The following is a 57,671-nucleotide window of genomic DNA, read 5'->3' as shown; positions in this document are numbered from 1 at the left end:
GATGCGAGCCTGACAATTACTCAAACGTTGTTTGACGGCGGGAGCCGCCGCTCTCAGGTGGAGCAGCAGGCATCGCGCGTCGATGGCGCTTCGTTCCGCGTCGTCGAGCGGTCCGAGTCGCTGGCTCTTCAGGTTACTCAAGATTATCTTGAGTATATCCTGCAGTCCAAGATCGTCGGTATCGCCCAGCAGAACGTCGCTGCCCACAACCAGATTCTCGGCGATATCGGCGCCAGCATCCAGGGCGGTGCCTTGACCGACGCCGACCGTCTGCAGGGCCGTGAGCGCCTCGAAGCGGCCCGGGCCCGGTTGCGAGAAGCCCAGGAAGAGCTGGAACTCACGAAGATCCGCTTCCTGAAGACCGTCGGCGAGCCGATCGGTCCGGTCAAGGTGCCGGTATCGCTCGCGAAGTTCATCCCGAAGACGCTCAACGATGCTATCTTCATCGCCAAGAAGAACAGCCCGCAGATTCACGCGGCCGATGCCGACGTCGATGCGGCGGATGCAGGCGTTCGCGGTTCGCGCGCCAACTATCTCCCGAAGGTCGACCTTCAGGGTAGCGCACGCGTCGGCAACGACATCGATGGCAACCAGGGCAATACCAACGACGTTCAGGTCGGCGTGACCGCCCGCTGGAACCTCTATCGCGGCGGCATCGACCAGGCGCGCGAGCAGGAACAGATCCGTCGCGCCAGCGAACAGCGTTACGGTCTGGCGCAGGCCCATCGCGAGGTTGAGGAATCCATCCGCTCCGCATGGAACGAGCGCAGCGGTCGCGGCGAACTGTCGACGATCCTGGCGCGCCAGTCCTCGACGAACGGCAGCCTCGTTTCTTCGTATCGCGAGCAGTTCAAGGTCAATCAGCGTTCGCTTCTCGACGTGCTGGATGCCCAGAACACCCGTTTCAACACCAGCATTCTTGCGGAAACCGCACGATTTGCTTCGCTTTTCGCCGAATACAAGATCTTGGCCGCATCGGGCAGCCTGCTTCAGTCAATGAAGCTGAAGCCCGTCGGTCAGGCTGAGGCGTATGCCCGGAATGAGTTTGCTGTCCCGGGTGGCGTCACGAATCCTGGCTATGTCGAAGTTGACTCCCGTCAAAAGGCTGGCATGCCCATGGATCTCCTGGCGCCGATCCGACAGTAACGGATTGGCAAGGACCAAATGCTCAACGTAAAGCTCGACCACGCAGACACGACGCCGTTTCGGACATTTAAAACTGCATTCAGGTCTGTTGCGAGCTTTTACGGGCGCCCGACATCAGACATCGTCCTGTTTTCCGGATTGCCGGATGAGATTTCCGAATCTCTTGAACTGGACGATGTCGAACATCTGGCGCAGCGCATCGGGCTGGAAGTCATCCGTCACGGCGAACGCGAGTGTCGCGAGGGCAATTTCGATTGCCCCGCCATCATCGTCTTTGAGAACGGCGGCGTCCTGCCGCTGCTGGAAACCGATGCCGATGGAAACTACGTCACGGATCTGGTTCCGGCCTCGGGAAATCCCGTCAAGCTGACGCGTCAGGAGCTCGTGGCGCTAAAACCGAGCTTCGGTTTCGCCTTCACGCTCTATTATCAGAACGCCTCCGACAATGCCTCGGTTGGCACGGCCGGGGAAATAGAGCGCCGGCACTGGCTGCTGCGGGCGCTGGTTCCCTATTGGCGCACCTATATGCGCGTCATCATGGCCGCGCTGTTCATCAATCTGATTGCGCTCGGCTCGCCGCTGTTCACGATGAACGTCTATGACCGCGTGCTTCCCAACAAGGCGTTTCCGACGCTCTGGGTGCTCGCCATCGGCATCACGCTTGCCTACACGTTCGATTTCCTCTTGAAGACCGCCCGCGCCGCGCTCATCGATCATGCCGGGCGAAACGCGGATCTGCGTCTTTCCCAGATGATCTTCGACAAGGTGCTGAACTCGACGCTCGCGTCGCGTCCGCTGTCGACGGGTGAATATGCCAACCGCGTCACGCAGTACGAATTCGTCCGTGAGTTCTTCACGTCCAACACGGTCGGTCTGCTGATCGACACGGCGTTCGTGTTCATTTTCCTGATCGTGATCTACATGCTGTCAGGCTGGCTTGTGGTGATCCCGGCCGTGGCGCTGGTGCTGTCCGTGCTGATCGGTCTGCATGCCCAGGCCAAGATCGGCCACCGCATGGCGGCCGCCACCAACGAAGCATCGCGCCGCCAGTCGCTGCTGGTCGAGACGATTTCGACCATCGAGACCGTGAAGAGCCTTCGCGCCGAAGCGGGCATGCTGCGTCGCTGGCAGGAGCTGATGAAGCTCTCGAGCCGCACCAGCGAGGAAATCAAGCATGTCTCCTCGAATGCCGTAAACCTCACCAATCTTGTCCAGCAGATGGTCAGCGTTCTGATCGTGATTGCCGGCACCTACGAGTTTTCCGAGGGTCATCTGGCAATGGGCGCGATCATCGCGACCGTCATGCTGGCGGGCCGCGCGGGCGCGCCGCTCGGCCAGATCGCGATGGCGCTTGCCCGTTTCCGGCAGGCGATGACGTCGCTCAAGATTCTCGACAAGATCATGGAACAGCCGGAGGACCGTCCGTCCACGGTGGGTTTCGTGAACCGCGAGATCAAGCGGGGCGGCTTCAGCTTCCAGAACGTCTCCTTTCAGTATCCGGGATCTGACTACAAGGTTATCAATCAGCTTTCGCTGACCGTCGCTCCCGGCGAGCGGGTCGGGATCATCGGCCGCATCGGCTCAGGCAAGACGACGCTCGGCCGCCTTCTCGACGGCCTCTTCCTGCCGTCCGATGGTCGCCTGCTGATCGACGGCGTCGATATCCGCCAGTATCACATGTCCGAGGTTCGTTCCGCGGTCGCGGTGGCCGGGCAATCGTCCGACCTGTTCTCGGGCACGGTGAAGGAAAACCTGCTGATCGGCCGTGCCGATGCGACGGACGAGGAATTGCTCCATGTGTCGCGCATGACCGGCGTCGACGAGTTCGTTTCCAACCATCCGCGTGGTTTCGACATGCCGGTCGGCGAACGCGGCAGCAACCTCTCCAGCGGCCAGAAACAGGCTCTGGCGATTGCCCGCCTGCTCCTGACCAAGCCCAAGATCGTTTTCCTCGACGAGCCGTCGGGCGCCATGGACCTTGCAAGCGAGCGTCATCTCCTCGCCAAGCTCTCGACCGCATTCAGCCGCGAGACGACGCTGCTGATCGCCACGCACCGCTTCAGCATGCTGGAATTGTGCGACCGGCTGGTGGTGATCGACAAGGGCCGCATCGTCGCCGACGGGCCGAAGGCGGCCGTGCTCGAGGCGATGCAGCGCAAGGGAGCAAAGCCGTGAGCAGAGGCGTTCACGACAATCCCCCGTTCTTCGCCCGCATGCTGGTCGGCCTGGTGGCGGCCTGCATGGCGACGTTCCTCGCCTGGGCAGCGCTTGCGGAAATCGACGAGATCGCCCGCGGCGAAGGCAAGGTCATTCCCGTTTCCAAGACGCAGATCATCCAGTCGTCCGAAGCCGGCGTCGTCCAGGACATAGCCGTCCAGGTCGGCCAGATTGTCCGCAAGGGCGATCTGATCGTTCAGCTGAACAATACGACAACCGAATCCACGCTCGGCGAATCCGTTGCCAAGGCAAGGGCGCTCGGAGCCAAGATCGCCCGCCTGCAGATGGAAGAAAAAGGCGAATACGACCAGCCGTTCGTCTGTCCGGCCGATGTCCTGGCGGTCGCCAAGACCGTCTGCGACAACGAAGATCGGCTGTTCCAGGCCAACAAGGCCAGCTACAAGAACAAGTTCGATGTGCTTCAGGAGCGCATGAAGCAGCGGCAGAACGAACTCAGCGAAGCCAATGCCAACATCGATCGGCTTGAACAGAATATCGCCTCCTCGACGCGGCAGCGCGATCTTTACGGTCCTCTCGCCAAAAAAGGTCTGGTCTCGCAGACGCAGCTTCTGACGATCGAAAGCCAGCTTACGGACCAGCAAGGCCAGCTCAAGGTCTATCAGGAAAGCCTGATACGCCTTCGTGGTGCCGTCGAAGAAGCAAAGCTCCAGGTCGGGGAAATTTCGTTGGCTCTCCGCCAGCAGGCGCTGACCGACAAGGCGCAGGCCCTCGCGGAGCTCTCCGTCATCGACGAAACGATCCGCGGGGCTTCGGACCGCGTCAAGCGCACCGATATTCGCTCGCCGGTCGATGGCATCGTCAATACCCTGGAAGTCAATACGATCGGCGCCTATGTGGATCCGGGCCGTGTGGTTGCCGGCATCGTTCCGACGGCCGACACGCTGCTGATCGAAGCCCGCATATCACCGCGCGATGTCGCGTTCGTCCGCCGCGGGCAGCCGGCCATCGTCAAGATCACGGCCTATGATTTCGCGATCTTCGGCGGGCTCGACGGCGAAGTGACCAACGTTTCAGCCGACAGTATCGTTGAGAAGGAAAAGGGCGAGACCTATTACCTCGTCCAGGTCAAGACCAACAAGTCCGAGCTGGAACGCAACGGCAAGTCCTATCCGATCATTCCTGGCATGATTGCATCCGCTGAAATCATGACGGGCCGCAAGACAGTCCTCAGCTATCTCATGAAGCCTATCAATCGGGCGCGCTCCGATGCGCTTACCGAACGGTAGAGCTCTCCAATGAAATCAGGTGCGCTTTCAATGTCCGGCATCGAACCTGCGGGCGACCCGCTGCCGATCATCGACAAGGAAGAAGTCGAGCCGCGTTTTCGCGCGGTCGTGGCGCGCAATGGCGAGCGCCGCGGTATCCGGCTCGAGAAAATCTATTGGGAAGGCCTCAGCCGCATGTCGGCCGCAGGCAAGATAACCACCGGCGATCTGGTTCAGTACACCGCGTCCCAGATGCCGGAGGGGGGCAATCTCACCTCGCTGCTGCGCGTCCTCAGCCTCAAATGGGCGCTTGGACGGCTTGCGACGGTCGAGGATGTCTCGTCGCTCGAAAATCTCGGTGCGCTGGTTCAGGCATCGCCGTCCCCGACGGTTGTGTTGACACGGGAAAAGCGGCTGCAGTTCTTCAACGAACCGTTTCTTGTCATGCTTCGGCAGCGGTTGGTGGGGGAGGATCCGTCGCAGCTGATGAAGACCCTGAAGTTCTCGATCGACACGCAGATCGAAGACGCAATGGATACGCTGCAGATGAACCGCGGCAAGACCTTGAATACCGGTTTCACGATTTCCTGCGCCAGACAGGTCATCAAGGGGCAGATCAACCTGGCCCTTGCCCCGGCACACGAAAAGCCGATGCTGATCGGCTATATTTCCCGTTATTGACGTCCAGAGCCGGAACGCATCGCATTCCGGCCCGGAAAGCTCAGAAGTTTACACCTTCGCCTGGCGCAATCTTTTCCAGCGGCGTTGCCATGGCGACGTTCTGGTCCTTGCGGCGGGAGCCGTGCAGGAAACCCTTGCCGCCCTTGATCGAATAGAGCGGCATGTAGTCGGGAAGCTGCGTATCCAGGAGAACCTGGTTGCGCATGTTGTCGAGGATGAAGAACTTGCCGCCGGCTTCGACCGAAAGGACGGCGTGGTAGAAGTGCCGCTTCTGGTCGAACAGGACGACGATCGACATCTGGTCGGGGTCGACGCCTTCCGCGCGAAGTGCCGCCATTTTCAGGATGGCGAAATCTTCGCAATCGCCCTGCTGCAGGCTCAGCGTTTCCCGGGGTGTGCTCCAACGGTCGGTAACCTTGTAGGCGTCCTGGTCGGTGCGGTAGCGAATGGACTGGTTCACCGCGGCATTGACGGCGTTGAGCTTGTCGCGGATCGACGATTGCGACGTGTTCAGACCGACGAGCTGGATGGCGGCGAAGGCTGGGCTGCAGCCCTTGCCGTTGCATTTTACCGCGGTGCCGCTGTCCATTTCTTCGAGGGCGGGCGCGAGCTTCTTCAAGGCGGCGAGGCGCTTGAAGGGGATGGCGACAGTATCGAACACGGCGCCGTTGGGCGCTGCCGGCTCTACGCGCCTGGATGGTGACATGTCGGCCGGCTTGATTGCGACCTCGACTACGTTCGCAGGTCTCGCCGCGGGCAGAGCGATCGTCGAGCCGAGCTGGCTGAATGTCTGAAATGCTGCGGCAACCTGTACGTTCCGGAACGCAAGCGAAGCCATGATGGAGAGCGGTGTCGGAAGATATTCCAGGACATGAGTTCCGATAACCGCCACGCCGGCTCCAGTATTTGTCGGAAACTGCTGCTTTGCGATTGGAGCGGAGACTGCGGTGGAAACAATGAATGGTAATGTGAGGGCGGTAGCGATTGCGATTTTCAGGGTATTCTTCTTATTCGCCATTTTTTATCTCCCTTGATAGAGAGATGCTAGCAAGTTCCGCTGAATTTCTGGTTTTTGAAGATAGATAATCTATAAATAAGTTATTTGAGATAAAACGTATAAAATTTTATATTTCGAGATAGGTGCTTGTTAATGATTTTTGTCTGGGATAGCATGGCGTTACCACAACCAAGAAGGCCGCAGAGTGGTCCAGGAAATGCCGCAAGGACATTCGTTTTTTTACCCTTCAGATCTCGCTGACGTTACTCATAAGGCCTTCCGAATGACGACGCGCCTGCGTCCGATACGTATATCGCTGCTGGGTTTGTTGGCTGTCGCGATCCTGTCCGGATGCGAATCCTCGTCCGTTGCCGACAAGGTTCTCGACGACAAGGCGCTGAAGCCGCCGCCATCCGTGGTTGAGGAAACATTCGGGCGCGGCTCGACGGAAGTCACGGTGTTACTGACCAAGGCGCCGAACGGCATCTATGAGGGTGCTGCGCGCGACATCCGTGACGGTGCGGCACTCGCCATCGGCGAACTTGACGATGCCGGCGTCATGAAGATCAAGGTGATCGACGTGGCGGAGGGACCGGCTGCCGTGGCCCCGGCGCTCGCCGCTGCAAGAGCACGCAATTCCGGTCTGCTGATCAGCTATGCGCCGCAGGCGACGACGGCGGCGATTGCGGCCATTCCGGCCGATCAGCGACCGCCACTGATCAATCTTTCAAGCCCTGTGGCTGGCGCAAACGTTTTCAATTTCGGGTTCGATGAGGTGGCGAGTGTTGCGCGGGGCGTGCGTCCGGCCATCACCTCCGGCCATAAGAGAGTTGTCGTCCTGGCGCCCAATAGCATAGCCGGTGTCGACGAGGAGCGCCTGAGATCCGCGGTCGGCCAGGCCGGCGGCGCGCTGATCGGTGTGGTCCGTTATGATCCAGCCGCGCCGCTTGGCGACCTCCTAACCCGCAACAAGGCCCTGCTCGATGATGCGGGTGCCCTGGTGCTGATGGGGGACTCGCCGGCGGTCGGAACCATTCTCAAGGGTGTCCGGGCCTCTTTCGCCAAGCTGGCTGTGGTCGGAACCAGCCACTGGCCAATAGAGCTTTATGCCGATCCGGCTGCCTCCAATGTCATCATCGCGGCGGCCGATCCGGAGGCCTCCCTGTTGATCGGCGAGCGATATCGCCGCTTCAACAAGCGGTCGCTCTCGGTCTATGCCGCGGAGGGTTACGATAGTATCGCGGTCGCTGCCGGCATCGTCAGAGGCAAGGGTGCAACGGCCCTGACGCCGGGAGCGCTGACGACGAAGACGGGGTTTCGGGGCGTTACGGGCTTGTTCCGCTTCACGCCGAGCGGAATGGCGGAGCGCAAGATCGGACTTTACAAGATCGAGGGCGGCCGACTGGTGGCCATCGAGCCGAAGGCGGTCAGCTTCTAAAAGAACGAACCGTCGCCAATGATGGAGATCCTGCTGTAGCCATCCGTCGACGCCGGGCTTTACCGATCCGGCTCATCCGGTCGAGGGCCGCGTTGCCCGCTCGGCAGATGGATCGTCGGCGGTCGCTCCGCTCACGCGCTCGCAACGCATCGCCTAGATACGGCAGTCAGGACGCCCGCCGTTTTTGTCGTGGTTCGAAAAAGTCGCGGGTGGCCGATCCGGTGCGGCCGCGGAACCTGGGATTTGGGGGCTCTATAACTCAAGGAGTAGCGCTCGATATCCGAAGCCGTGAGTTGCCCAAGCCTAATCCGAATGGGCAGTTCCATTTCTGCAAGCCAGCTCTATCTGTTGGTGATGCGGGGTTCTCTCTCAAAGGCATACATGGCTTCAGCAGATTCTGAGACGGAAACGACGGATGTCTGCATCGTCGGCGCAGGCCCCGTCGGGTTGGCGCTCGCTCTGAAGCTGGAGAAACTCGGGCTCACGGTGACCCTGCTCGAAATGGGCGCGGGCGGAGCTACGGAAGATGCCGGTGCCGGCGATATCGAATTCACCAACGACCATCATGCTCCTTCGATGGCGATGTCCCGTCCGGGCATCGGTGGTGCGTCGGCGCTCTGGGGCGGCCGGTGCGTCACTTTCGACGAACTGGATTTCGAGGTGCGGGATCATGTGCCGTTTTCCGGTTGGCCAATTTCCCACGAGAAGCTTCGCCGCCACTATCCGGAAGCGCTGACATTCCTCAACTGCAATGCCGGCGAGCCTGCTTTTGAACCGCTCGGTGTCTCGGATCATGGGATCGACACGAACGCCCTGGAGCGGTGGAGCCGTTTTCCGGATCTTGGGCCGATTTACGCAGAGAGGCTCAAGGCGTCCAGGCGTATTCGCCTCGTGAACGCGACCGTCGCCGGCATCACGCTCGATGCGTCCGGCGCGCGTGTCGAAAGTCTCACGGCCTACAGCGCCGGCCAGGAAAGCCAGATCACGGCAAGAACTTTCGTCCTCGCCGGAGGAGGGCTGGAAAATGCCCGCCTGCTGCTCGCCCTGAGGGAGAGGCAGCCGGAGGCATTGGGCGGCCCCGACGGTCCGCTTGGCCGCTTCTACCAGGGGCACCTCACCGGCTACATTGCCGTGCTGCAATTCGACAAGCCCAGGCTCGCCAGCCACTTCGCCTTCGATATCGACGACGAAAACTATATCTTCCGTCGCAGGCTGCAGGTCACGCCGGCGATCCAGGCGGAGGAGAAGCTCCTCAACTGCGTCTTCTGGATCGACGCGATTTCGATTGCCGATCCCGTGCATGGTTCGGGTGCCCTGTCACTCATCTACCTGTTCCTGAAGATGTTCGGTCTCTATCGCCGCCTCTCGAACGGCCTGGCGCCGACGGCCAGGGGGCCTGAAAATATCGACCGCCGACAGCATTGGCGGAATATCCGCACCGATCGCCGCACCCTGTTCAATCTGTTCGGATCGGTTCTCAACATGTTGGAACGACGCATCGAACCGTGGCGCACGCTCATCAATCCAAAAGGCCGCTATCTGCTTCGCTACCATGCGGAACAGGTGCCCAATCCGGAAAGCCGGGTACACCTGCAACCTCAGGGCCGAGGGGGCACCCAGGCTGGTCTTGTCGTCGACTATCGCGTCACCGAGCAGGACTTGAGTTCAGTCCTGAAATCGCACGAGATACTCGATACGTGGTTACGACGAACCGGGCTCGGAAAACTGGAATATCTGCATGACACCCTCCAGCGGCGGCAGGCGGTGTTGAGCCAGGCATTCGACGGCTATCACCAGATCGGCCTCAGCCGTATGTCCGGGAACCCCGACGATGGCGTGACCGATGCCGATTGCCGCGTCCATGGCATCGACAATCTTTATCTCGCCGGCAGCGGCCTGTTCCCGACGGGAGGTCATGCCAATCCGACATTGCCAGCCGTGGCGCTGGCGTTCCGGCTCGCCGAACACCTTTCCGAAAAGCTCAGGCGATGATGGTCCGCCGGGGCCTGGAGGGGTAGGTCAATGCGTCGGACTTCTGACGAAGGGTAAGCCTGCCGGCGGCGTAGAACATCAGGAACGAGCCGATCTGGTAGGGGAAGAGGACGTCGACCTCCACGAAAGCCCGTATCAGCAACAGAACGCTCAGCGCGCATAACAGCGTCGAGCCGGGATCTCGGTTGCGCCTCAGCATCGCGCTCAGATGGCCGAAGACGTTCGTCAGCATGATCATGCAGAGCAGGGCGAGCCCAACGAGGCCGGTCTCGACCGCCACCTCGATGAACGTGTTGTGGAAATGGAACCCGCTGCGGGCGGTGATGAAGAAGTCGTCCCACAGTCTCTCGGCATCGGCGAAGCCAGGAACCCAGTAGCCCTGATAACCGGTGCCCAGAATCGGGTTCTCGCGTATGGCCTCGATCCCCTGCTGCCAGAGATAGGTCCGTCCCGTCAGCGTCGAATCCTTGCCGAATATGCCGAGGACCGCGTCGACGGCGCCGATCTGGAGCGCTCCGACTATCGCGACCACTCCAATCACCACCAGTCCGGCCACCAGCAGCTTGCGGTGATTGGGGGAAAGATGGGCGACGGGCATATAACCGACGCAAAGCGCCACAACGCCGGCAGTGGTGATGGCGGAGGTCGCCGATTGAGAGGCGAGAAGGCAATAGGCGCTCAGGAGGCCGACGCAGCCCGAGGCGATCAACCAGAGACCTTTCTGCCGCCAGATGAGCAGATAGGATGCCGCGAAGAGAAGGCCGAGCGAGGCGTAGAACCCGAGCTGGTTCTTCGAGGAGAAGGCGCCGACGAAACTGTAGCTGCCGTCGATCGCGTCATAGAGGTAGGTTCCGAACAGCATGGAAAACAGGAGCACGATCGCCGTGCCGACGATCGCGCCGCGGGTCAATGTCAGCACGCTGATCGTGCGCATGGCGACCAGCGCGCAGACCACATGGGTCAGGTATTGTATCGCGGTGCGCAGCGAGATGCCGAAGGCCGGGGACCAGAAGGCGGAAATGAAGCAGAACAGCGCAAACCCGAATATCCAGAGATATCTGAGGTAGTTGCCGAGGGCCTGCCGATAATCGGCGAGCAGCAGCAGGAACCAGACGCCGTAATAAGCGAGGATCGAAATCTGCCCGAACCGGCTCGAATAGGCGAATACGAAGAAGGACAGCGCGACCGCAGCCACGCCGTAGACTTCATTGCGAGCCGGATCGATCAGCGCAGATTTGGCAATCCTCATGCGATCCTCATTGCATTAGGAGCTCGGCGGTGACCTTAACGACGTCGCCGGGCTGAAGCTTGTCGTTTTCGCCGACGACAACCTCTTTCGGCCCCTGACCGTCGTCCCGCACCACCGTGTACTTGATGGTAGCAGACTTGCCCGAAGTGTCGAATTTCAGCGCCTCGGCCGACTGAGCCACGGCCTCCGACATCAGTTCGTGACTGGTGCCGAGCTGCAGACCGAGCTTTTCGAGTTCGGCATCGGTGTTCTGCAGTTCCTGGGCGCGCTGGGCCTCCCAGTCGTTGCGCAGGTTGATCTCATCCTGATTCGCCTTGTTGATATCCTGCTTGGCGCGAAGGGTGGAAGTGTCGATATCGAGCAGGTTGCCTTCGATGGTCGCAGCTCTTTCTTCGGCGGTGATGCGCCGGCTGGATGTCGCAAGTCCCTGTTCGGTCAGCTTCGCCATCTTTTCGCGATCCTCGCTAACGAGCTGCAGCTGCCGCTTCTGGGTCTCGGCCTTCTGGCTGAGCGACTGGACCTCGTTTTCGAGCAGCGAGCGCAGGTCGGTCAGCGCCTTCAGCTGAAGTTCGTACCGGTCGCGCCGCGATTTCATCAGCGACGCCTCGCTGGCGATCAGTTTTTCGGCGTTGCTGACGTCCTTGAGTTCCGGGGGGACTTTCAGGTCGGTGGCGCCGGCGACTTCCGCCAGCAGCCGGGCACGGCGGGCGAGAAGACGGCCGCGCTCGGAATCGTAGACGGAGGCGTCGCCGCGGGCATTGATGAAATCGCGGGCGAAACGTTGGCCTGAATCGGATCGGAGAAGGCCGCCGGCGAGGCTGATGGCCTTCAGCACGGTGAGGTTGGGAGTAAAGGGATATTCGCCCGGCGTATGTACGTCGCCGGCCAGGAAAACCGGGCGGAACTGTGCGATTTCCACTGAAGCCGACGGCAGGTTGCGCAAGGCGAATTTGCCGCGCAACTCCTCGCCGATGGTTTTCGCCACCTCGCTCGCCGTCTTGCCGGCCGCCGGGAGGTCGCCGATGAAGGGAAGGGAGAGCGATCCGGTCGGCCCGATGGTATAGTCGCCGCTCACCGCATCCCAGTTGCGGATCGTGCCGTCGGCCGGCTGCCATTCCGCGACGCGGATGCGCAGCTTGTCCATCACGCCGAGGCGATAGCCAGCCTCTTCCGCAGTCGCGCTACCGGCCAGGGCGACTGTGATCGCACCGGCCAGAAAACATAAAGCACGAAGGCCCCTCACGGAGGCGGTTTGTGTCTGCATGGATTTTTCCTTCAAAAGGCGCGGAACCAGGTCCGCGCTCGAAGCCCGCCAAAATCGCCGATCCCGTCAAGGGGCCGACGCTTCAGCAGAGGCAACGGATGATCAGTAACTGCCGCGCGCCATGCAGACGGCGGGGATCGTTTTCACGATGATGGCGACATCACCGATAAGCGACCAGTTCTGGACATAATGGGTATCGAACGCGATACGGCTGTCATAGGAAACGTCATTGCGGCCGCTGATCTGCCAAAGCCCGGTGAGGCCCGGGCGTGTGCTCAGGTAGTAGGCTGCAAAGCTGTCGTAGAGGTTCAGTTCCTCGTCGACCACAGGGCGAGGGCCGACAACGCTCATTTCACCCCGCAGAATGTTGAGAAGCTGCGGAAGCTCGTCGAGGCTGAGCTTGCGCAGCACGGTGCCGACAACCGTCACGCGGGGGTCGGCCTTGAGTTTGCGCGTCGCTCGCCATTCCTCCGCGGCTTGCGGGTTGGCTTTCAGGTGGTTTCGCAGGACTTCGTCGCCATTCACGGCCATCGTGCGGAACTTGAGGCATTTGAAGGTTCGGCCGTTATGGCCGATCCGGGGATGGCCATAGAGAATAGGGCCATGGTCTGTAAACTTCACCAACGCCGCGATCATCAGGAAGATCGGACTGAACAGGATAAGGGCTAGAACGGCGGCGGTGATATCGAAGCTGCGTTTTACCAAGCCCCCAGTTGGGAGAGTCATGCGGGCTTGGTCTGACGTTGAGAACGGCGAACCTGCCGAACGTGTCGCTGACTTCATAGAGTGAACTCCACTTAGGTTTTGCGATAGTCGGTGCCATTACGGCGCGTCATTGAGCGTTAATGTGATAATAAATCTGTGTTCGCAATTTGATGAAGATCAAACTTTTCCGCCAACCCCTCGGGCAGGGGGCGGAGGGCGATTCCCCACCCGCGATTGGGCGGAAACAACTTGGGAGATATACGCGGGAAGTACAGTCAATACTGTAGAAGGCGTGTAAAATTGGCCACGTAGCGAATATTCGCATCTTGGTCCAAACTTATCCCTGCGCTCTCTCCTGTCGGTCGCCTAGTCATAAAACGCGCAGCTTCTTGGCGAGGGGGACCAAAGTAGCTTGCACCTGGGACCAAAGGCCCACTCCTGTTGCGTCGCAATACAATGCTGCAGCGCAACAATGGTTGGCGGGTTCGCGTGAGCTTTGTAACAAAAGTTGATCGGGTTTGACGTGGGTTGAGAGAACCGGCGGCGGAATTCGTTCCAACCTGGTGCAATCCGGGCAAAAATATGGCAAAATCGAGGCGGGAGGCTTGTGGTCGAGAGATAGAGATCGATCCATTGCCTGCAGTATTTATGGGGAACCTCGACGACCTTACGAAAGTTTCACCAATAGCTGGCACTATCGGGATCGGAAAACTTGAATCCTCTTCGCCAGACTCATATGGTTGATCTATCGGGAGAGGAGCCTGAAAGCCAAGAGCAGAACATTTATGTTCGGGAGGAAGGATCATGTACGCGCCGCGCGTCTTTATCAGCATGACAGGGACTCTGCTCGTGTTCGCGGTGGCTGCGTACTTTATCACGGGGTCGCTCTATACGGCATTTATGCAGACCTTGATCTGTGCCGTCCTGATCCAGGCGGGATATTTCGTCGCCATCCTCTATCTGGTGCGCCGTGAAAGGCAGTTGCGGGATTCAGGCGTAACTTCGGATTCCGCTGCGACGCCCAAAAGCTCTAAGGACGGCAGCCGGCGTGACGGGTTGCGTACCGATCCCGCTCCGCACCTCCCGGCCGGCGATACCTGAACGAAATCGCGCTTTTTTCTGCCAGTTTCACACGAGGGCCATTTTCCTGGGCCCATAGTTGCGTCGCGATGCAACATGGAGTGGGCTATGGCGGAAAACGCTTCTCAGACGATCTGCGTCATCATCGCGGTCAAGAATGCCGTGGAAACGATTGGAATCGCGATCCAATCCGCCTTGAACGAGGCTCGGGTCAGCGAGGTCGTGGTGGTCGATGACGGCTCGACCGACGGCACCGCCGATGTCGCGCGCAAGGCCGACGACAAGTCGGGACGGCTCACCGTTGTTTCGTTCGAAAAGAATCGCGGCCCCTCAGCTGCCCGCAATCATGCGATTGCCATATCGAGCGCGCCGCTGATCGGCATCCTCGATGCCGACGACTTCTTTTTCCCCGGCCGCTTCGCGCCGATGCTGGAGGAGGAGGACTGGGACCTCATCGCCGACAATATCGCCTTCATCTACGAACCGAGCGAGCCCGTCCGTCCAGAACGGTTCGAGACCCGGGCGCGGACCATGTCGCTTGTCGAATTCGTGGAAGGAAACATCTCCAGGCGCGGTGTCAAACGCGGCGAGACCGGCTTCCTGAAGCCTGTGATGAGCCGGGCGTTCCTCGACGCCCACGGCCTCCGCTACGACGAGAACATGCGTTTCGGCGAGGATTACGACTTCTACGCCCGGGCGCTCGCCAAGGGCGCGCGCTACAAGGTGATCGAGCATTGCGGCTACGGCGCCATCGTGCGCCAGGATTCGCTGAGCAGCCGGCATCATACCGACGACCTGCGCAAATTCTACGAGGCGGACGACGCGCTCCTGGCAGACCCGGCGCTCAGCAAAGAGGAAAGGGCGGTAATCGTCCGGCATCGCGACCATACGCGCGACCGATACGAGTTGCGCGCGTTCCTCGACATCAAGTCGCAGGCGGGGAATGGCGCGGCCATCCGGCACCTGCTCTCCCGCCCACAGGTCCTGCCGGCCGTTGCGACGGGCATCTTCCTCGACAAGCTCGATCTCCTGCGCGCCGGGTCGTCCAAGCCGCAGGCACAGCCGGTCGGCATGCGCTATCTTCTGCCCGGCATACCTGCCGCTCAAAAATAGTCGCGGCGTATCCCTTCCAGCATCGTCCGGAAGCTTTCCTTGCGCTCGTTCAGAACCTCGACGGGGCTGAGCCGCGGTTCCGCGCGGCTTGCCTGCCAGAGCGCAAGCACCGACGGAGCTGCAAGCAACTGCTTCGCCATGCCGCGAAGGCCGGTCCGCGAGGGCGTCCGGGTAATGACCTCGCCGCTGTGCGGCTCCGACGCCGCCTCATGGGCGGGTTGCTGACCGTCGAAGCTGAAGCCCCAGAAGCGCGAACGCTTGGCCACCGCTTCTGCGCGGGTGGAGACTGGCACGTAGCGAGGTTGGTAAACCGTCCCCACCGATGCAGCCCAGTCGTTCCATTTGAAATTGTTGATGGAACGGGAGCTGCTGACGGCCACCCACGGCACCCGGAAGGCATCCGCGAGGATCGCACCGTGCATGGATTCGGCGATGATCAGCTCCGACTGGGCGATGTGGCGGATGACCGATTTCGCCTCGCCGCGCGGATCGAGATAGGTGAGGCCGACGGGCTCGCAGACGGCGTTCCACATGCCGAATTCCGCGGATTCCCAATGTGGAATGAAGGTCTTCTTGTGAATTTTCGGCAGGTTCTGGAATTCCGGCATGTCGGCGATCATCACTGCCGGGTCGGTGATCGCCTTGTCGGGTGAAATGCCGAGCTTGGCCGCCGTCATTGGTCCGCGGACCGCCCGCACGTCCCATCCCGCCGCGTCAGTTACATCAGGCGGCGTGCCATAACCGTAACCGCTGCCGATGACCAGCTTCTTCTGGCCAGCAGGCAGCAGGACCGGATTGAGTACGGTGCCGACGCCGACCAGCAGGATCTCGGGGTGGACGTCCCGAAAACCGGGAAGCAACGCATCCCAGAGCCAGAGATTGAGGTCGTCGCCGAAATTGCCGTGATGTGATTCCCAGTAGTACGCTTTCATGCGGGCCTCCGTGGGATGATGGAATTAAAAGGAAACACAGGCATTTAGCGTGCGTTGCGGCCGAGCTTGCCGGCCCCGAGTTCGAATGCTGCCCGGATCAGCGCGGGATCGCGCATCACCCACCGGGCGAGCAGGCCGAGGTCCGGCGCCTGGCGGCGTTTCACCCGTCCGGCCTGGCTCCAGAGGGCCTGCCGCCGGGCCGTGTTCTTGTAGGATGCGATCGAGGCGACGTCACTGGGGCGCGAACGGAAACGCTCCTCCAGCGTATCGAGCGCCACCCAGGTGTTGAACTGCTGTCGCAGGAACTGCGGGGAGCGATTGTCGATGCTGTGGAAGATGTTGAGACCCATACCGCGAACCGCACCCTCCTCGTCGCAGAGCAGGGTTCGCTTCGATTTCAGGATGCAGTCGACGAAGAACAGTACGTCTTCGGCCGCCAGCCGTAGCGAGGGTTCGAAACGGACCGTTTCGAAGACCGGCCGGGCGATGACCATGCAAGAGAGATGCAGGAAACTCCAGTTCTTCAGCATGACGCTTGCGAGATCCGGCATTTCGATCAGGAGCGGGCTTTCAGAAAGCCGCGTACCGCCTTCCGTCTGTTCGAGTTCGGCCATGCCGAAGTGGTAGTAGAACTCGGCGCTTGCCTGCATCGAGGCCCAGTAGCACTCGGCATCGAAGCGGGTCATGCTCTCAAACGCATTCTTCAGATGATCCGGCAGCCAGACGTCGTCCGAATCGAGAAGCGCCGCGTAACGAGTGGCAGCGTGGATGTTGTCGAGGCCGGTATTGCGTGCCGCACCCGGCCCGCCGTTCTGCTGGCGGATTACCCGGATACGGGATCTCCAAGCATCTTCAGTGCCTTGAAGCTCCATATCTGCGGAGAGGGGCGACTCGTCGTCGACGATGATTATATCGAAGTCCTGATAGCTCTGATCGAAAATCGATTTCAGTGCGCGGCGGAGAATGCCGGCTTCTTTTTGGAAAAATGGGATAACAACCGTGAACGTCGCCATGTTTTGCCCCTGCCTTTTCAAAGAATTACAAGCCTCAGACGTTTGTCGGGCCCCGGGTTGCCGGCAGTGCGCTGCCGTATCGAATGACCTCCCGTAACAGGATTTGATCATATGGCGACCGCCAGGACGATCACACTGGCGTCGGCCGAACGCGTTATCAAAGACCGTTACATTCAGGCTGAAATTTGTCACGGACTGCAATCTGGCAAGACTGCGGGCCTGAGAAGACCTCGGATCGGTCCCCGGGGCACTACGCTGGCGCTGTTTTCGCGATGATCTGCCGATGGCCCTGGGCATCTTCATAGCGCAGTTAACGAACCGTTAGCTGGAGGCGGTAAGCGGCGGTACAGCCGGGGGGCAAACCCGTCAATTGCTGCTTATTCGCTGATTGAACGCGCTGTTTGCAAAATATTTTCGATGCCGCCCGCCGCCGCGGATCGGGACGACGAAGCCGGCGGGGCCTTCATCCGATTATGTCCCAGATTTGCCCAGATTTTGCCACATTCAAAGTCCGCTTCAGGGCGTGGAGGTACATGGATACGAAAGGTTTAGCCGTTTCGGCCTATTGCAAAAATATTTTTTTGTGCTTTTGCGGTGCAGCATTGGGAGCCCTGAAGTAGGCTCTGAACCCTTGAAAACCATAAGTCCCCGAAGCCGTATCCGACGCCGGGGCGGATGCTTCTTCGCGCCCCGGTATTTACGCGCAGGTTGCTTTTTTGCTGCGCTGCCACATTTTGTGCCAAACTCGGCCTGATCCTTTTTGCGTGACTGCGGGCTCAAGTCTGCTCTGATTGAAATGGTGGTGACGGGAGGCACTGCCCAAAAAGGGTGACTCGTTTGACTCTCGATCCAAACATATCCTCCCGTATCAATCTGATGCGTATCCTGCTGATCTCCGGCATACTTTTCGTCCACGTGCCGCACGATCCCGCGACCAGCCCCTTCCTGGGGCTGAATGGTCTGTTCGATTGGTTCAGGGTTTTCCTCGGGGATAGCCTTTTCCGTATCGGCGTGCCGTGCCTCAGCGCGATTTCCGGCTACCTGCTGTTCCAGCGTGGCTGGGAGGCGTTCGACTATGCCAAGACGCTTCGCTCCAAGGCAAGGACTGTCCTGGTGCCTTTTCTATTATGGAACCTCGGTCTGCTTGCAGCCGTGCTCGTCGTCCAGCCCATGGGAATCGGGTTTGGGTATTTCCCTGATCTCTGGAACCTTTCGACGCGGGATTTCTTGAGCAATGCACTGGCCACGGAAGGGTTGCCGATCAATATTCCTCTCTACTTTCTTCGCGACCTGATCGTCTGCATCATCCTGTCGCCGATCCTTGCCATGTCGGTGCGGCGCTTTCCGGCGGTGACGCTTGGCGTGCTGTTCCTGCTGGCGATCACGCCCGCGTTGATGCTCGGCATCGTCCTGAAGAAATCGATCCTGTTCAGCTTCACCCTCGGCATCTTCCTGGCGCTCAACCGGGTGGATCTCAAGGTTGCGGACCGGTATGCGGTGCTGGGTACGGCTGCGATGCTTGCCGCTGCCGTGCTGCTGTCCATCGGCCTCTACTGGACCGGCCCGGATTTCCCCTGGCCTCTCGACATGGCGCGCAGTGCGCTTTCGATTGTCGGCGCCGGCGGCTTCTGGCTGATGTCGGCGATCGTCATCCGTTCCTGGGTCGGCCAGCGGCTTGCAGCCACCGGAAGCCTGAGCTTCTGGATGTTCTGCGCCCACTACCCGCTGCTCGTCGTGATGTGGATGGTGTGGAACCGGGTGGCAGGGGATGCCCTTTATCCCGTCTTCTATGCGGCCGCGGTCGGCGGAAGCTTCCTCATTCTTCTTGTCAGCAATCGTCTCTTCTCGCGCAGAATGCGCGGTCTGTACGAGGTGTTGACGGGCAGCCGCGGTCGCAAGGCCAAGCTTTCGGCGGCCGCCAAGTCCCACTCACCCGCCAGGCAAACCATCCCGGCGAACCCTTAATGACGCAACAGCATAGGTGAAACATGACGGCCAAGGCCAGACAGATTCAACTAACCTGCCAGGTTATCATCGCTGCCGCGGTGTCTGGACTCCTCTCTCCCGCAGCATACGCCCAACAGGGTGCTGCGGGTCAGTCCTTCGTGGAGAACTTCGATAGCCTCGATCGTTCCATCTGGTACGTCTCGGACGGCTGGAACAACGGCAAGCACCAGAACTGCACCTGGTCGAAGAAGCAGGTGAAGGTCGAGGGCGGCGCGCTGCAGCTCAGCTTCACCGGAGACAAGACCGGCGATCGCGACTTCGCATGCGGTGAAATCCAGACCAGGGCGCGCTTTGGGTATGGGACCTACGAGGTGCGCATGAAATCCGCGACGGGCTCAGGGCTCAATTCGGCGTTCTTCACCTATATCGGCCCGACCGACAAGAAACCGCATGACGAGATCGACTTCGAAGTGCTCGGCAAGAATACCGGCCAGGTCCAGCTCAATCAGTATGTTTCCGCGAAGGGCAACAACGAGAAGCTCGTGCCGGTCGCGGGCGGCGCGGACCAGGGCTTCAACGACTATGCCTTCATCTGGGAGGAGAGCCGCCTCCGCTACTTCGTGAACGGCAAGCTCGTCCATGAAGTGACGGACAAGACGAAGATCCCGCAAAACCCCCAGAAGATCTTTCTCAGCCTATGGGGAACCGACACGCTCAAACAGTGGATGGGCGCATTCTCCTACACCCAGCCGACCTCGATGACCGTGGACCGGATCTCCTTTACCGCGATCGGCGAGAAATGCCGCTTTCCTGAATCCGTGCTCTGCACGCTCGGCTGAACCGCCCGGGCGGCTCGACAATGGAGTTGGACGATTTGACATTGAACGTTCTCTATCTCGCGCATGACATGGCCGACGCGGCCATACGGCGGCGGGTGCTGACCTTGAAGGCCGGCGGTGCGGCCGTCACCGTCGCGGGCTTCGAGCGCGGCTCGAACGTGCTTGCCGACGAGCGGGATGTGACGACCGTTTCACTCGGGCAGACCGCGGACGGGCGGTTTGCGCAGCGTATCGGAGCAGTTCTTGCCGCCCGCATGAGGCTCAAGCGGACCCTGGCTGATATCGCCGTCCCCGACGTCATCATCGCCCGTAATCTGGAGACGCTGGCGCTTGCCGGACGCGCCGCGTCCATGTTCAGCCGCCAGGTTCCCGTCGTCTACGAATGCCTCGATATTCACCGCCTGCTTCTCGACGAGGGAATGAAGGGCCGCCTGATGCGCCAGGCGCAGCTGTTTTTCGGCCGCGGCGCCAGCCTGCTGATCACCAGCTCCCCGGCTTTCGTGGAAAATTTCTTCAAGCCGCGTTCCGGCCTCGACCTGCCGGTTCTGCTTCTGGAAAACAAGGTGCTTGCCCTCGATCCGGAACTGGTTTCCGGGCCGCTCCAGCCCCGCCCCCCAGAGCCGGGGAGGCCCTGGCGGATCGGCTGGTTTGGCGCGATCCGCTGCCGCAAGTCGCTCGATATGCTGATCGACTTCGCGGCCCGCATGGACGGAAAGGTCGAGATCGTGTTGCGCGGCCGCCCGGCTTACAGCGAGTTCGACGATTTCGATGCGAAAGTTGCTGCCGCCCCGCATGTCGAGTTCCACGGTGCCTACCGCAATCCCGAGGATCTTTCTGCGATCTATGGCGACGTGCAGTTCACCTGGGCGATCGATTTCTTCGAGGAAGGGCTGAATTCCAGCTGGCTGCTGCCGAACCGGCTCTATGAAGGCGGGCTGCACGGCGCGGTTCCGATCGCGCTGGCAGGCACCGAGACCGGCCGCTTCATCGGCAAGCGCGGCATCGGCCTGGTGCGCAATCAGGTGACGGCAGAAACCCTCGAAGCGCTGTTCAACGAGATGACGGACGCGCGTTACCTTGACCTTTTTTCCCGGCTTGCCGCCGTGGAGCGCAGCCAGTGGGTGACCGGGCCGGCGGATTGCCGCGCGCTTGTCTCGCGGCTCGCGGCCTTACATCCCAACGTTTCGTCGCCGGCAGACCTGCCGGCCGTTTCGACCGTGCAAACGTGAGGTGGAGTATGGTTTCGCGTTCTCACTCCAATGCCCAGATGTCCGATATCCGGACGCTTCTGGTGATCCCGTGCCTCAACGAAGCGGCGACGATCGCGCCGCTGTTGCACAAGCTGAATGATCAGCGCGGCGACATGGACATGCTGATCGTCGTTGCCGACGGCGGCAGCCAGGATGGCACGCCGGAGATCGTCCAGAGCCTCATCCCGGAGATCCGGGACGTCGTCTTGCTCGACAATCCCAAGCGCATCCAGAGCGCTGGCATCAACCTCGCCGTCGATCGGTTCGGCGAGGGCCGGGACTTTCTCATCCGCATCGATGCGCATGGGGACTACCCGGAAGACTACTGCCGCACGCTTCTGCAGGAGGCGATCGACATGGATGCCGATTCCGTGGTGGTCGGCATGGAGACGGTCGGCTTCGGCGCTTTCCAGAAGGCGACCGCGGTGGCGCAGAATTCCAAGCTCGGAAACGGCGGATCGAAACATCGCGCCGGTGGTGGCGGCGAATGGGTCGATCACGGCCACCATGCGCTGATGCGGATCGAAGCCTTCCGGGCGGTCGGCGGATATGACGATAGCTTCAGCCATAACGAGGACGCCGAGCTGGATTTCCGGCTGCGCGCCGATGCCTTCCGCATCTGGATGACCGCTAAGACCTACATGACCTATTATCCGCGTTCGAGTGCTCCGGCGCTGTTCCGGCAATATCTCGCCTATGGCCGCGGCCGGGCGAGGAACCTGATCAAACATCGCTCGATCCCGAAGCTCAGGCAGGCGATCCCGCTCGCGGTGGCGCCCGTCGTTGTCGGGGCGTTGCTTGCGCTTCTCTATTGGTGGGCGGCCATACCGATGGTCATCTGGGCCGCCGCCTGCATCGGCTACGGTTTCTGGCTGGCCGTGGGTCAGAACAACCCCTACGGCCCGCTCGCCTCGCTCTCGGCGATGATCATGCATTTCGCCTGGTCGGCCGGCTTCTGGCTGGAACTGATCAGCATCCGACGACGGAGGATCGCTTGATGGCGGCAGAGGAAAGGCCGTTCCGCATCGATATCGGTATCTGCACCTACCGACGCCCGGAACTCGTGGAGACGCTGATCTCGCTCTTCGAGATTGCCGTCCCGGCGGGCGCGGAACTGCGCCTGATCGTTGCCGACAACGATGCGAGCCCGAGCGCAAGCGGGCTGGTGGATGGTTTGCGGGAGCGTTCGCCGTTCCCGATCCGCTATGTCCATTGCCCGAAGTCGAACATCTCGATTGCCCGCAATGCCTGCCTCGCCGAAAGCGATGCGGACTACCTCGCCTTCATCGACGACGACGAGACGGCGGAGCCGGAATGGCTGGTCGGGCTCGTATCGACGGCGAGACTGACCGGAGCCGATACGGTTCTCGGGCCGGTGAGGGCAGTCTATGGAACCCAAAGCGCCGACTGGATGCGCAAGGGCGATTTTCATTCGACCATGCCCGTCTGGGTCGGCGGGCAGATCAGAACGGGTTATACCTGCAATACCCTTCTCCACATGCGTTCGCCGGTCGTTGCGGGCCGCAGGTTCGCGCTCTCGCTCGGCCAGAGCGGCGGCGAGGATACGCATTTCTTCACCGCCTTGACGGATGCGGGCGGGCGGATCGAATTTGCATCGGATGCAATGGTCGAGGAACTGGTTCCTGAAAACCGGGCAAGCTTTTCCTGGCTCGCCAAGCGCAGGTTCCGTTCCGGGCAGACGCATGGGCGCATCCTTGCGACAAAGAATTCCGGCCTCGGCCGGATCAAGCAGACCGCGCTTGCTGCGCTGAAGCTCGGTTACTGCCTGGCAGTGACGGCGGCAACCATTCCCTCGCCGGTCACCCGTGCGCGCTACGCTCTTCGTGCGGCACTCCATGCCGGCGCGGTCACGGGCACGCTCGGCATCCGCGAGATCCGCCAATACGGAGCCGCCGAAGCCACATGACGATGCACGATATGCAGGCCCCGGATTTCCAGCCCGACGTGAGCTTTGTAATTGCGGCTTACAATGCCGAGGAGACGCTCGCGCGTGCCATCGACAGTGCGCTTGCGCAGATGGGCGTAACGCTGGAAGTGATCGTCGTCGACGATTGCTCGACGGACCGGACGCGGGCAATCGCCCAAGGCTATTCCGATCAACGGGTCAGGCTGATCGCCCAGGCGGTGAACGGCGGGCCGGCTGCGGCCCGAAACGCCGGACTTGCTGCGGCGAGGGGCCGTTGGGTCGCCATTCTCGATTCCGACGACACGGTTTATCCCGTCAGGCTGTTGACCATGCTGAAGCGGGCCGAGGATGCGCAGGCACAGATCGTCGTCGACAATCTCGACGTCATCCCGTTCGACCACGGGGAGCCCCATGCGATGTTTTCCAAAGAGGCGCTCAGGCAGCGGTCGATGCTGACGCTTGCCGATTTCATCGGCTCGAACGTGATTTTCCAATCGACCTTCAACTTCGGTTACATGAAGCCGATCTTCGACCGCGCGTTTCTCGTTGAGCACGGGCTGCGTTTCGACGAGGCGCTGCGGGTGGGCGAGGACTATCTGCTGCTTGCTTCTGCTCTGGCGAGCGGTGCGCGGTGCGCGATCGTGCCCGAGATCGGATATGTCTATCACCTGCGCCAGGACTCGATCTCGCGCGTCCTGGAGCAGAGCCATCTGGACGCGATGCTCGCCTCCGACCGCGTTTTTCTCTCCCGCTACAAGCTGGATGCCAAAGCCTCGGCTGCCCAGCGCAGGCGCACCCGCAGCATCCTCGAAGCGGGTTCATTTCTCACGCTCGTCGACGAAATCAAGAAGGGTTCCGTCGGCGGCTTCCTGAAAACGGCAATCGAGAACCCACGTGCGCTCCGACTTCTGCGCATGCCGATCGCCGTTCGCATGCGTCGACTGGTGAAACGGCCGACGTCAACTGAAAATCCGATCAATAGGGCGGGGGCGCCCTCAGAAAGGACGAAGGAATGGACATGAAAAGACCAGTTCGAAAGGCGGTGATACCCGTCGCAGGCAATGGCACTCGGTTCCTGCCGGCCACCAAGGCCATGCCGAAGGAAATGTTGACGATCGTCGATCGACCCGTCGTTCAATATGCGGTCGACGAAGCCATGCAGGCGGGAATCGAGAACATCATTTTCGTGACCAGTCGCAACAAAACCGCGATCGAGGACTATTTCGACAGCGCGCCGGAGCTCGTCGCGACGCTGACCCGCTCGGGCAAGACGGTCCAGGTTACCCAGCTCGAAAAGATGCTGCCGGTTGCCGGCACCGTCAGCTATACGCGCCAGCAGGTGCCGCTCGGCCTTGGCCATGCGGTCTGGTGCGCCCGCGAACTGGTCGGTAACGAACCGTTCGCGCTGCTTCTGCCCGACATGGTTTCCTACGGTCCGCAGGGCTGCATGGCCGGACTGATGGAGCTTTATGAAGAAGTCGGCGGCAATGTCTTTGCGGTCGAGGAATGTGCGCCGGAAGAGACGTCGAGTTATGGTATCGTAGGTGTCGGCCACAGCGTATCGCATGGTTTCGAGGTGACGGAGATGGTCGAAAAACCGAAACCTGCCGAGGCACCGTCCAATTATTACCTGAATGGGCGTTATATTCTGCAGCCGGAAATCTTCGAATTGCTTGCCCGGCAGGAACGCGGCGCCGGCAACGAAATTCAGCTGACGGACAGCATGCACAAGCTTGCGCAGGTCCAGCCGTTCCATGCGCATCCCTATCAGGGACGCACATTTGACTGCGGCAGCAAGCGCGGCTTTATCGAAGCAAATGTCGCTTTCGCAATGCTGCGTCAGGATATGGGGGCCGAGATTTACGCCTCCATCAAGCAACTGATGATGTCGCACGAAACGCGGGTCAAAGCCGCCTGACGCGTATTCAAGTCATACGAGACGGATGGCGGCAATCCGCCATCCGTCCCCCAAAGCTCCAGAAAGCGGGTCCTATGGATCAGGTAAACTTCCGACCGAGAACGATATTCCCGAGCGAAACGCGGGATAACGACACGTTCATCGATCTCGATAAGCTCTGGGCGGCTGCGATCCGCCGTTCGGGCATCGTCGTCGTCTGCCTCATCGCCACCGTTGCCCTTGCCGGGCTCTACCTGGTGATGGCGCAGCCGATCTACACCGCCCTGACGCAGATCCTCATCGACGAGAACCTTTCCCGTTATGCTGACGACCCGCAGGACAGCCAGACGGCCCAACAGATCGACAACCGCATGTCGAGCGCAGTCGAGATCCTCAAATCCAAGGCATTGGCGGTGAGGGTGGTAGACAAGGCCAAGCTCGATCAGAACGAGACGGTCGTCAATCCGCCGCAGTCGCCGGTCGATCTCGCCAAGGGCGCCGTCCGCAGCATCGTCGCGCTTCTGACACCCGGCGGCCCGCCGTCTTCCGAGGAGAATATCCGGATGGGCCGCCGCGAAAAGGCGGCGGCCGTCCTGCAGCAATCGCTGACCGTGGAGCGTGTCGGCCGCAGCTCGGTGATCGCACTGTCCGTTCGTTCGCCGGATCCGCAGCTTGCCGCGATGATCACGCGGACCTATGCGGAATCCTACCTCACCGAACAGCTCAACGCCAATTTCGATGCGACGGAGCGGGCTTCGCTCTGGCTGCAGGAGCGCCTGAACGATCTCAACACCCGCTCGCAGCAGGCCTCGCTTGCCGTTGAGCAATTCAAGACCCAGCACGGTCTGGTTTCGCCGCGCGGCGAACTCCTCTCGACCCAGCAGCTGTCGGATCTCAACAGCCAGCTGATCGTGGCGCAGGCCGATGCAGCAACCGCTTCGGCACGCTATAGTCAATATCAGGCGATCATCGACAAGGGGCCTGACGCAGCCGTTCAGAATGCCGTCATTTCGGCTCGCGATACCGACAACACGGTCATTCAGGACCTCCGGAAGCGTTACATCAACATTTCCGACCGCGAGCAGGGCATCATCCAGCAATTCGGCGCCAACCATCCCCAGGCGGTCGCGCTCAAGGCGGAAAAGAGCGAACTCGCGCAGCAGATTTACCGCGAGTTGCAGCAATTGACCGGCAGCTTCCGCAACATATTCGAAGTGGCGAGTTCGCGCGAAAAATCGCTGCGTGAGAGTATCGACCGGGTTGCGGGCCGCAATTCGGAAGCGAATGTCTCGATGGTCCAGCTGCGCGAACTGGAGCAGAAGGCGGCGGCGCTGAAGACGCTCTACGAATCCTATCTTGGGCGCTTCGAGGAAGCGACGCAGCGGCAATCCTTCCCGATCGCCAAGGCCCGCGTGATCTCCGACGCCGGTCTGCCGACGGCCCCCTCCAGCCCGCGCAAGACGCTGACCATGGCGCTTTCCATCGTGCTCGGCCTGCTGATCGGCGGTGCGGCGGCGACGCTCCTGGAATTCCGCGAGCGGTTCTTCCGGACGGGCGACGATGTGCAGGAGAAACTGGGCCTTCGCTTCCTCGGCTACCTGCCGATGGTCAGCGGCGCCAGTGCGGAGGAAACGCCGCCGCCGGCAACAACCGAAGCCGAAGCGGCGGGAGCACCTCCCGGCAACCCGATCTCGTTCCGGCGATTGATGCGGGTGGCGGTCGAGGCGCCGCGGTCCCAGTTTGCCGAGACGCTGCGTAATGCCAAGCTTGCATGCGATATCATGCTGCAGGATCGGAAGTGCCGGGTGATCGGCGTGGTCTCCTGCCTGCCGGGCGAAGGGAAATCCATGGTCGCGGCCAATTTCGCCGGGCTGATCGCCTCGACGGGCGTTCGCACGCTGGTGATCGACGCCGACCTGCGCAATCCGGGTCTCAGCCGCATGCTGGCCTCGGAGCCGGAAGTCGGGCTGGTCGAAGTGGTGCTCCAGCAGACGCCATGGACCAATGCCGCACGTGTCGACCGCCGGTCGCGCCTGACGATTCTGCCGATGACGACGCGCAGCAAGCAGCTCGCCCATACGAGCGAACTCCTCGCTTCTTCGGGCATGAGCCATTTCCTCGAAAGCATCAAGGATACGTTCGACGTCATCGTCGTCGATCTGGCCCCGCTCCTGCCGGTAATCGATGCCAAGGCCTTCGAGCCCTATGTCGACGGTTTCGTCTTCGTCACCGAGTGGGGCGTGACCCCTGCGAAGGCGGTGCAGTCGATCATCCGGTCCGAACCGCAGATCGCTTCGAAAACGGTGGGCGTGATCCTCAACAAGACGGAAATGTCGGAGTTGCATCGCTATGCCGATCCGGGCTCGCCGGAGCGGCTGCACAGCAGCTACGTCTCATATTACAAGGAAGGCTCCGCCTCGGCGCCTCGCTGACCTGTGATCCAGAGGGGCGGTTTTACCGCCCCTTTTTGTCAGGCGCTTGCCGCGGTCTGGTCGCTCCACTGCGCGGAGTTGGCAAAATCAGCCTTGCGAAATACGTGGCCGATGCCGATCAGCACGGGTTCGTCGATGCCGATCTCCGCCATGGCCGCGGCCATTTCGCTCAGCCGTCCGGCCCAGCGCCGCTCGTTCGGCCGCGTCACTGCGCTGACGATCACGACCGGCATGTCGTGCGTCATGCCGGCGTCCGTCAGCTTGCTGACGATCTCGCCCGCCGTGCGCCCTGCCATGTAATAGATGGTCGTGGTTCGCGGGTCCGCGAGGCTTTTCCAGTCCAGATTGTCGGGCAGCACGCCTTTGCGCGAATGACCGGTGACGAAACGGACGCCCTGGGCATGGTCGCGATGGGTCAGCGACACGCCGAGCCGCGAGGCCATGGCGCTTGCCGAAGTGATGCCCGGCACGACATCGACGGGGATGCCTGCCCGCTCCAGGCAGGCGATTTCCTCGCCGGCGCGGCCAAAGACCATCGGGTCGCCGGACTTCAGGCGGACGACGCGCTTGCCGGCCTTGGCGAACTTCACCAGCATGTCGTTGATGTCTTCCTGGCGGCAGCTTACCCGGCCACCGCGTTTTCCCACCAGCATCCGTTTCGCCTCGCGGCGCGCAAGTTCCAGCACCTCGTCGGAGACGAGATCGTCGAACAGGATGACGTCGGCCGCCTGCAGGGCGCGCACTGCCTTCAGCGTCAGAAGTTCGGCATCGCCGGGGCCGGCGCCGACAAGGGTGACACGGCCCTTCTGGGCCGAGGATGCGACGCGGCCGGCGTCGGCGAGAATATCGGCTTCGCTGCCCGATCCCGGTTCGCTGCCGAAGGCGCGGTCCACGAAACGTTCCCAGAAGGCTCTTCGCTGCGGGCCGGGCGTCAGGCGGTCGTTGATCTTTTCCCTGAGCGACTGGGCGAGTTCCGCCCAATTTTTCAACGAGGCCGGCAGCAGGGTCTCGATACGACGGCGGATCGCCTGCGCCAGGATCGGCGCCGCGCCATCGGTTGAAATGGAAACGACGACCGGCGAGCGGTTGACGATCGAACCGAACTGGAACTGGCAGAAGGCGGGTTTGTCGATGACGTTGACCGGCACGCCGGCCGCGCGGGCGGCCTCGAAGAAGGCTCGCGCCTCGTCCTCATCTTCGCAATCCCCGATCGCAATCGCGGCGCCTTCGAAAATCGAAGTGTTCCACGCCTGCGGGTGATGGATGAACTCGCCCTTCGGATGTTCCGCGCCGCGTCCGATCAGCTTCCCGAATGTCTCGGAAAGCTGCTGCGCATAGACATGCACCTGCGCTCCGCAGGCAGCGAGAAGCTCGGCCTTCCAGGCAGCGGCATCCGAGCCGCCGGCGACGACGACGCGGCGGCCCTCGAGCGCCCAGAAGACCGGAAGTTTGGCGAGTGGCGCCATGCGGGCGGGCATTTCATTCCGCGGCGGCTGCAAGACATCCATCGATGATCCCCCTGATTTCAGCGCGGCAGGAGCCGCAATTGGTGCCGGCATTGGTTGCTTTCCCGACCGCCTCGACGCTGTGACAGCCGCCTCGCACGGCGCCGATGATCCGGTTGACGCCGACCGAAAAGCAGGAGCAGACGGTGGCGCCGGGATCCGGCTGGTCGGCCCCGGGGCGCCCGGCGACGATGGCGAAGCGTTTGCGCAGGTCGGCGTGTTCCACGGCAAGTTGGCCGATCGCCCAGTTGCGTGCGACGGCGACCGGCTCGTTCGCGAGGAAAAGGGCGGCAAGCAGCTTTCCGCCGTCGAAGAAAGCGAGGCGCAGATCGCCGGATTGACGGTCGGCATAACCCAGCGGCTCGATCCCGGCCGGAATGCCGAATGTTCCCCGGCACCACGTTACCCAATCCTCGACCGGGTCAGCGAACGCGAGTTCGATCCGCCAGCCGGTCTCGGCCTTGGCGAGCGCCCAGTAATCTGCCTGTGGGTTCAAAGGCTTGGAGGCGGAAACCGCAAAGCCGTAGACGCAAGCGGCGAATGGCCGGGCGGCGATCGCGACGTTCTTCGACGCCGGCTGGCCGGAAAAGGGGTCGGTGACGGGTGCGACCAGCGCATCGATGCGCGCCTTTGCGGCGAACTGGTCGTTCCAGTGCATCGGCACGAAGATGTTTCCGCGGGCCTGGCGTTCGGTCACCAGCGCCCGGACGATGGCCTTGCCATGCGGGCTTTCGAGTTCGACCAGGCCGGCGCCGCGAATGCCGAGTTCCATCGCATCGCGCGGATGGAGTTCAGCGAAAGGCTCTGCGATATGGCCGGAAAGCCTGGCACTTTTGGCTGTCCGCGTCATCGTGTGCCAATGGTCGCGGACGCGGCCGGTGTTCAGCGTCAGCGGGTATTTTTCGTCGGTGCGGTCGGTGGCCGGAGCCTGGACGGGGATGAAACGTGCCTTGCGATCCGGATGGAAGAAGCCGCCATCCGCGAAGAAGCGTTTGTCGCCATCCCTCGGGAGGGCAGGATTTTCCTGCGCAGCGGGCCACTGAAAGGGCCCGAGTGCGTCGTATCCCTCTTTGCCGATTTCAACACACGCTCCGATATCGAAATCCCGACTGCCCTCATTCTCGAAGGCCGAAAGCGCCGCATGCTCGGCAAAAATATCGGCGGGTGTTTGATAGTCGAAACCGGCAAAGCCCATCCGCCGGCCGACCTCTGCCATCTGCCACCAATCGGCCCTGGCCTCGCCGGGCGCGGACAGAAACCAGCGCTGGCGGGAGATGCGGCGCTCGGAATTGGTGACCGTGCCGTCCTTTTCCCCCCAGCCGAGCGAGGGCAGCAGAACATGCGCGTGGCGGGCGGTGTCGGTGTCTCGAAGAATGTCGGAGACCACCACGAAAGGACAAGCCTTGATGGCGGCCTCGACCGCATCGGCATCCGGCATCGAAACGACCGGATTGGTGGCCATGACCCACAGCGCCTTGATCCGCCCTTCGGCGACGGCGCGGAACATGTCGACGGCCTTCAGGCCCGGCTTTTCGGCGATCCGCGGAGAGGCCCAGAAGCGCTGCACCCGGTCGCGATCCTCGGCGCTTTCGATCGCCATATGGGCAGCGAGCATGTTGGCGAGCCCGCCGACCTCCCGGCCGCCCATGGCGTTCGGCTGGCCGGTCAGCGAAAACGGACCCATACCCAGCCGGCCGATGCGGCCGGTCGCGAGGTGACAGTTGATGATGGCGTTGACCTTGTCGGTGCCCGACGACGACTGGTTGACGCCCTGGCTGTAGCAGGTGACCACCTTCTCGGTCGTCTCGAACAGGCGGAAGAATTCGCGGAGCTGCATGGCGGGAAGGCCGGTGCGCTCCATGAGCTCGCTGAACGAAAGTGCTGCCGCCGCCGTGAAAGCTTCGCCAAACCCTTGCGTATGTGCGGCGATATAGTTCTGGTCGATCGTCGGGCCTTGTGCGAGATGGGCGAGCAGGCCCATGAACAGCGCCACGTCGCCATCCGGCCGGATGCCTAGATGCAGGTCGGCGATGTCGCAGGTCATCGTCCGGCGCGGATCGATGACGACGATCTTCATGCCCGGCCGCGCGGTCTTGGCCGCAGCCAGTCGCTGGTAGATCACCGGATGGCACCAGGCGAGGTTGGAGCCGGTCAGGATCACCAGATCGGCGAGCTCGATGTCCTCGTAGGTGCCGGGAACGGTGTCTGATCCGAAGGCGCGGCGGTGGCCGGCGACGGAGGACGACATGCAAAGTCTTGAATTCGTATCGATATTGCCCGAACCGATGAACCCCTTCATCAGCTTGTTGGCGACATAGTAATCCTCGGTCAGCAACTGGCCGGAGACGTAGAAGGCGACCGAATCCGGCCCGTGTTCGGCAATGGTTTGCGAGAATTTCTGGGCGACGAGATCGAGCGCCTCGTCCCAATCCGCCTGCCGCCCCCCGATTTCGGGCAAGAGCACGCGTCCGTCGAGATCGATGGTTTCGGCGAGCGCTGAGCCCTTCGAGCAGAGCCGGCCGAAATTGGCCGGATGCTCGGGATCGCCCTTGACCGTCACGGCGCCAGAGTCCGCCACTGTGGCGATCACGCCGCAGCCGACGCCGCAATAGGGGCAGGTCGTCCTGGTGGTGGTTCCACCCGCCTGCATTTCCGTTTCCAGAAGGCCCGCCCCCATCGGTTCACTCCGCCGGAACGACGGCAGGATTGACGATACGGCCAGCCGGAACTCTCTGCTTGCCGCTCTTTCGGCCATGGGTCGAGTAGAGCGTCAGACCGACGAAGGTGAGACCGCCGACAAGATTGCCGATGACGGTCGGGATCTCGTTCCAGATCAGATAGTCCATGATCGAGAACTTGCCGCCGAGCAGCAGGCCCGACGGGAACAGGAACATGTTCACGATGGAATGTTCGAAGCCCATGTAGAAGAAGAGCATGATCGGCATCCACATGCCGATGACCTTGCCGGATACGGAGGTCGACATCATCGCGGCGACGACACCCGTCGAAACCATCCAGTTGCAGAGAACGCCGCGGATGAAGAGCGTCAGCATGCCCGCTGCGCCATGAGAGGCATATCCGAGCGTGCGGCCTTCGCCGATGTGGCCGATCCTCTGGCCAACCTCGTTCGGCGCCTCGCTGAAGCCGAAGGTGAAGATGATCGCCATCATCACCGCAACGAGGAAGGCGCCGGCGAAATTGCCGATGAAGACGAGTGTCCAGTTCCGCAGCACGCCGCCGGCGGTCGCTCCCGGCCGCTTGTCGATCAGGGCGAGAGGCGCAAGCGTGAAGACGCCCGTCAGGAGATCGAAGCCCATCAGATAGAGGAGGCAGAAGCCGACCGGGAAGAGGACCGCGCCGGCAAGCGCGTTGCCGGTCTGCACCGTGATGGTCACGGCGAAGGCGGCGGAAAGCGCAAGAATGGCGCCCGCCATGAAAGCCCGGATCAGGGTGTCGCGCGTGGACATGAAGATCTTCGCCTCGCCGGCGTCGATCATCTTCGTCACGAATTCCGCGGGTGTCACATAGGACATTTTTTTCTCGTCTCCCTAGAGCTTAGTCGTTTGAAATGGCCGCCCCGTTTATTCGGCAGCGGCCAGCTGTTCTTCGAGTGCCATGAAGATGTCTTCGCCGCGCAGTTCGAGCCGGATGGTCCGGACCGAACCTTCGTCGGCGCCGAGCGCCTTGCCGGTTTCGAGCGAGATCACCCAGTTGTGGAGCGGGCACGTCACCGAGGTGCCGTGGACGATGCCCTGGCTGAGCGGCCCGCCTTTGTGGGGGCAGTGGTCCTCGATGGCGAAGACCTCGTTGGCGGCGGTGCGGAACACACCGATCTTGCCTTGGGGCGTCTTCACGCAGCGCGCGCCGCGGAGCGGAATGTCGGTCAGCTTGCCGATTGCGATCCAGTTCATGTCCATCTCCTCATTCGGCTGCATGCGAATAACCGACCGTCGCCATCGGCCGGAACTCGTGTTTGTCCTTGCCGGAGACGCGCTCCGACCAGGGATCGACCTGCGCGAATTTCTGGGAGAAGACGAAGCGCTCGTAATAGGCCTGGCGCTTCTCCGTATCGGTCATGATCTGGCGGCGGATCTCGTCGAGACCGATGCGCTTTGCCCATTTGTAGATGCGCTCGAGATAGCGGCCCTGTTCGCGATACATCTGGGTGAGGGCGACGATGTATTCGAGCGCCTCGTCCTCGGTCTTCACCAGCCCGAGCACTTCCGTGCCCTTGATGTCGAGGCCCGCAGCGCCGGCGAAATGGATCTCGAAGCCGGAATCGACGCAGATGACGCCGATGTCCTTGCAGGTCGCTTCGGCGCAGTTTCGCGGACACCCGGAGACGGCCATCTTCAGCTTCGCCGGTGTCCAGGAGCCCCACATGAATTTCTCGATGCGGATGCCGAGGCCGGTTGAATCCTGCGTGCCGAAACGGCACCAATCGGAGCCGACGCAGGTCTTCACGGTGCGCAGGCCCTTGGCATAGGCCTGGCCGGAGATGAAGCCGGCCTTGCCGAGATCGGCCCAGACGGCGGGCAGGTCTTCCTTCTCGATGCCGAGAAGGTCGATGCGCTGGCCGCCGGTGACCTTCACCATCGGGATCTCGAACTTGTCGACCACGTCGGCGATCGCCCTCAATTCCTGCGAATTGGTGACGCCGCCCCACATCCGCGGCACGACGGAATAGGTGCCGTCCTTCTGGATGTTGGCGTGGACGCGTTCGTTGATGTAACGCGACTGGTAGTCGTCGGCATATTCATCCGGCCAGTCGCAGACGAGGTTGTAGTTGAGCGCCGGGCGGCACTTGGCGCAGCCGCAGGAGGTTTTCCATTCGAGTTCCTGCATGACCGCCGGGATGGTCTTCAGGCCCTTCGCCTTGATCAGGCGGCGGACGTCGTCATGGCCGAACTCGGTGCAGGTGCACATCGGCTGCACGGCCTTCGGATTGTAGGCGTCACCAAGCGTGATCGCCATCAGCTGTTCGACGAGGCCGGTGCAGGTGCCGCAGGAGGCGGAAGCCTTGGTGTGGGCACGCACGTCGTCGAGCGATGTCAGGCCCTTCGCGGTGATGGTCGAGGTGATCTTGCCCTTGCAGACGCCGTTGCAGCCGCAGATTTCCGCATCATCCGGCAAGGCTGCAACGGCCGCCATAGGGTCCAGCGGGGACCCTCCCTGGTAAGCCTGGCCGAAGATCAGCGTGTCGCGCATCTCCGAGATATCGGTCGCCTTCTTCTTCAGGTCGTTGAACCAGGCGCCGTCGGAGGTCTCGCCGTAAAGAACCGTGCCGATGATGCGGTTGTCCTTCAGGACGAGGCGCTTGTAGATGCCGGCGGTGGCGTCGCGAAGCACGATTTCCTGCCGGTCGTCACCATCGGCGAAGTCGCCGAGCGAATAGAGGTCGATGCCGGTGACCTTGAGCTTGGTCGGCGTGTCGGAATGCACGAAGGCCGGTTTTGTGTCGCCGGCCAGGTGGGACGCGGCGACGCGGGCCATCTCGTAGAGCGGCGCGACAAGGCCATAGACCATGCCGCCGACTTCGGCGCATTCGCCGATGGAATAGATGTCGCCGTCCGAAGTCTGCATGCCGGCATCGACGACGATGCCGCGGTTGACCGCGAGGCCTGCTTCCTTGGCAAGCCCGGCGCTCGGGCGGATGCCGACGGCCATGACCACCAGCGTCGCCGGAATGATCGTGCCGTTGTCGAGTTCGACGCCCTCGACCTTGCCATTGCCGATGATCGCCTTGGTATTGGCCTTGCAGATCACCTTGATGCCGCGTTCCTCGACGGCCTTCTGCAGGAGGTAGCCGGCGGCCGGATCGAGCTGGCGCTCCATCAGCGTCGGCATAACATGGAGCACCGTCACATCCATGCCGCGCTGGGCAAGGCCGGCGGCTGCTTCAAGGCCGAGCAGGCCGCCGCCGATGACCACTGCCTTTTCGCGCGACTGGGCGGCGAGCAGCATGGCCTGGACGTCGTCAAGGTCGCGATAGGTGATGACGCCCGGCAGGTCCTTGCCCGGTACGGGGATGATGAAGGGCACGGAGCCGGTGGCGATCACCAGCTTGTCATAGCTTTCGGTGACGCCATGATCGGAGGTGACGGTCTTGGCGGCACGGTCGATCGCGACGATCTTGTGGCCCTTGTAGAGCGTGATGCCGTGGTCGATGTACCAGCCGTCGCCATGGATGACGATCTGCTCGAAGCTCTTTTCGCCGGAGAGAACCGGCGAGAGCATGATGCGGTCGTAGTTGACGCGCGGTTCGGCGTTGAAGATCGTCACTTCGTAGCGGCCAGGCGCCTGTTCGAAGAGGTGTTCCAGCATGCGCCCCGGCGCCATGCCATTGCCGATGATAACGAGTTTTTCTGTCATGGTTCTTACTCCGCGGCTTCGACGAAGCGGTGGCGTTCGTAGAGGAATTTCAGCACCGCCTCGCGGCACTTGAGATATGTCCGGTCGGAGGCGAGCTCGATGCGGTTGCGCGGGCGCGGGATCGGCACGTCGAGCACTTCGCCGATCTTGGCGGCCGGGCCGTTGGTCATCATCACGATACGGTCGGACAGCAGCACGGCCTCGTCGACATCGTGGGTAATCATCACCATCGTGTTGCCGAGACGGCTGTGGATCTCCATGACCGCATCCTGCAGATGGGCGCGCGTCAGGGCGTCGAGGGCGCCGAAGGGCTCGTCAAGCAGCAGGATTTTCGGTTCCATGGACAGAGCCCGGGCAATGCCGACACGCTGCTTCATGCCACCGGAGATTTCCGCCGGGCGCTTGTCCTTGGCATGGGCCATCTGGACCAGGTCCAGGTTTTCCATGACCCAGTCATGCCGCTGCGCCTTGGTCTTGGTGCGGCCAAAGACTTTGGAGACGGCCAGGTTGACGTTTTCGTAGACCGTCAGCCAGGGCAGCAGCGAATGGTTCTGGAAAACGACGGCGCGTTCCGGACCCGGTGCGTTGACCTCACGGTTTTCGAGCAGCACAGCGCCCGCCGAGACGGGCGTCAGCCCGGCAATGAGGTTAAGCAGCGTGGACTTGCCGCAGCCGGAATGGCCGATGATCGAGACGAATTCCGCCTTGGAGATCGTCAGGTTGATGTCCTTCAGAACCTCGGCGCGATTGCCGCCGCGGTCGAAATGCTTGTCGATATGGTCGAGCTTGAGATAGGCGTTCATGGTCCGCTCCTCAGTTTGCCGAAGCGCCGCGGGTGATGATCTTGCCGAGCGCGGAAACCAGCTTGTCGAGGGCGAAACCGACAATGCCGATATAGGCGAGCGCGACGATGATGTCGGGCAGGCGCGACGAGTTCCACGCATCCCAGATGAAGAAGCCGATGCCGACGCCGCCGGTGAGCATCTCGGCTGCGACGATGGCGAGCCAGGAGAGGCCGACGCCGATCCTCAGGCCCGTGAAGATGTACGGCGCGGCCGACGGCAGCATGATCTTGAAGAAGAATTCGATCTGGTTCAGCCGCAGCACCTGCGCGACGTTGCGGTAGTCCTGCGGGATGTTGCGCACCCCGACGGCGGTGTTGATGATGACCGGCCAGATCGAGGTGATGAAGATCACGAAGATCGCAGAGGGGCTCGAATCCTGGAAGGCTGCGAGCGACAGCGGCAGCCAGGCGAGCGGCGGCACGGTGCGCAATACCTGGAAGATCGGGTCGAGACCGCGCATCGCCCAGATCGATTGTCCGATGATCGCACCGACGATGACCCCGGTCACGGCGGCGAGGCCAAACCCGTAGGCGACGCGCTGCAGCGAGACCAGTACCCGCCAGCCGAGCCCTATATCCTGCGAACCGTAGACGAAGAACGGATAGGCGATCAGGTCATAGGCCTCGGTCCAGACCACATGCGGCGAGGGGAGCGAGGCATCCGGCGCCGAACAGAGGACCTGCCAGACAAGCAGGATCAGCGCCAGCACGACGACCGGCGGCACCACGTTGCGGAGCACCGTCATGCCGATCTGCCTGAAATCGATCCTCGATACGGGCTTGCCGGAAAAGGGGACGATATTGGCTGCCGGCTTTGCGGTAGCGACTGCGGGTACATTTTCTTTTTTTGCCAGGGCGGACATCGGCGCGCTCCTTAGAAAGGGAAAAGGCCGGCGCGTGCGTCCACGCGCCGGAGGTGGGGAAATCAGGACGCCGCCTTGATCGAAAGGCTGTCGAGATAGGCCGAGGGGTTTTCCGGATCGAAGACCTTGCCGTCGAAGAAGGTCTCCTTGCCACGCGAAGAAGAAGCCGGGATGTCTGCTGCCGCGACCCCGAGATCCTTGGCGGCGGCGCGCCAGATGTCCTCGCGGTTCACCTGGTTGACCAGCGCCTTGATGTCGGTATTGGCCGGCAGGTAACCCCAGCGGATGTTCTCTGCCATGAACCAGGCGTCATGGCTCTTGAACGGGAAGGACGCATTGTCCTTCCAGAATTTCATGAACAGGCTGGTGCCCTTCACGTCGCGGCCGTTGCCGTAGTTGATGTCGCCCTTCAAACGGCCAAGGACGTCCTTCGACGGCACGTTGAACCACTGGCGACGCCCGAGGATGTCGGCCATCTCTTCCTTGTTGGCCATGCTGTCTGCCCATTGCTGGGCTTCCATGACGGCCATCAGCAGGGCCTTGGCGGCGTTCGGGTTCTTCTCGATCCAGTCGGCGCGCAGGCCCAGCGCCTTTTCCGGATGGCCCTTCCAGAGTTCGCCGGTGGTGGCCGCCGTGAAGCCGATGCCCTGGTTGACGAGCTGTTCGTTCCAGGGTTCGCCCACACAGAAGACGTCCATGTTGCCGACCTTCATGTTTGCCACCATCTGCGGCGGCGGCACGACGATGGTCGAGACGTCCTTGTTGGGGTCGATGCCGCCGGCGGCGAGCCAGTAGCGGATCCAGAGATCATGGGTGCCGCCCGGGAAGGTCATCGCCGCTTTGATTTCCTTGCCTTCGGCCTTCTTCTTCTCGAACGCCGTCTTCAGCTTGGATGCGTCGAGCTGCACGCCGGTTTCGGCATATTCCTTGGCGACAGAAATGCCCTGGCTGTCGAGGTTGAGGCGGGCGAGGATCGCCATCGGTACGGGCTTGTTGTTCTGGGTCACCTTGCCGGTGTGCATCAGGTAGGGAAGTGGCGAGAGGATATGGGCGCCGTCGATGCCGTTCGCGGCACCGCCGAGCACGAGGTTGTCGCGGGTCGCACCCCAGGAGGCCTGTTTGGCGACATCGACGTCCGGCATGCCATATTTTTCGAAAAGACCCTTTTCCTTGGCGATGATCAGCGGCGCGGCGTCGGTGAGGGCGATGTAGCCGAGCTTGATGCCCTTGACTTCCGGGCCGGCCGCGGCTGCGAAGGCGCCGGACGGGAATGCGGTCTTGACGGCGCCGACTAGGGCGGCGGTGGCGGTGGTCTTGATCAGGCTGCGACGGGTGATGCCGGTCGTCAAAATCTTGGTCATGCGCAGGTTCCCTCTGCTGGTTCTTAGGAATTAGGCACAAAAAAAACGCCGCTCGGAGATCGCGCGCCTGGGAACTGGGATGAGTTCCGGGCAGCAAAAACCTTGCGACGTCGATGTCTTTGGAAGCGCTTATCACGCGCCTATCTGCTCCAGTCGCCATTGACGGGAGCAGTTTCTAATAAGCAAAGGTCGTGCCAGTTTTCGATCGACCTGCTAGATCGCTGAAAAACAACAGAATTTCGGTTCTGAAAGTTTTGGCTTAAATTGTCATCAGCTTATCGCGCTGCAATATTTTTGTGCGATTGCCAAACTGAGGGCGCCAAATGCTGTGCAGCGCTTGCCGGAATTTCAGACGTCCTGACGGTCGGAACGGGCAGCGGGAGAGCTTCGGACGGCGAAATCCCGGACGTAATCCATCATGTTCGAGGGGTCGAACACATGGCCGTCCATGAAGCGGTCACCGCTTCGGTCCCCTTCGATGCCGACGTCCGGTTCCGTCGGGCCGATGCCAAGCGCGGCCCGGTAGAGATCGGGGCGATAGGCCTCAGCCGCGGACCGCAGGCCTTGTTCGCTGAATTCGATCTGACCCCAGCGGATCATCTGGCTGTAGAGCCACAGTGCATGGCTCGGCCGCGGATAGTTGGCAAATCCGCGGTGGAAGGTGAAATAGTCGGCGATGACGCGGCGATTGCCCTTGGCATCCAGGTTGAACGCACCCGAGAGGACGTGGCGGATGATATCGACCGGCGCTGCGATGAAACGGGGTCCCGCGAGCACTTCGGCGAGCGCGTCGTGGTTTTCGGCCCTGTCGCACCAGCGGGCCGCGGCATCGAGCGCGACGATGAGACGGGAGACGGTTTCGGGATGGCTTTCCGCCCATTCCGGCCGCATGGCGAGCACTTTTTCCGGTGCCGAGGGCCAGATATCCTGCTTGGCGGCGACAATCCGGCCGACCCCGCGTTCGGATGCGACCATGTTCCACGGCGCGCCGACACAGAAGCCGTCGATGGCGCCGGCTGCCAGTGCGTCGGAGGTCATCGGCGGGGGCACGACGACGAGTTTTACGTCCCTGTCCGGGTCTATTCCGCCGGCGGCAAGCCAGTAGCGGAATTCGTAATTATGGGAGGAGAAGGGATAGGTCACGCCGAACATCGGCAGTGCTTCGCCGCGTTCCCTCATCGCTTCGAGCACGCTGGCGAGCGCCTTTGCGTTCTCCAGGGCGCCTGCGGTTTCCGATATCCCGCCCACCTCGCGCATGCGCTCGAAAAGCCGCGTCGAAAGAGTGATCGCATTGCCGCCGCGGCCGAGCGAAAACGGCGTGACGGTGGGCGAGGGGTTGGAACCGAGCCCCAGCATGGAGGCGACCGGCATCGGCGACAGCATGTGGGCGACGTCGAACTGGCGGAAGGCGAGGCGGTCGCGGACATTGGCCCAGGACACGTCCTTGACGAGATCGAGGGTCAGTCCCTCCTTCGCGGCAAAGCCGAATTCGGCGGCGGCGATCAGCACGGACGCGTCGACCAGCGGGATGAACCCGGCGCGCAGGACCTTCGGCCCCTCGCCGTTCGAACGGGCAGGCGCGGAGAGGTTGCTTCCGGATCGGTCGGTCTTCATCATCATGTTCACTCCGGCTTTCTCCCGGACATTTCGGTGCTCGGAACCATCACATCAACAGGCCCGCTGCCGTGACCACGCTTTGAGCGATGTCCGACATCTTCTTCTTTTCGTTCATTGCCGTCTGGCGCAGCAGCGCAAACGCGTCTTCTTCCGACAGGCCGCGCATCTTCATCAGGATGCCCTTGGCCCGCTCGATCACCTTGCGCTCCTCGAGCGCCGATTTCGCCTCGGCGAGTTCCCGCTGGAGCCGGCTGAAGGCGTTGAAGCGGCTGACCGCCATGTCGAGGATCGCCTTGACGCGCTCCTTCTTCAGCCCGTCGACCACATAGGCCGAGACGCCCGCGTCCATCGCCGCTTCGATCAAGGCCGTATCGGAACGGTCGACGAACATGGCGATCGGCCGGCTGACGGTGCGGGTCAACTGGAACAGATGCTCCATCATGTCGCGATTGGGGTTCTCGATATCGATGACGATGACGTCCGGCTTCAACGTTTCGATGATGCGCGCGACGCCCTGAACCTCGTGGATGATGGTGACTTTGCTATGCCCAGCCTCCCGCAGCCCTTCCTCGATGATGGAAGCGCGGATGGCATTTTCGTCGATAACCAGAATGGTGAGATCGGGTGCCGGCATTCCTATAGTGATGACGCAGTGCAACAATCTTGGCAAGGGTCGCAGGCACTCCGATCATTTCATGACATCATTCGCCGCTTGGAAAGGACCAGTTAACCTTTATTTTCTATTTCCTGTGAGAATGTGCCCTTCCCGTATCTCGTCTGGTTGTCATGCAGTTCTCACGCAATAATCATCCTCAGAGTTCTGACCTTTCCAACGCCGAAGACGACGCTGTCGATCCGGCGCAGCCGGGTCTTCGCCGCCAGAATCTGGCTGATCTCAACCAGTCGGCGATCGAGCAGGCGCCCTGGCAGGCGGCCTTCCGGCTGGCCCCGAACGTGCGGTTCACCCGCACGCCCGAAAGCGCGCTGGCCCGCAAGGCGAATGTCGGACAGGCTCCTGCGGAGCAGGCCGAAGTGCCGGCTGCCGAGCAGATCGACATCATCCCGTCCGAAGCGTTCCTGACCCCGGCTACGGATGATTCGCAGGTCGCCGGAGAGGCGTTCGCAGCGCCGATCGAACAGATCGCGGGCCTGCAGCAGCTTGCGGCGACGATGCGTTACCATGTGCCGGAAATGCCAGCCGTCGCCGTCGCACAGCCCGAGCGGCTTGCGGAGGCAGCGCCGATCGCAGTGCCGCGCCAGGATATCGCGATCTCCGATTTCGCCTTCTGGGATGCCATGCCCTTCGAACTCGAAGGGCCTAATGTCATCGAGGCCGAAGCCCCGTCGGTCGAGCCGGAAGTCCTGCCGGTCGTGGTGGTCCACCCGGGCGCGCCCGTTACCGATCTCTATCGCGAAGTGCCGCGCAGGACGGCGGCGAGAACCGTGGTCGTCGCGACGTCGCCGAGACCGGAGCCGGTCAAGGCGCCCGAGCCCGTCGCGCCCGTCCGGGTTGCTCCGCAGCGTGTGGCGAAAGCCAAGGCACCGGTCGTCGTCGAACCCGTGTTTGCGCCTGCGCCTGTCGTGCAGGTACCCGTACCCGCGCCGTTCGTGGCCGTCGAATCCGTCGCCATCCAACCGGCTCCCGTTCAGCCTGAAATCGCACGTCCTCGGACCGTCCGGCCGGCAGAAGCGGAATACGAATTCCCGCCGATCTCGCTCTTGCAGGAGCCGCAAGGCGAGCGCGGCCAGGCGATGCAGCCGGATGCGCTGCAGCAGAGCGCCGGCCTGCTCGAGAGCATTCTCGAGGATTTCGGCATCCGCGGCGAGATCATCGACGTGCGTCCGGGTCCGGTCGTGACGCTCTATGAATTCGAACCGGCGCCGGGCGTCAAATCCTCGCGCGTCATCGGCCTTGCGGACGATATCGCCCGTTCGATGTCGGCGCTGTCTGCCCGCGTCGCCGTGGTGCCCGGCCGCAACGTCATCGGCATCGAACTGCCGAACGCGACCCGCGAAACCGTGTATTTCCGCGAGCTCATCGAATGCGAAGACTATTGGGAGACCAAGCATCGGCTGGCTCTCTGCCTCGGCAAGACGATCGGCGGCGAACCGGTTATCGCCGAGCTCGCCAAGATGCCGCATCTGCTCGTCGCCGGCACCACCGGTTCCGGCAAGTCGGTCGCCATCAACACCATGATCCTGTCGCTTCTCTACCGGCTGCGGCCGGAGGAATGCCGGCTGATCATGATCGACCCGAAGATGCTGGAGCTCTCCGTCTATGACGGCATTCCGCACCTGCTGACCCCGGTCGTCACCGATCCCAAGAAGGCCGTGCTGGCGCTGAAATGGGCGGTCCGCGAGATGGAGGATCGCTACAGGAAGATGTCGCGTCTCGGTGTGCGCAATATCGACGGCTACAATCAGCGCGCCGCTGGTGCCCGCGAAAAAGGCGAGGTGATCACCGTCAGCGTCCAGGCGGGCTTCGACCGGCAGACAGGCGAGATCCTCTACGAAGAGCAGGAGATGGATCTCTCGCCGATGCCCTACATCGTCGTCATCGTCGACGAGATGGCCGACCTCATGATGGTCGCCGGCAAGGATATCGAAGGTGCGATCCAGCGGCTGGCGCAAATGGCTCGCGCCGCCGGCATCCACCTGATCATGGCGACCCAGCGTCCTTCGGTCGATGTCATCACCGGCACGATCAAGGCGAATTTCCCGACCCGCATTTCCTTCCAGGTCACCTCCAAGATCGACAGCCGCACCATTCTCGGCGAGCAGGGTGCCGAACATCTGCTCGGCCAGGGCGACATGCTGCATATGGCCGGCGGCGGACGGATTTCCCGCGTCCACGGGCCGTTCGTCTCGGATGCCGAGGTGGAACTGGTGGTTCGCCACCTCAAGACTCAAGGCCGGCCTGACTATCTCGGCACGGTCACCGAGGACGAAGACGACGAGGAAGACGAGGACGTTTCGAACCAGGAAGCCGTGTTCGACAAGAGCGCGATGGGCGGAGACGACAGCGACGAGCTTTACGACAAGGCCGTCAAGGTGGTCATGAAGGACCGCAAGTGCTCGACCTCCTATATCCAGCGCCGCCTTTCTGTCGGTTACAACCGCGCCGCCTCTTTGGTGGAGCGTATGGAACAGGAAGGTCTGGTCGGCCCGGCCAACCATGTCGGCAAACGTGAGATCATTGCCGGCGGGCGTTCTGCCGCCGCCGAGGATTTCGGGGACTGAAGCGGATTTCTGAAGTTCATACACGCGACGGATCGGGCGGGCGTCACACGGCACGCCCGCAAAAAAATCCCGCTGCGATTGTCCCCACCCCTGAAACCCGTGCCTACAATTGCCCCGCCTCCGTCGCCGGAGTGTTTCGCGAGACGTTCGCGGGCAGGCGGAGGCCGGCGCCCTGGTTGGACCTGTAACGTGCAGGAAAGGTCAGGGAGGTGAAAGCCATGGAGGGTGGGCTGAAAGGCAAGCCTTCCTATCAAGCCTCCCCCTGGCCACCGGGCCGGGTTCGGTTGAGCCGTGCAAGTGGCAAGGTTTCCCGAAGGGAAGCCGCGAACGAAGCCACGCAGCGAGGCCAGGTGATCACCTGTAGGGGCCGGAAGTCCCGAAAAGACGCCGAAGGCCACGCGAATGCGGAGCCACCTACTAAACTCTATTGAGGTTCCGCATTCGTGTGGGCTCTCCGATCTTTGAAAAGCCACGGCAGGAAACTGCGCGGGGGGATCTCGCGCGGCCGAAGGTCAGTTCTTGGCGAGTTGCAACCGGTATCACCGGCCGCGGATATAATCGCTGAGCCGGTTGGCGGCGTCCTCGACCTGCAGCGGATCGCGCAGGAAACAGGCGCGCATGAAACCCTGTCCGCCCGGACCGAAGGCGGTTCCCGGTGCCAATCCGACGCCCGTCTTGTCGACGATCCTGAACGCCTCCTCGCGGCTGTCGGTAACGCCGTCGATCTTCAGGAAGGCGTAGAGGGCGCCCTCGGGCTTCAGCGTTTCCACCCGGTTGGTGGCGATCAGCGCGTCGCAGAGGATGTCGCGGGATTTTCGCGCCCGCTCGATATTGGTGCGGATGAAATCGTCGCCCTCTTCGAGAGCGGCGATCGCTCCCTTCTGCATGAACTGGGCGACGCCCGAGGTCGAATACTGGATGAGGTTGGTCAGCGTCTGGCCGATTTCCGCCGGTGCCACCATCCAGCCGACCCGCCAGCCGGTCATGCACCAGTTCTTCGAGAAGGAATTGGCAAAGATGATCCGGTCTTCCGGCTCCATGACATCCATGAAAGACGGCGCGCGGGCGCCTTCGAAATAATAGAGGCCGTAGATCTCGTCGGCGATGATCCACAGGCCATGCTTGCGGGCAAGATCGAGGATCGCCTTGAGATCGTCGTGGGTGGCGGTCCAGCCGGTCGGGTTGGACGGCGAGTTGATAAAGATCGCGCTGGTCTTCGGGGTGATTGCTGCCTTCAGCCGCTCGATATCGAGCACCCAGCGACCGTCGGTAAAGCCGAGTTCGACGGTGACCGGTTTGGCTTCCGAAACGCCGATGGCGTTGACGACATTCGGCCAGGCGGGCGAAAGATAGACGATTTCGTTGCCGGCGGAGGCGACCGTCTGGATGGCGAGCACGATCGACTGCATGCCGGAGCCGGTGACGTAGATGTTGTCGACCGACAAGTCCCGCCCATAGTGCCGCTGGTAATAACGCACGATCGCTTCGCGCAGCGCCGGAATGCCTTGTGTCCAGGTGTAGAAGGTTTCTCCGGCGAGCAAAGCTTCGCTGGCGGCGCGGGTGATGAAATCGGGCGTCGGCAGGTCGCCTTCGCCGATCCAGAGCGGCATCAGGTTTTCGCGACCTCGGGCATAGGTGACGATTTCGCCAATGCCGCTGCGGGGCGCTGCCGCGGCGCGGGCGCTGATATCCGGTCTGATGATTGTCATGGGTTGCCCTGTCGGTCCTGGCTGGTTTGTCGCAAAACTGACTTGGCCCAACCGCGCCTGCGGGTCAATATTTCCGGTGGGGGATTTTATTGTCTACTGGCTGGTGGCGCTGGCAAAACGGCCGAATGTGCCGCGGGAGAAACACAGCGGATCGCCCTCGCGGTGGGCTGCGCGCAGCACGCGGCCGAGGATCAGCGTATGGTCGCCGGCATCGTGCATCGAGGAGAGTTCGCATTCGAAGCGCGCCAGCGTGCCGGGGATGACCGGCACGCCTTCGTGGTTCTGGTTCCAGAACAGCTCCTCGAACCCCAGGCCGCCGCGCGTGAACCGGGCGCTGAGCAAATCCTGGTCCGCGCTGAGCACATGGATTGCGAAATGGCTGGCGGCCGTAAAAGCCGCGTGGCGCGACGAGCTCTTGGCCGGCGACCAGAGAACCAGCGGCGGATCGAGCGACACCGAGGTGAAGCTGTTGACGGTCATGCCGATCGGGCCATTCGGGGTCGTTGCCGTCACCACAGTCACGCCGGTCGTGAAGGCTCCGAGCGCGTTGCGATAATGCCGCGCGGTCGATGCGTCCGGAATAAAGATCTGTTCGCTAAGCGTGCTTGCGGTGTCGGCAGTGATCATCATGGCACCTGCTTTCCGATTGCGGCTGTGTAGAGTTCGAACCAGGTCTGGCGATCGATCGTCACCTTCGCGGCGTCGGCGATCGTGGCGATACGGGCGAGATTGTTGGTGCCGAGCACCGGCAGGATGGCGGCGGGATGGGCCAGCAGCCAAGCGACCGCGACGGCCGTCGCATCGACGCCCTGTTCGGCGGCGATCCGGTCCAGGACCGACATCAGGCTCTCATTCTTGAACAGCGAGCCACCGCCGAGCGGCGACCAGGCCATCGGCGCGATGCCGCGTTCCTGCAGATAGGCGAGGTCGCCATTGGTAAAGGCGCCTGCCGCAACAAGGCTGATCTCGATCTGGTTGGTGACGAGCTCGGCCTCCATGGAGGATTGCAGCAGGGAGAAATCCCAGGGACGGAAATTGGAAACGCCGACGGCGCGCACCTTGCCGGATACGACCAGCGCGTCGAGCGCCGGGCCTGTCTCGTCCGGATCCATGAACGGGTCGGGCCGGTGGATCAGCAGCAGGTCGATATGGTCCGTCGCCATATCGCGCAGCGAGGCCTCGACCGACGCGGTGATATGGGCTGCACTGGTATCGTAGTGCTTGCCGCGGACGCCGGAATGGCGGGCGGCCGGCGCGACGATGCCGCATTTGGTGACGATCTCGATTTTGTCACGCAGCGAAGGCGAGGCCTTCAGCGCTGCGCCGAAAATCGCTTCCGCCGTGTAGCCGCCATAGATGTCGGCCTGGTCCATGGTGGTGATGCCCTGCGCCAGGCAGGCTTCGATCTTCGCCTGGACATGTTTCGGCGAGGTGTCGGCATCGTCGCCGATCCGCCACATGCCGTAAACGAGGCGGCTAAGCTGGAGATCGGGCGAAAGTTGAATGCGATCCAGGTGATGAGGGGTCATCAGTGTCGTCTCCCGTTGCCGAGCGGCGTTGCGGGTGTCTCGGCCGGCACGCGACCATAGGCATGCGGCAGCGAACAGGTCTTGAGCTCGGGCAAGACCTTCTGACCGAAATGTTCCGCCTCGTCGAGATGCGGATAGCCCGAAAAGATGAAAGCCCGGATGCCCATCTTCTGGTAGGCCTCGATTTCCGAAAGCACCTGGTCGGCGGAGCCGACAAGTGCCGCGCCGCAGCCGGAGCGAGCCCGGCCGATGCCGGTCCAGAGATGCGGTTCCACGTAGCCGAACTTGTCGGCGAGTTCGCGGGCCTTCGCCTGGTGCGAGACGCCGAGCGAGGTGCTGTCATGGGCGCGGCTGCGGATCAGCTGGCCGTATTCGTCATCCAGCCTGGAGACGAGGTGTTCCGCGTAGTCGCGGGCCTCCTTCTCGGTGTCGCGGACGATCATGTGGACGCGAAGGCCGTAGTCGAGCGTGCGGCCATGGGCGGCGGCGCGGGCGTGGACCGCCTTCATGCGCTCGGCCAACTGGTCCCTGGTTTCCGGCCACATGAGGTAGACGTCGCATTGGGCGCCGCAGAGCTCCAGTGCGTCCGGCGAATAGCCGCCGAAATAGAGGAGCGGGCCGCCGTTCTGCTGGTAGGGCCTCGCCGGCTCGGTGGTGACGCCCCTGAAATTGTAGACCTCGCCCTGATGATCGATCGTGTCGCGCGTCCAGGCCTGGCGAAGGATCTGCACGACCTCGTGGCTGCGGCGGTAACGGAAGGCGCTGTCGGCGACTTCGCCGGGAAAATCGGAGCTGATGACGTTGAGCGTCAGCCGGCCCTTCAGCATGTGGTCGAGCGTCGCGACGGTGCGGGCAAGCATGATCGGCTGCATCTCGCCGCAGCGGATGGCCGCCAGCAGATTGATCCTGTCGGTCACCTGCGAGCAGGCGGCGACGAAGCTCAGCGTGTCCTGACCGACCTGATAGGAAGACGGGCAGAGGATGTTGCGAAAGCCGAGCGCCTCAGTGCGCCTGACGATGTCGGAGCAATGTTCCCAGCTAGACTTCAGCGCGTCATCTGGCACGCCGAGATAGGCGTAGTCGTCTGAGCACAGGGCGGCGAACCAGGATACCTCGGCGGCATCGAGATCCGGCGATGTTATGGGCACGACAGTCATCAGATTCTCCTCAACTCCTGACCCTTGAATATCATCCGCGTTTGTGTAAATCAATGGTGTATCAATTTGAGTGCGTCATTCCCGGGGAGGGGGAAACGGCTTATGGACAGTTATCCGGGCAGCCTGCCGATCTATCTGCAAATCGCCGAACTGCTGGTTCGCGACATCGCCGCCGGCCGGCTTGTCGATGGCGAAAAGCTGGCCCCCGAGCGCGACATGGCGGTGCAGCTCGGCATTGCTGTCGGCACCTTGCGCAAGGCGCTGGCGGAACTGCAGAACCGCGGGCTCCTGGAGCGGGTGCAGGGATCAGGCAACTACGTCCGGGCGATCAGCGATCCGAAGAGCGTTTATGCGATGTTCCGCTTGGAACTCATCCAGGGCGGCGGCCTGCCGACCGCGGAATTGCTCGACGTGATGCGGCTCGACAAACCCAAGGGCCTGCCGAGGTTCGGCTTTTCGCCGGAAGGACATCGGATTCGCCGTATCCGCAGACTGTCTGGCAAAGTCGCGGCGCTCGAAGAGATCTGGCTCGACGGCTCCTATGTGGCGGCGATTGCGCCGGAAGAGCTGTCGGAATCCCTCTATCTCTACTATCGCACCAAGCTCGGCCTGTGGATCGTTAGGGCGGAAGACAAGATCGATCTCGACACCGTGCCCGACTGGGCGCCGCCTGTTTTCGGCCAGAAGCCGGGCTCGCCGATCCCCCACGTGCTTCGGACGAGCCTGGCACAGGACGGAGCGCTGGCCGAGGTTTCCCGCACATGGTTCGACCATTCCGTGGCGCGCTACGTATCGCGGCTGCGGTAGACAACAATCGAGTACCGACACGATGAAATTCGAGACAACACAAGACGGGTTTTCCATTTCGCTGAACGGCCGCAGCATCCTGCGACACAGCGCTGCCGCGCCATGCATATTCGTCGGCCAGGGGCAGGAGCGGATGGACATGTACCGCGGCAATTTCGAGGTCGAGGATTACATCGTCGAGCGCAGCGCGCTGCGCCACGCGGAGGTCGACGGCAACACGATCAGCCTTTCCGAGGCGGAGGGCCGGTCGCCGCGGCTGGAGCTGACGGTTTCCGAAACCGCCGTGCATTTCCGCTCATTGGACGAGACGATCAACCGCTTCTGGATCCGCATCCATGCAGAGAATGACGAGCATGTCTGGGGGGGCGGCGAGCAGATGTCGTATTTCGACATGCGCGGCCGCCGGTTTCCGCTCTGGACCTCGGAGCCCGGCGTCGGCCGCGACAAGACGAGCGAGATCACCTTCAAGTCCGACCTGAAGGACAAGGCGGGCGGCGACTACTACAACACCAACTACCCTCAGCCGACCTACATTTCCTCGGCGTGCTATGCGCTGCATGTGGAGACGACCGCCTATTCCGTCTTCGATTTCCGGCGCAAGACCTTTCACGAGATCGAAGCCTGGGCGGTGCCGGATCGGATCGAACTGTTTGCCGCGCCGAATTTCGTCGAACTGGTCGAGGCGTTGTCGCTGCGGTTCGGGCGTCAGCCGGAGCTGCCGGACTGGGTCTACAAAGGCGCGATCATCGGCCTCAAGGACGGCGTCAATTCCTTCGAGCGGCTGGAAAAGATGCGCAATGCCGGCGTGCAGGTATCGGGCCTCTGGTGCGAGGATTGGGTTGGCCTTCGCCAGACTTCGTTCGGATCGCGGCTGTTCTGGGACTGGCAGGCGAACGAGGAGCGTTATCCGGGCCTGCGCCAGCGGATCGCCGAACTGAACGAGGAGGGCATCCGCTTCCTCGGTTACGTCAATCCCTATCTCTGCGTCGATGGCTCGCTGTTTCCGGAGGCTGAAGCTGCAGGCTATTTCGCCAAGGATCAGCTCGGTCGAACCGCAATCGTCGATTTCGGCGAGTTCGATTGCGGCGTCGTCGATTTTACCAATCCGGAAGCGGCCGACTGGTTTGCCGAGGAAGTCATCGGCCGGCGGATGCTCGATTTCGGGCTGACCGGCTGGATGGCCGATTTCGGCGAATACCTGCCGATCGATGTCGAGCTTGCGAACGGCATCGATGCCAAGCTGATGCACAATGCCTGGCCGACGCTCTGGGCCGAAGTCAACGCGAAAGCCATCGCCAGCCGCGGCAAGGCGGGCGAGGCGCTATTCTTCATGCGCGCCGGCTTTACCGGCGTGCAGAAACATTGCCCGCTGCTCTGGGGCGGCGATCAGTCGGTGGATTTTTCCCGACATGACGGGCTCGTCACCGTGATGTGCGCTGCCCTCTCGTCAGGCCTGCTCGGCAATGCCTATCACCATTCCGATATCGGCGGTTATACGAGCCTGTTCGGCAATGTCCGCACGCCGGAACTCCTGATGCGCTGGGCCGAGATGGCGGCCTTCACGCCGGTCATGCGCAGCCACGAGGGCAACCGGCCGCGCGACAATATCCAGATCGACCAGGACCCCGAGGTGCTGGCGCATTTCGCGCGGATGACGCGGATTTACGTGCATCTGGCGCCGTATCTGAAGACGCTGTCAGCGGAGGCCGCCGCTCGGGGCCTGCCGGTGCAGCGGCCGCTTTTCCTGCATCACGAGCATGATCCGAAGACCTACGCTATCCAGGATGCCTATCTCTATGGTTCGGAACTGCTGGTGGCGCCCGTCTGGCATGCGGCGCGGGAGGTGCGGAGCGTCTACCTGCCGGAGGGGGTGACCTGGGTGCATGTGTGGAGCGGGAAAGAATATGCGGGTGGGGAAGAGGTGACGGTGCCGTCGCCGATCGGTTGTCCGCCGGTGTTTTATCGGATGGATGCGGTTTTTGCGGAGATCTTTGCGGCGCTGAAGCGGATGTGATGGCGCGGCGCACTCCCAATCTCCCCCCCTTGTGAGGGAGATGTCACCAGAGGTGACAGAGGGGGCGGCGCCGCGAACTCGACTGGCGAAGAGTATGCCGCAGCACCCCCTCTGTCCTGCCGGACATCTCCCCCACAAGGGGGGAGATCGGATGCGGCGCCGTCTCAGTCCAATCTCACCTTGCCGCCCAGTTCGCGCCCCGGCGGAAGATCGTCTTCATCTGCGGCACGTCGAATTCCTTCGCCTGGTGGCCGAGTGAGGAATAGAAGACGCGGCCCTCTCCGTATTTCCGCTTCCAGACCACCGGCATGACGACGCCGTCGATCCAGTAGGCGTGGTCGCCGGTAAACGTCGTCGTCGCCAGCACCTCGTTCGAGGGGTCGACATGCATGTAATATTGCTCGGACGTGTAGGGGAAATCGGTAATCCCTTCCATCAGCGGGTCGTCCGGCCTCGTGATATTCACCGTGTAGTCGATGATATTGCCGGGATGGGCGACCCACTGGCCGCCGATGATGAACTGGTAGTCGACCGACTCGCGAAAAGCGTCGCCCGCACCGCCGTGATAACCGGCAATGCCGACACCGCTCTGAACGGCTGCCGCGAGGTTCTTCACCTCTTCCTTCTCGATTTTCGACATGGTCATGATCGGCACGATGAGGCTCAGATCATGGATCGAAGGGTCGGCAAAGGCCTCGGTCGAATGTTCGAGATAGACCTTGAACCCGTCTTCCTCCAGCATGTCCTTGATGATCTCGGCGCATTCCTGCGGTTCGTGGCCGCTCCAGCCGCCCCATACGATAAGTGCTTCACGCATTTTAGTCGTCCTCCAGAATTATTTCGCCAGCTGGCCGTCAACGAGCGATTCCGACAGCGGAGCGGGCCGCTCCGTCGCCGTGGTGATTCTGATCGTGCGCCCTTCGGCGGAGGCCGTATGAAAAGCTTCCATGACCTCCAGCACATGCAGCGCCAGATCGCCGTTCGCCCGGTGCGGGCGGTTGGAGCGGATCGCATAAGCGAGGTCGGCGACGCCGATCGAGCGGTAGTTGCCGTCCGCATAGGGCAAGGTGGTGGGCTGGTCCTCGAATTGGCCACCCTTCTTCAGATAACCGACAGGTCCCTCGAAACGGTTCGGATCCGGCACGATCAGAGTGCCCTCGGTGCCGTAGACTTCGAGCGGCACATGTTTGTGGCCGGCGACGTCGAAACTCATGCCGATCTGCACCACCGCGCCATTGGCAAAGGCCATGACGCCCGCCACATGGGTCGGCACATGCACTGGAATACGCTCGCCGTTGCGCGGTTCGCTGGTGATGATGCGTTCCTGGCGGGGCGTGATCGCGAAACCCGCGACCTGCGAGACGGGACCGAGCAGGTTGACCAGATCGGTAATGTAATAGGGACCCATATCGAGCATCGGGCCGCCGCCGACTTCGTAATAGAAGGCGGGGTTCGGGTGCCAGCGCTCGTGGCCGGGGCACATGAAGGTCGCGGTGCCGCCGACGGGCAGGCCGATGACGCCCTGGTCGATCAGTTCACGGGCCGTCTGGTGGCCGCCGCCGAGGAAGGTGTCGGGCGCAGCGCCGATGCGCAGACCCTTGGCCTTGGCGGCATCCGCCAATTTTTTCCCTTCCGCGAAATTAATCCCGAGAGGTTTTTCCGAATAGGTGTGTTTACCCGCATCAAGCGCCTGCAGGGCAACAGTGACATGCGCCTTGGGGATCGTCAGGTTGACGATGATCTCGATCTTCGGATCGGCGAGCAGCTCATCGACGGTACGGGCCTGGAGATTGAATTCGGAAGCTTTGGCCTCGGCCAGGTCGCGGTTGAGATCGCCCAGCCCGCGGATATCGAGGATCGGAAAGGCTGATGTCATCGCCTTCAGATAGGCGCCAGAGATATTGCCGCATCCGATGATGCCGATACCGACTTTGTCCATTGTTTCCTCCCGATGATTGCTGATGTCTGGCGCGTCAGAGCGCCGGCCCGGTGGTGCTCCAGGGCGATTCGTAAAGTTCGTAAAGCGCGACGGCCGCCGCTCCCTGCGCCCAGAAATCATCCGTCGAATCGTCGAAGACGAGTTCGCTGACGCCTTTCAGCGACGGCGGAATGGCGAGCGCATAGGCATCGCGCAGGCTGTTCAGGAACGGTTCGCCGAGCGCCAGCGACGAGCCGACGAGGATGACGCGCGGTGGCGCAAACAGCGTGACGATGTTGGCGATCGTCAGCCCGACGGCCTCGCCGGCGCGGACGGCCGCGCCGATCAGCCGGTCGTCGTCGGCCTGGATGAGCGCCTGGACATGGGTCATGCCGCGGCCGAGCCTTACTGCTTCGGCAAAACGCCCGTCCGTCTGCTGCTCGCCGAGGATGGCGCTCTCGCCCGCCTGGCTCGAAAGCCGCACGATGCCCTGAGGTCCCATGCCGAGCACGAGATCACCGAGGTTGTGGCTGAGGCCGCCGGCACCGCGGAAAAGCCGGTTGCCGTGCAGCACGCCGAGGCCCAGCGTCTGTTCAAGCGAGATCAGGACCATGTCCTCCAGATCGCGGGCCTTTCCGAACCAGTGATGACCAAGCGTGATGGCATGGGCGTCACTCTCGACGATGGTCGGCGTCGACAGGCGCGTGGACATTTCCGCCGCAAAATCGATGTTGATCTCGCGAAAAATCGGGCTCGAGCGGATATGTCCGGTGCGGTGTTCGATGACGCCCGGAAGGCCGAGGCAGACGCTGTCGACATCCTCCAGCGACAGGCCGGCATCGACGACGCAGCGGCGCACGCCATCCTCGACGAGATCGGCGATGACAGCGATCGGCTGGCGGTCGATACGGATCGGCAGGGCGAGTTGGGAGAGCACGTCGCCGCGAAAATTGGTGACGACGAAGACCATGCGACTTGCGGCGATCTTGGCGCCGACGACGCGGGCGGCATCCGGATTGACCTCCAGCATGACGCGCGGCCGGCCTCGCACGGCCTCGTTGCGGATATCGCCCTCGTGGCGGGTCAGGATCAGCCCGTCGTCAAGCAGCGAACCGGTGATGGCCGAAACGGTGGTCGTCGAGAGTTCGGTGCGCTCGGAAATTTCGACGCGGGAAATGGGGCCGCGACGCCGGATCGTATCCAGCACGCTGAGGCGGTTCATCGCACGCATGAGTTCTGGATCGGCGGTTTTCATCTCTTCTGCGCACTCGTCGGGTTTTGCACCGAACGCTATTTAATTCGAGGTGCAAATTAAATTCGCCTTGTTCTAGAGCCGATTTTGGGCGGTGTGCAATAGATAAAAGCAGCGAAAGGCGCAAATTTCGCCAAAATCCGGTAATCTCGCTTGGAGCTATTGACAGATGCGACAGGCTTGCCGATTATTTAATTCGGATACAGGAATAAAGCTTTGGGAGGAGCGCCTTCAATGTCCAACAGATATCACAGGATGCGTCTGATTTCCGCGACCGCCATTGCCCTTGCGGGTGGCGTGTTTACGGCTGGCGCTGCTGCAGCGGACAGCGTCATTCGCTGGATGCATGTCGAGCAGGTGCCGGGGAACATAGCGGTCTGGAGCCAGATCGCCAAGGATTTCGAGGCCAAGCACCCCGGCGTCAAGGTCGAACTGCAATTCCTCGAAAACCAGGCGTTCAAGGCCAAGCTGCCGACGCTTCTGCAGTCGAAAGATGCGCCGAGCATGTTCTACAGCTGGGGCGGCGGCGTGCTCAAGGCGCAGTCCGAGACCGGCATGTTGCGGCCGATCAATGCGGCGCTCGATGCAAACGGTGGGGAATGGCGCAAGTCGGTCAACGCCTCCGCCGTCGACGGCCTGACCTTCGATGGCAAGGTCTGGGCTTCGCCCTCCAAGAGCGGTCTGGTTTCCTTCTATTACAACAAGGAACTGTTCAAGAAGGCGGGCGTCGATGCCTCGAAGATCGCGACTTGGGACGATTTCCTCGGTGCCGTCAAGGCGCTCAAGCAGGCAGGCGTGACGCCGATTGCCGGCGGCGGGCGGGACAAATGGCCCCTGCATTTCTACTGGAGCTATCTCTCGATGCGCGAGGCGGGACAAAAGGGCTTCGCCGATGCCAAGGCCGGCAAGAACGACGGCTTCGCCGGCAAGCCTTTCGTCAAGGCCGGCGAGCGCCTGGCCGAACTCGGCAAGCTTGAGCCGTTCCAGAACGGCTATCTGGGGGCAACCTGGAACGATGCGCTCGCCACGTTCGGCGACGGCCGGGCCGCGCTCATCCTGAGCTTCGAGAATACGCCCTCAACCCAGGCGTCGAATTCGACGAGCCGCAAAGGGCTTGCCGACGACAATATCGGCCGCTTTCCGTTCCCCGTCGTCAGCGGAGGCGCCGGCGTGACCACCGACAGTTTCGGCGGCCTCAACGGATGGGCGGTCACCAAGAACGCACCGCCCGAAACCGAGGAATTCCTTCGTTACATGGCAAGCATTGACGTGCAGAAGGTGCTTGCCCGGGATACGCAGATCATGCCGGTTACCAAGGGTGCCAGCGAAGCGATCTCCAAGCCGCTGCTGAAGGAAGTTGCCGACGCTCTTGCCAAGGAAACCTGGCACCAGAACTTCCTAGACCAGGACCTCGGCCCCAATGTCGGTGCGATCGTCAACGACGTCAGTGTCGAGGTGGTCTCCGGCAGCATGAAACCGGCTGACGCGGCGCAGCAGATCGAGGACGCCTACTCCCTCGAGCGAAAGTAAGCGCAGCGCCGGCGCTCCCGCTCCCCAAAGGTTCCAGCAACCCTGGGAGCGCCGGTTCCCGTCCTCGCCTGACGGCGTCTTGCGCAGCCCGAAAGGCTCAAAAATCGATGAGCGATATGCTGATGTCTGCCAATGCCGTCCCATCCGGGAATACACTTGCGGTATCGCGGCGCCGCAAACGGTCCCTTGCCAACAGCAAGTGGCCGGTGCTGATCCTGTTCCTGCCGCCGGCGCTTCTTCTGTTCACGGTGCTGGTCATCCTGCCCATGGGCGAGGCCGCCTGGTATTCCTTCTACAACTGGAACGGCTATGGCAGCCCGACGCAATGGGTCGGCTGGCGCAACTACCAGCTCATTTTCCGCAATAGCGCCTTCACCCAGGCGCTGATCAACAACGGCCTGATCGTGCTCGCTTCGCTCTGCGTGCAGGTGCCGCTGGCGCTCTGGCTGGCGACGATGATCTCCAGCCGGATCAAGGGCGCGCTGTTCTTCCGGCTGATCTTCTTCCTGCCCTACGTGCTCGCGGATGTCGCGGCCGGCATGATCTGGCGTTTCGTCTATGACGGGGATTTCGGTCTCGTCGCCGGCATCTCGCATTTCATCGGCGTCGAACCGCCTTTCTGGCTGGCCGACCGGGACGCGGCGATGTACGCGATATTGGGCGTCGTCGTCTGGAAGTATTTCGGCTTTCACATGATGCTCTTCATCGCCGGTCTGCAGGCGATCGACAAGAGCGTGCTGGAAGCGGCCGACATCGACGGTGCGACCGGTTTCCAGAAGTTCCGGCTGGTGACGCTGCCACTGCTCGGTTCCACTGTGCGTCTCTCCGTCTTCTTCGCGGTCGTCGGCTCGCTGCAGCTCTTCGACATGATCATGCCGCTGACCGGCGGCGGTCCGTCGAACTCGACGCAGACGATGGTGACGTTCCTCTACAATTTCGGGGTGACCCGCATGCAGGTCGGGTTCGGCAGCGCCGTCGGCGTGGTGCTGTTCGTGATCTGCGTGACGCTCGCCTTCAGCTACAAGCGGGTATTCATGCGCAATGACTGATATCTTGACAGCACAGCCCATCGATGCCGCCAGCGCGCCGACCTCCGGCCAGCGCATCCGCGCCGGCACGCAGGTCTATATGTACGTGTCGCTGATCGTCGTCGCGGCCATCGTGGTGGTGCCGCTCATCAGCACCGCACTCGGTGGCTTCAAGACCCTCGGCGAACTGCGCGGCAACCCGTTCGGGCTGCCGACGGAATGGCAGTGGTCGAACTACACGGACATCATCATCAGCAAGCGCTACTGGCTGCAGATGAGCAATTCGCTGATCATCGCCCTGCTGACGGTATTCCTGACGCTGACGTTCGGCGCTATGGCGGCCTTCTGTTTCGCGCATATCCGCTTCTTCGGCACCGATTATCTGGTCAACTATTTCCTGATCGGACTGATGTTTCCGGCAGCGACCGCCATCCTGCCGCTCTATATCCGCATCCGCGATCTGGGGCTCGTCGATACCTACTGGGGCGTGGTGCTGCCGCAGGTCGCGTTCGGCATGGGCATGAGCATCATGCTGTTCCGCAACTACTTCCGCAATCTGCCGTCCGAACTCTTTGACGCGGCGTTCGTGGATGGTTGCGGCTACATGCGCTTCTTCTGGCATATCACGCTGCCGCTGTCGCGGCCGATCATCGCGACCGTCGGCATCATCTCCTTCGTCGGCAGCTGGAACAGCTATATCGTGCCGCTGATCATGCTGAATTCCGAGAGCCGTTACCCCTGGCCGCTCGGAATCATGATCTATCGGGGCGAATTCAGCACCGAATGGCAGCTGGTGCTGGCCTTCATCACGCTCACCATTCTGCCGACCATCATCGCCTTTTTCCTGGCCCAGAAGCACATCATCGCCGGTCTGACCGCCGGCGCTGTGAAGTCCTGAGCCCCGACCCGGAGTAATTCGCATGGCATCCGTCGAACTGAGACAAGTCCGCAAGGCTTATGGGGCACTCCCGGTCATCCATGGAGTGTCGCTGGCGATCGAAGACGGCGAGTTCGTCGCGCTGGTCGGGCCTTCCGGCTGCGGCAAGTCCACCCTGCTGCGGATGATTGCAGGGCTTGAGGAAATCACCGGCGGCGAGATCATCATCGACAATGCTGTCGTCAACGAGCTTACGCCGCGCGAGCGCAACATCGCCATGGTGTTCCAGTCCTATGCGCTTTATCCGCACATGACGGTCGCCGAAAACATGGGCTTCAACCTGCGGCTTTCCGGGACCCCGAAGCCGGTGATTGCCGAACGCGTCGCCGAAGCCGCCCGCATGCTCGACCTCATGCCACTGCTCGACCGCAAGCCGGCGCAGCTTTCCGGCGGCCAGCGCCAGCGCGTCGCCATGGGCCGGGCGATCGTCCGCAACCCGGCCGTCTTCCTGTTCGACGAGCCGCTCTCCAATCTCGACGCCAAGCTGCGCGTGCAGATGCGTGCCGAGATCAAGCAGCTGCACCAGAAGGTCGGGACGACGTCGATCTACGTCACCCACGACCAGATCGAGGCGATGACGCTCGCCGACCGCATCGTCGTCCTCAACCAGGGCCGGGTGGAGCAGGAAGGCACGCCGATGGAA

General features: G+C 62.1%; 46 protein-coding genes (2 of these 46 only partly in view). 23 read left to right on the top strand and 23 right to left on the bottom strand.

Going from position 1 to position 57,671, the window contains the following annotated elements:
• The 4 genes in view from GQ59_RS04645 to GQ59_RS04630 are tightly spaced (at most 38 nt apart) and all read left to right on the top strand, a layout consistent with a single transcriptional unit that may run on beyond the window.
• On the top strand, positions 1-1,146 hold the 3' portion of the coding sequence (locus GQ59_RS04645) for a TolC family outer membrane protein (RefSeq protein ID WP_152564208.1). 294 nt of this gene lie to the left of the window's left edge; 1,146 of the gene's 1,440 nt are visible here — the last part of the coding sequence; its start codon lies beyond the left edge, outside the window; it ends in the stop codon at positions 1,144-1,146.
• Positions 1,147-1,164: 18 nt separating this feature from the next.
• Positions 1,165-3,321 (top strand): type I secretion system permease/ATPase, encoded by a 2,157-nt coding sequence (locus GQ59_RS04640; RefSeq protein WP_037077939.1) that lies wholly within the window; start codon positions 1,165-1,167, stop codon positions 3,319-3,321.
• A 38-nt stretch (positions 3,322-3,359) separates the two neighbouring features.
• Positions 3,360-4,610 (top strand): HlyD family type I secretion periplasmic adaptor subunit, encoded by a 1,251-nt coding sequence (locus GQ59_RS04635; protein ID WP_051903792.1) that lies wholly within the window; start codon positions 3,360-3,362, stop codon positions 4,608-4,610.
• 30 nt (positions 4,611-4,640) lie between these two features.
• Positions 4,641-5,270: a ribbon-helix-helix domain-containing protein gene (locus GQ59_RS04630; RefSeq protein ID WP_244447895.1), complete on the top strand. Its 630-nt coding sequence runs from the start codon at positions 4,641-4,643 to the stop codon at positions 5,268-5,270.
• Between the two features lie 40 nt (positions 5,271-5,310).
• Here GQ59_RS04630 and GQ59_RS04625 read toward each other — a convergent pair whose 3' ends face one another.
• The gene (locus tag GQ59_RS04625) at positions 5,311-6,162 is read right to left on the bottom strand and encodes a transglutaminase-like cysteine peptidase (RefSeq protein ID WP_244447894.1); all 852 of its coding nucleotides are present in this window, start codon (positions 6,160-6,162) and stop codon (positions 5,311-5,313) included.
• 388 nt (positions 6,163-6,550) lie between these two features.
• On the opposite strand from GQ59_RS04625, the gene GQ59_RS04620 reads away from it, so the two are divergent.
• Complete coding sequence (locus tag GQ59_RS04620) at positions 6,551-7,705, top strand: ABC transporter substrate-binding protein (RefSeq protein ID WP_037077931.1); 1,155 nt, start codon at positions 6,551-6,553, stop codon at positions 7,703-7,705.
• A 381-nt stretch (positions 7,706-8,086) separates the two neighbouring features.
• Positions 8,087-9,697 (top strand): FAD-dependent oxidoreductase, encoded by a 1,611-nt coding sequence (locus GQ59_RS04615; RefSeq protein ID WP_037078230.1) that lies wholly within the window; start codon positions 8,087-8,089, stop codon positions 9,695-9,697.
• Here the strand turns inward: GQ59_RS04615 and GQ59_RS04610 are convergent.
• The 3 genes from GQ59_RS04610 to GQ59_RS04600 all read right to left on the bottom strand — a co-directional run bounded on the left by GQ59_RS04610 (position 9,687) and on the right by GQ59_RS04600 (position 12,993).
• Positions 9,687-10,946, bottom strand: coding sequence for an O-antigen ligase family protein (locus tag GQ59_RS04610; RefSeq protein WP_037077929.1), 1,260 nt, complete (start codon positions 10,944-10,946; stop codon positions 9,687-9,689). The two genes, GQ59_RS04615 and GQ59_RS04610, sit on opposite strands and share 11 nt — an antisense overlap.
• Before the next feature lie 7 nt (positions 10,947-10,953).
• Positions 10,954-12,210, bottom strand: coding sequence for a polysaccharide biosynthesis/export family protein (locus GQ59_RS04605; protein WP_152564207.1), 1,257 nt, complete (start codon positions 12,208-12,210; stop codon positions 10,954-10,956).
• A gap of 102 nt (positions 12,211-12,312) precedes the next feature.
• Complete coding sequence (locus tag GQ59_RS04600) at positions 12,313-12,993, bottom strand: sugar transferase (RefSeq protein ID WP_037077917.1); 681 nt, start codon at positions 12,991-12,993, stop codon at positions 12,313-12,315.
• Positions 12,994-13,719: 726 nt separating this feature from the next.
• Between GQ59_RS04600 and GQ59_RS33290 the strand changes: the two genes are divergently transcribed.
• Together GQ59_RS33290 and GQ59_RS04590 are read left to right on the top strand one after the other, a co-directional pair.
• Positions 13,720-14,016 (top strand): exopolysaccharide production repressor protein, encoded by a 297-nt coding sequence (locus tag GQ59_RS33290; RefSeq protein WP_037077914.1) that lies wholly within the window; start codon positions 13,720-13,722, stop codon positions 14,014-14,016.
• 87 nt (positions 14,017-14,103) lie between these two features.
• Positions 14,104-15,108 carry a glycosyltransferase family 2 protein gene (locus tag GQ59_RS04590; protein WP_037077913.1) on the top strand — a complete coding sequence of 335 codons (1,005 nt, stop codon included), beginning with the start codon at positions 14,104-14,106 and terminating at the stop codon, positions 15,106-15,108.
• Here the strand turns inward: GQ59_RS04590 and GQ59_RS04585 are convergent.
• Both GQ59_RS04585 and GQ59_RS04580 read right to left on the bottom strand, forming a co-directional pair.
• The gene (locus tag GQ59_RS04585; protein WP_037077912.1) at positions 15,099-16,040 is read right to left on the bottom strand and encodes a polysaccharide pyruvyl transferase family protein; all 942 of its coding nucleotides are present in this window, start codon (positions 16,038-16,040) and stop codon (positions 15,099-15,101) included. The genes GQ59_RS04590 and GQ59_RS04585 overlap by 10 nt on opposite strands.
• Positions 16,041-16,084: 44 nt before the next feature.
• On the bottom strand, positions 16,085-17,053 hold the full coding sequence (locus GQ59_RS04580; protein WP_037077910.1) for a glycosyltransferase family 2 protein: 969 nt from the start codon (positions 17,051-17,053) through the stop codon (positions 16,085-16,087).
• A gap of 837 nt (positions 17,054-17,890) precedes the next feature.
• Here GQ59_RS04580 and GQ59_RS04575 point away from each other — a divergent pair.
• The 8 genes from GQ59_RS04575 (at position 17,891) to GQ59_RS04540 (ending at position 27,345) form a co-directional block, all read left to right on the top strand.
• A complete protein-coding gene (locus GQ59_RS04575) occupies positions 17,891-19,018 on the top strand; it encodes an acyltransferase family protein (RefSeq protein WP_037077909.1) in 1,128 nt (375 codons plus the stop codon).
• A 23-nt stretch (positions 19,019-19,041) separates the two neighbouring features.
• On the top strand, positions 19,042-19,839 hold the full coding sequence (gene exoK / locus GQ59_RS04570; protein WP_037077906.1) for an endo-1,3-1,4-beta-glycanase ExoK: 798 nt from the start codon (positions 19,042-19,044) through the stop codon (positions 19,837-19,839).
• Positions 19,840-19,907: 68 nt separating this feature from the next.
• Positions 19,908-21,068, top strand: a complete 1,161-nt coding sequence (locus tag GQ59_RS32510; protein ID WP_244447903.1) for a glycosyltransferase — start codon at positions 19,908-19,910, stop codon at positions 21,066-21,068.
• 8 nt (positions 21,069-21,076) lie between these two features.
• Positions 21,077-22,087, top strand: coding sequence for a glycosyltransferase family 2 protein (locus GQ59_RS32505; protein WP_174459604.1), 1,011 nt, complete (start codon positions 21,077-21,079; stop codon positions 22,085-22,087).
• On the top strand, positions 22,087-23,016 hold the full coding sequence (locus GQ59_RS04555; RefSeq protein ID WP_037077883.1) for a glycosyltransferase family 2 protein: 930 nt from the start codon (positions 22,087-22,089) through the stop codon (positions 23,014-23,016). The genes GQ59_RS32505 and GQ59_RS04555 overlap by 1 nt, the downstream gene beginning before the upstream one ends.
• Positions 23,013-24,038, top strand: a complete 1,026-nt coding sequence (locus GQ59_RS04550) for a glycosyltransferase family 2 protein (protein WP_084682986.1) — start codon at positions 23,013-23,015, stop codon at positions 24,036-24,038. The genes GQ59_RS04555 and GQ59_RS04550 overlap by 4 nt, the downstream gene beginning before the upstream one ends.
• Positions 24,029-24,934 (top strand): UTP--glucose-1-phosphate uridylyltransferase, encoded by a 906-nt coding sequence (locus GQ59_RS04545; RefSeq protein WP_037077881.1) that lies wholly within the window; start codon positions 24,029-24,031, stop codon positions 24,932-24,934. Before GQ59_RS04550 ends, GQ59_RS04545 begins: the two co-directional genes overlap by 10 nt.
• A 74-nt stretch (positions 24,935-25,008) precedes the next feature.
• A complete protein-coding gene (locus tag GQ59_RS04540) occupies positions 25,009-27,345 on the top strand; it encodes a polysaccharide biosynthesis tyrosine autokinase (RefSeq protein WP_037077880.1) in 2,337 nt (778 codons plus the stop codon).
• A 38-nt stretch (positions 27,346-27,383) separates the two neighbouring features.
• Here GQ59_RS04540 and cysG read toward each other — a convergent pair whose 3' ends face one another.
• The 10 genes from cysG to GQ59_RS04490 form a co-directional block, all read right to left on the bottom strand.
• Entirely contained in the window at positions 27,384-28,853 is a 1,470-nt protein-coding gene (gene cysG / locus GQ59_RS04535) for a siroheme synthase CysG (protein WP_037077879.1), read from the bottom strand.
• Complete coding sequence (locus GQ59_RS04530; protein WP_037078224.1) at positions 28,825-31,500, bottom strand: nitrate reductase; 2,676 nt, start codon at positions 31,498-31,500, stop codon at positions 28,825-28,827. Before GQ59_RS04530 ends, cysG begins: the two co-directional genes overlap by 29 nt.
• A gap of 31 nt (positions 31,501-31,531) precedes the next feature.
• Entirely contained in the window at positions 31,532-32,383 is an 852-nt protein-coding gene (locus tag GQ59_RS04525; RefSeq protein ID WP_037077876.1) for a formate/nitrite transporter family protein, read from the bottom strand.
• A 48-nt stretch (positions 32,384-32,431) separates the two neighbouring features.
• Positions 32,432-32,767: a nitrite reductase small subunit NirD gene (gene nirD / locus GQ59_RS04520; protein ID WP_152564228.1), complete on the bottom strand. Its 336-nt coding sequence runs from the start codon at positions 32,765-32,767 to the stop codon at positions 32,432-32,434.
• A gap of 4 nt (positions 32,768-32,771) precedes the next feature.
• Complete coding sequence (gene nirB / locus GQ59_RS04515) at positions 32,772-35,222, bottom strand: nitrite reductase large subunit NirB (protein ID WP_037077873.1); 2,451 nt, start codon at positions 35,220-35,222, stop codon at positions 32,772-32,774.
• Between the two features lie 5 nt (positions 35,223-35,227).
• Positions 35,228-36,025 (bottom strand): ABC transporter ATP-binding protein, encoded by a 798-nt coding sequence (locus GQ59_RS04510; protein WP_007757702.1) that lies wholly within the window; start codon positions 36,023-36,025, stop codon positions 35,228-35,230.
• Positions 36,026-36,035: 10 nt separating this feature from the next.
• On the bottom strand, positions 36,036-36,929 hold the full coding sequence (gene ntrB, locus GQ59_RS04505; protein WP_037077870.1) for a nitrate ABC transporter permease: 894 nt from the start codon (positions 36,927-36,929) through the stop codon (positions 36,036-36,038).
• 62 nt (positions 36,930-36,991) lie between these two features.
• The gene (locus GQ59_RS04500) at positions 36,992-38,290 is read right to left on the bottom strand and encodes a CmpA/NrtA family ABC transporter substrate-binding protein (RefSeq protein ID WP_037077868.1); all 1,299 of its coding nucleotides are present in this window, start codon (positions 38,288-38,290) and stop codon (positions 36,992-36,994) included.
• A gap of 348 nt (positions 38,291-38,638) precedes the next feature.
• A complete protein-coding gene (locus tag GQ59_RS04495) occupies positions 38,639-39,916 on the bottom strand; it encodes a CmpA/NrtA family ABC transporter substrate-binding protein (RefSeq protein ID WP_174459603.1) in 1,278 nt (425 codons plus the stop codon).
• A 37-nt stretch (positions 39,917-39,953) separates the two neighbouring features.
• On the bottom strand, positions 39,954-40,541 hold the full coding sequence (locus GQ59_RS04490; RefSeq protein WP_037077864.1) for an ANTAR domain-containing response regulator: 588 nt from the start codon (positions 40,539-40,541) through the stop codon (positions 39,954-39,956).
• A 152-nt stretch (positions 40,542-40,693) separates the two neighbouring features.
• On the opposite strand from GQ59_RS04490, the gene GQ59_RS04485 reads away from it, so the two are divergent.
• Positions 40,694-43,147, top strand: coding sequence for a DNA translocase FtsK (locus GQ59_RS04485; RefSeq protein ID WP_037077862.1), 2,454 nt, complete (start codon positions 40,694-40,696; stop codon positions 43,145-43,147).
• 539 nt (positions 43,148-43,686) lie between these two features.
• On the opposite strand, the gene GQ59_RS04480 is transcribed toward GQ59_RS04485, so the two are convergent.
• The 4 genes from GQ59_RS04480 to GQ59_RS04465 all read right to left on the bottom strand — a co-directional run bounded on the left by GQ59_RS04480 (position 43,687) and on the right by GQ59_RS04465 (position 47,542).
• Positions 43,687-44,856: a pyridoxal phosphate-dependent aminotransferase gene (locus GQ59_RS04480; RefSeq protein ID WP_037077860.1), complete on the bottom strand. Its 1,170-nt coding sequence runs from the start codon at positions 44,854-44,856 to the stop codon at positions 43,687-43,689.
• Positions 44,857-44,949: 93 nt separating this feature from the next.
• Positions 44,950-45,486, bottom strand: a complete 537-nt coding sequence (smoA, locus tag GQ59_RS04475; RefSeq protein ID WP_373426817.1) for an NADH-dependent FMN reductase SmoA — start codon at positions 45,484-45,486, stop codon at positions 44,950-44,952.
• Positions 45,483-46,370 carry an aldo/keto reductase gene (locus GQ59_RS04470; protein WP_037078219.1) on the bottom strand — a complete coding sequence of 296 codons (888 nt, stop codon included), beginning with the start codon at positions 46,368-46,370 and terminating at the stop codon, positions 45,483-45,485. The genes smoA and GQ59_RS04470 overlap by 4 nt, the downstream gene beginning before the upstream one ends.
• A gap of 14 nt (positions 46,371-46,384) precedes the next feature.
• Positions 46,385-47,542, bottom strand: a complete 1,158-nt coding sequence (locus GQ59_RS04465) for an LLM class flavin-dependent oxidoreductase (protein WP_037077858.1) — start codon at positions 47,540-47,542, stop codon at positions 46,385-46,387.
• A gap of 102 nt (positions 47,543-47,644) precedes the next feature.
• Between GQ59_RS04465 and GQ59_RS04460 the strand changes: the two genes are divergently transcribed.
• Positions 47,645-48,349 (top strand): GntR family transcriptional regulator, encoded by a 705-nt coding sequence (locus GQ59_RS04460; RefSeq protein ID WP_037077855.1) that lies wholly within the window; start codon positions 47,645-47,647, stop codon positions 48,347-48,349.
• A complete protein-coding gene (locus GQ59_RS04455) occupies positions 48,315-50,363 on the top strand; it encodes an alpha-glucosidase (protein ID WP_084683007.1) in 2,049 nt (682 codons plus the stop codon). The genes GQ59_RS04460 and GQ59_RS04455 overlap by 35 nt, the downstream gene beginning before the upstream one ends.
• A gap of 175 nt (positions 50,364-50,538) precedes the next feature.
• Here the strand turns inward: GQ59_RS04455 and GQ59_RS04450 are convergent, their stop codons facing one another.
• The 3 genes from GQ59_RS04450 to GQ59_RS04440 are packed head-to-tail and all read right to left on the bottom strand — an operon-like array spanning position 50,539 to position 53,536.
• Positions 50,539-51,180 (bottom strand): ThuA domain-containing protein, encoded by a 642-nt coding sequence (locus GQ59_RS04450; protein WP_037077850.1) that lies wholly within the window; start codon positions 51,178-51,180, stop codon positions 50,539-50,541.
• 18 nt (positions 51,181-51,198) lie between these two features.
• Positions 51,199-52,302, bottom strand: coding sequence for a Gfo/Idh/MocA family protein (locus tag GQ59_RS04445; RefSeq protein ID WP_037077847.1), 1,104 nt, complete (start codon positions 52,300-52,302; stop codon positions 51,199-51,201).
• Positions 52,303-52,336: 34 nt separating this feature from the next.
• The gene (locus GQ59_RS04440; protein WP_037077844.1) at positions 52,337-53,536 is read right to left on the bottom strand and encodes an ROK family transcriptional regulator; all 1,200 of its coding nucleotides are present in this window, start codon (positions 53,534-53,536) and stop codon (positions 52,337-52,339) included.
• A gap of 231 nt (positions 53,537-53,767) precedes the next feature.
• Between GQ59_RS04440 and GQ59_RS04435 the strand changes: the two genes are divergently transcribed.
• The 4 genes from GQ59_RS04435 to GQ59_RS04420 all read left to right on the top strand — a co-directional run.
• Entirely contained in the window at positions 53,768-55,063 is a 1,296-nt protein-coding gene (locus tag GQ59_RS04435) for an extracellular solute-binding protein (protein ID WP_037077842.1), read from the top strand.
• A gap of 122 nt (positions 55,064-55,185) precedes the next feature.
• Positions 55,186-56,112, top strand: coding sequence for a carbohydrate ABC transporter permease (locus GQ59_RS04430; protein WP_162183282.1), 927 nt, complete (start codon positions 55,186-55,188; stop codon positions 56,110-56,112).
• Entirely contained in the window at positions 56,105-56,989 is an 885-nt protein-coding gene (locus GQ59_RS04425; RefSeq protein ID WP_051903774.1) for a carbohydrate ABC transporter permease, read from the top strand. Before GQ59_RS04430 ends, GQ59_RS04425 begins: the two co-directional genes overlap by 8 nt.
• Before the next feature lie 22 nt (positions 56,990-57,011).
• Positions 57,012-57,671 carry the 5' portion of an ABC transporter ATP-binding protein gene (locus GQ59_RS04420; protein ID WP_037077836.1) on the top strand. The gene runs 411 nt beyond the window's last position, so the window shows 660 of its 1,071 coding nt (coding positions 1-660); the start codon lies at positions 57,012-57,014; its stop codon lies beyond the right edge, outside the window.

The organism is Neorhizobium vignae, assembly GCF_000732195.1.
In the GTDB taxonomy this organism is placed as follows: Bacteria; Pseudomonadota; Alphaproteobacteria; order Rhizobiales; family Rhizobiaceae; genus Neorhizobium; species Neorhizobium vignae.
Note: the sequence above shows the minus strand (reverse complement) of the source record. Positions and strands in the feature narration are given on the sequence as shown.

What these genes read in the sequence shown, in the direction of transcription:
- GQ59_RS04640 (WP_037077939.1), top strand. Translation starts at nt 1,165, where the DNA reads ATGCTCAACGTAAAGCTCGACCACGCAGACACGACGCCGTTTCGGACA.
- GQ59_RS04635 (WP_051903792.1), top strand. Translation starts at nt 3,360, where the DNA reads ATGCTGGTCGGCCTGGTGGCGGCCTGCATGGCGACGTTCCTCGCCTGG.
- GQ59_RS04630 (WP_244447895.1), top strand. Translation starts at nt 4,641, where the DNA reads ATGTCCGGCATCGAACCTGCGGGCGACCCGCTGCCGATCATCGACAAG.
- GQ59_RS04620 (WP_037077931.1), top strand. Translation starts at nt 6,551, where the DNA reads ATGACGACGCGCCTGCGTCCGATACGTATATCGCTGCTGGGTTTGTTG.
- GQ59_RS04615 (WP_037078230.1), top strand. Translation starts at nt 8,087, where the DNA reads ATGGCTTCAGCAGATTCTGAGACGGAAACGACGGATGTCTGCATCGTC.
- GQ59_RS04610 (WP_037077929.1), bottom strand. Translation starts at nt 10,946, where the DNA reads ATGAGGATTGCCAAATCTGCGCTGATCGATCCGGCTCGCAATGAAGTC.
- GQ59_RS04605 (WP_152564207.1), bottom strand. Translation starts at nt 12,210, where the DNA reads ATGCAGACACAAACCGCCTCCGTGAGGGGCCTTCGTGCTTTATGTTTT.
- GQ59_RS04600 (WP_037077917.1), bottom strand. Translation starts at nt 12,993, where the DNA reads ATGAAGTCAGCGACACGTTCGGCAGGTTCGCCGTTCTCAACGTCAGAC.
- GQ59_RS33290 (WP_037077914.1), top strand. Translation starts at nt 13,720, where the DNA reads ATGTACGCGCCGCGCGTCTTTATCAGCATGACAGGGACTCTGCTCGTG.
- GQ59_RS04590 (WP_037077913.1), top strand. Translation starts at nt 14,104, where the DNA reads ATGGCGGAAAACGCTTCTCAGACGATCTGCGTCATCATCGCGGTCAAG.
- GQ59_RS04585 (WP_037077912.1), bottom strand. Translation starts at nt 16,040, where the DNA reads ATGAAAGCGTACTACTGGGAATCACATCACGGCAATTTCGGCGACGAC.
- GQ59_RS04580 (WP_037077910.1), bottom strand. Translation starts at nt 17,053, where the DNA reads ATGGCGACGTTCACGGTTGTTATCCCATTTTTCCAAAAAGAAGCCGGC.
- exoK (WP_037077906.1), top strand. Translation starts at nt 19,042, where the DNA reads ATGACGGCCAAGGCCAGACAGATTCAACTAACCTGCCAGGTTATCATC.
- GQ59_RS32510 (WP_244447903.1), top strand. Translation starts at nt 19,908, where the DNA reads ATGGCCGACGCGGCCATACGGCGGCGGGTGCTGACCTTGAAGGCCGGC.
- GQ59_RS32505 (WP_174459604.1), top strand. Translation starts at nt 21,077, where the DNA reads ATGGTTTCGCGTTCTCACTCCAATGCCCAGATGTCCGATATCCGGACG.
- GQ59_RS04555 (WP_037077883.1), top strand. Translation starts at nt 22,087, where the DNA reads ATGGCGGCAGAGGAAAGGCCGTTCCGCATCGATATCGGTATCTGCACC.
- GQ59_RS04550 (WP_084682986.1), top strand. Translation starts at nt 23,013, where the DNA reads ATGACGATGCACGATATGCAGGCCCCGGATTTCCAGCCCGACGTGAGC.
- GQ59_RS04545 (WP_037077881.1), top strand. Translation starts at nt 24,029, where the DNA reads ATGGACATGAAAAGACCAGTTCGAAAGGCGGTGATACCCGTCGCAGGC.
- GQ59_RS04540 (WP_037077880.1), top strand. Translation starts at nt 25,009, where the DNA reads ATGGATCAGGTAAACTTCCGACCGAGAACGATATTCCCGAGCGAAACG.
- cysG (WP_037077879.1), bottom strand. Translation starts at nt 28,853, where the DNA reads ATGGATGTCTTGCAGCCGCCGCGGAATGAAATGCCCGCCCGCATGGCG.
- GQ59_RS04530 (WP_037078224.1), bottom strand. Translation starts at nt 31,500, where the DNA reads ATGCAGGCGGGTGGAACCACCACCAGGACGACCTGCCCCTATTGCGGC.
- GQ59_RS04525 (WP_037077876.1), bottom strand. Translation starts at nt 32,383, where the DNA reads ATGTCCTATGTGACACCCGCGGAATTCGTGACGAAGATGATCGACGCC.
- nirD (WP_152564228.1), bottom strand. Translation starts at nt 32,767, where the DNA reads ATGGACATGAACTGGATCGCAATCGGCAAGCTGACCGACATTCCGCTC.
- nirB (WP_037077873.1), bottom strand. Translation starts at nt 35,222, where the DNA reads ATGACAGAAAAACTCGTTATCATCGGCAATGGCATGGCGCCGGGGCGC.
- GQ59_RS04510 (WP_007757702.1), bottom strand. Translation starts at nt 36,025, where the DNA reads ATGAACGCCTATCTCAAGCTCGACCATATCGACAAGCATTTCGACCGC.
- ntrB (WP_037077870.1), bottom strand. Translation starts at nt 36,929, where the DNA reads ATGTCCGCCCTGGCAAAAAAAGAAAATGTACCCGCAGTCGCTACCGCA.
- GQ59_RS04500 (WP_037077868.1), bottom strand. Translation starts at nt 38,290, where the DNA reads ATGACCAAGATTTTGACGACCGGCATCACCCGTCGCAGCCTGATCAAG.
- GQ59_RS04490 (WP_037077864.1), bottom strand. Translation starts at nt 40,541, where the DNA reads ATGCCGGCACCCGATCTCACCATTCTGGTTATCGACGAAAATGCCATC.
- GQ59_RS04485 (WP_037077862.1), top strand. Translation starts at nt 40,694, where the DNA reads ATGCAGTTCTCACGCAATAATCATCCTCAGAGTTCTGACCTTTCCAAC.
- GQ59_RS04480 (WP_037077860.1), bottom strand. Translation starts at nt 44,856, where the DNA reads ATGACAATCATCAGACCGGATATCAGCGCCCGCGCCGCGGCAGCGCCC.
- smoA (WP_373426817.1), bottom strand. Translation starts at nt 45,486, where the DNA reads ATGATGATCACTGCCGACACCGCAAGCACGCTTAGCGAACAGATCTTT.
- GQ59_RS04465 (WP_037077858.1), bottom strand. Translation starts at nt 47,542, where the DNA reads ATGACTGTCGTGCCCATAACATCGCCGGATCTCGATGCCGCCGAGGTA.
- GQ59_RS04460 (WP_037077855.1), top strand. Translation starts at nt 47,645, where the DNA reads ATGGACAGTTATCCGGGCAGCCTGCCGATCTATCTGCAAATCGCCGAA.
- GQ59_RS04450 (WP_037077850.1), bottom strand. Translation starts at nt 51,180, where the DNA reads ATGCGTGAAGCACTTATCGTATGGGGCGGCTGGAGCGGCCACGAACCG.
- GQ59_RS04445 (WP_037077847.1), bottom strand. Translation starts at nt 52,302, where the DNA reads ATGGACAAAGTCGGTATCGGCATCATCGGATGCGGCAATATCTCTGGC.
- GQ59_RS04440 (WP_037077844.1), bottom strand. Translation starts at nt 53,536, where the DNA reads ATGAAAACCGCCGATCCAGAACTCATGCGTGCGATGAACCGCCTCAGC.
- GQ59_RS04435 (WP_037077842.1), top strand. Translation starts at nt 53,768, where the DNA reads ATGTCCAACAGATATCACAGGATGCGTCTGATTTCCGCGACCGCCATT.
- GQ59_RS04430 (WP_162183282.1), top strand. Translation starts at nt 55,186, where the DNA reads ATGTCTGCCAATGCCGTCCCATCCGGGAATACACTTGCGGTATCGCGG.
- GQ59_RS04425 (WP_051903774.1), top strand. Translation starts at nt 56,105, where the DNA reads ATGACTGATATCTTGACAGCACAGCCCATCGATGCCGCCAGCGCGCCG.